At 34.0% G+C, this 57,671-nt stretch carries 52 protein-coding genes (2 of these 52 cut by a window edge); 24 read left to right on the plus strand and 28 right to left on the minus strand.

The window, feature by feature from the left end:
- The 4 genes from T367_RS0107135 to T367_RS21695 form a co-directional block, all read left to right on the plus strand.
- On the plus strand, positions 1-1,871 hold the 3' portion of the coding sequence (locus T367_RS0107135; RefSeq protein WP_027419225.1) for an alpha/beta hydrolase family protein. 400 nt of this gene lie to the left of the window's left edge; only the last 1,871 of its 2,271 coding nucleotides appear in the window; its start codon lies off the left edge, out of view; its stop codon occupies positions 1,869-1,871.
- An 83-nt stretch (positions 1,872-1,954) separates the two neighbouring features.
- Positions 1,955-2,338 (plus strand): hypothetical protein, encoded by a 384-nt coding sequence (locus T367_RS0107140; protein ID WP_027419226.1) that lies wholly within the window; start codon positions 1,955-1,957, stop codon positions 2,336-2,338.
- Between the two features lie 76 nt (positions 2,339-2,414).
- On the plus strand, positions 2,415-2,996 hold the full coding sequence (locus T367_RS0107145) for a porin family protein (RefSeq protein WP_027419227.1): 582 nt from the start codon (positions 2,415-2,417) through the stop codon (positions 2,994-2,996).
- A gap of 126 nt (positions 2,997-3,122) precedes the next feature.
- Positions 3,123-3,905, plus strand: coding sequence for a M90 family metallopeptidase (locus T367_RS21695; protein ID WP_084274340.1), 783 nt, complete (start codon positions 3,123-3,125; stop codon positions 3,903-3,905).
- Here the strand turns inward: T367_RS21695 and T367_RS23780 are convergent.
- Positions 3,897-8,354 carry a T9SS type A sorting domain-containing protein gene (locus T367_RS23780; protein ID WP_027419228.1) on the minus strand — a complete coding sequence of 1,486 codons (4,458 nt, stop codon included), beginning with the start codon at positions 8,352-8,354 and terminating at the stop codon, positions 3,897-3,899. The two genes, T367_RS21695 and T367_RS23780, sit on opposite strands and share 9 nt — an antisense overlap.
- 278 nt (positions 8,355-8,632) lie before the next feature.
- On the opposite strand from T367_RS23780, the gene T367_RS0107160 reads away from it, so the two are divergent.
- From T367_RS0107160 to T367_RS0107170, 3 genes are all read left to right on the plus strand, one after another.
- Positions 8,633-11,035 carry an ATP-binding protein gene (locus tag T367_RS0107160; protein ID WP_027419229.1) on the plus strand — a complete coding sequence of 801 codons (2,403 nt, stop codon included), beginning with the start codon at positions 8,633-8,635 and terminating at the stop codon, positions 11,033-11,035.
- 21 nt (positions 11,036-11,056) lie between these two features.
- Positions 11,057-12,415, plus strand: coding sequence for a sigma-54-dependent transcriptional regulator (locus tag T367_RS0107165; RefSeq protein ID WP_027419230.1), 1,359 nt, complete (start codon positions 11,057-11,059; stop codon positions 12,413-12,415).
- A 588-nt stretch (positions 12,416-13,003) separates the two neighbouring features.
- Positions 13,004-13,363 carry a hypothetical protein gene (locus T367_RS0107170; protein ID WP_027419231.1) on the plus strand — a complete coding sequence of 120 codons (360 nt, stop codon included), beginning with the start codon at positions 13,004-13,006 and terminating at the stop codon, positions 13,361-13,363.
- A gap of 3 nt (positions 13,364-13,366) precedes the next feature.
- Here the strand turns inward: T367_RS0107170 and T367_RS0107175 are convergent, their stop codons facing one another.
- Together T367_RS0107175 and T367_RS0107180 are read right to left on the minus strand one after the other, a co-directional pair.
- Positions 13,367-14,809: an O-antigen ligase family protein gene (locus T367_RS0107175; RefSeq protein WP_084274341.1), complete on the minus strand. Its 1,443-nt coding sequence runs from the start codon at positions 14,807-14,809 to the stop codon at positions 13,367-13,369.
- Between the two features lie 25 nt (positions 14,810-14,834).
- Positions 14,835-15,830, minus strand: a complete 996-nt coding sequence (locus tag T367_RS0107180) for a Wzz/FepE/Etk N-terminal domain-containing protein (protein ID WP_027419233.1) — start codon at positions 15,828-15,830, stop codon at positions 14,835-14,837.
- A 399-nt stretch (positions 15,831-16,229) separates the two neighbouring features.
- On the opposite strand from T367_RS0107180, the gene T367_RS24855 reads away from it, so the two are divergent.
- The 6 genes from T367_RS24855 (at position 16,230) to T367_RS21705 (ending at position 19,500) form a co-directional block, all read left to right on the plus strand.
- Positions 16,230-16,397 carry a hypothetical protein gene (locus T367_RS24855; RefSeq protein ID WP_157454155.1) on the plus strand — a complete coding sequence of 56 codons (168 nt, stop codon included), beginning with the start codon at positions 16,230-16,232 and terminating at the stop codon, positions 16,395-16,397.
- A gap of 198 nt (positions 16,398-16,595) precedes the next feature.
- Positions 16,596-17,216 carry a class I SAM-dependent methyltransferase gene (locus T367_RS0107190; RefSeq protein WP_035842847.1) on the plus strand — a complete coding sequence of 207 codons (621 nt, stop codon included), beginning with the start codon at positions 16,596-16,598 and terminating at the stop codon, positions 17,214-17,216.
- A 1-nt stretch (position 17,217) separates the two neighbouring features.
- A complete protein-coding gene (locus tag T367_RS0107195; RefSeq protein WP_027419235.1) occupies positions 17,218-18,054 on the plus strand; it encodes a CvfB family protein in 837 nt (278 codons plus the stop codon).
- A 71-nt stretch (positions 18,055-18,125) separates the two neighbouring features.
- Positions 18,126-18,581, plus strand: a complete 456-nt coding sequence (locus T367_RS0107200) for an SRPBCC family protein (protein ID WP_027419236.1) — start codon at positions 18,126-18,128, stop codon at positions 18,579-18,581.
- A 368-nt stretch (positions 18,582-18,949) separates the two neighbouring features.
- A complete protein-coding gene (locus T367_RS0107205) occupies positions 18,950-19,204 on the plus strand; it encodes a hypothetical protein (protein WP_027419237.1) in 255 nt (84 codons plus the stop codon).
- Positions 19,204-19,500, plus strand: coding sequence for a type II toxin-antitoxin system RelE/ParE family toxin (locus T367_RS21705; protein WP_035842850.1), 297 nt, complete (start codon positions 19,204-19,206; stop codon positions 19,498-19,500). The genes T367_RS0107205 and T367_RS21705 overlap by 1 nt, the downstream gene beginning before the upstream one ends.
- Before the next feature lie 56 nt (positions 19,501-19,556).
- Here T367_RS21705 and T367_RS0107215 read toward each other — a convergent pair whose 3' ends face one another.
- The 3 genes from T367_RS0107215 to T367_RS21710 all read right to left on the minus strand — a co-directional run bounded on the left by T367_RS0107215 (position 19,557) and on the right by T367_RS21710 (position 23,396).
- Positions 19,557-20,075, minus strand: coding sequence for a hypothetical protein (locus tag T367_RS0107215; protein WP_027419238.1), 519 nt, complete (start codon positions 20,073-20,075; stop codon positions 19,557-19,559).
- Between the two features lie 431 nt (positions 20,076-20,506).
- The gene (locus tag T367_RS0107220) at positions 20,507-21,517 is read right to left on the minus strand and encodes an LLM class flavin-dependent oxidoreductase (protein ID WP_027419239.1); all 1,011 of its coding nucleotides are present in this window, start codon (positions 21,515-21,517) and stop codon (positions 20,507-20,509) included.
- Positions 21,518-21,668: 151 nt separating this feature from the next.
- A complete protein-coding gene (locus T367_RS21710) occupies positions 21,669-23,396 on the minus strand; it encodes a rhodanese-like domain-containing protein (RefSeq protein ID WP_169736037.1) in 1,728 nt (575 codons plus the stop codon).
- A gap of 245 nt (positions 23,397-23,641) precedes the next feature.
- Between T367_RS21710 and T367_RS0107230 the strand changes: the two genes are divergently transcribed.
- Both T367_RS0107230 and T367_RS0107235 read left to right on the plus strand, forming a co-directional pair.
- Positions 23,642-25,555 (plus strand): tetratricopeptide repeat-containing sensor histidine kinase, encoded by a 1,914-nt coding sequence (locus T367_RS0107230; protein ID WP_027419240.1) that lies wholly within the window; start codon positions 23,642-23,644, stop codon positions 25,553-25,555.
- A gap of 10 nt (positions 25,556-25,565) precedes the next feature.
- Positions 25,566-26,309 carry a LytR/AlgR family response regulator transcription factor gene (locus tag T367_RS0107235; RefSeq protein ID WP_245593028.1) on the plus strand — a complete coding sequence of 248 codons (744 nt, stop codon included), beginning with the start codon at positions 25,566-25,568 and terminating at the stop codon, positions 26,307-26,309.
- A 423-nt stretch (positions 26,310-26,732) separates the two neighbouring features.
- On the opposite strand, the gene T367_RS0107240 is transcribed toward T367_RS0107235, so the two are convergent.
- From T367_RS0107240 to T367_RS0107265, 6 genes are all read right to left on the minus strand, one after another.
- Positions 26,733-27,383 (minus strand): DUF2306 domain-containing protein, encoded by a 651-nt coding sequence (locus T367_RS0107240; protein WP_027419242.1) that lies wholly within the window; start codon positions 27,381-27,383, stop codon positions 26,733-26,735.
- Positions 27,384-27,421: 38 nt separating this feature from the next.
- Complete coding sequence (locus T367_RS21715) at positions 27,422-29,104, minus strand: phytoene desaturase family protein (protein ID WP_051568426.1); 1,683 nt, start codon at positions 29,102-29,104, stop codon at positions 27,422-27,424.
- Positions 29,105-30,360: 1,256 nt separating this feature from the next.
- The gene (locus T367_RS0107250) at positions 30,361-30,849 is read right to left on the minus strand and encodes a hypothetical protein (protein ID WP_157454156.1); all 489 of its coding nucleotides are present in this window, start codon (positions 30,847-30,849) and stop codon (positions 30,361-30,363) included.
- A gap of 258 nt (positions 30,850-31,107) precedes the next feature.
- Positions 31,108-31,956, minus strand: a complete 849-nt coding sequence (locus T367_RS0107255; RefSeq protein ID WP_027419244.1) for a hypothetical protein — start codon at positions 31,954-31,956, stop codon at positions 31,108-31,110.
- 204 nt (positions 31,957-32,160) lie between these two features.
- The gene (locus T367_RS0107260; protein ID WP_157454157.1) at positions 32,161-32,826 is read right to left on the minus strand and encodes a hypothetical protein; all 666 of its coding nucleotides are present in this window, start codon (positions 32,824-32,826) and stop codon (positions 32,161-32,163) included.
- Between the two features lie 321 nt (positions 32,827-33,147).
- Positions 33,148-33,705, minus strand: a complete 558-nt coding sequence (locus tag T367_RS0107265; protein WP_027419246.1) for a hypothetical protein — start codon at positions 33,703-33,705, stop codon at positions 33,148-33,150.
- Positions 33,706-34,103: 398 nt separating this feature from the next.
- Between T367_RS0107265 and T367_RS0107270 the strand changes: the two genes are divergently transcribed.
- Complete coding sequence (locus tag T367_RS0107270; RefSeq protein WP_027419247.1) at positions 34,104-35,459, plus strand: NAD-dependent succinate-semialdehyde dehydrogenase; 1,356 nt, start codon at positions 34,104-34,106, stop codon at positions 35,457-35,459.
- Positions 35,460-35,680: 221 nt separating this feature from the next.
- On the opposite strand, the gene T367_RS0107275 is transcribed toward T367_RS0107270, so the two are convergent.
- The 14 genes from T367_RS0107275 to T367_RS0107340 all read right to left on the minus strand — a co-directional run bounded on the left by T367_RS0107275 (position 35,681) and on the right by T367_RS0107340 (position 47,060).
- A complete protein-coding gene (locus tag T367_RS0107275) occupies positions 35,681-36,448 on the minus strand; it encodes a hypothetical protein (protein ID WP_035842853.1) in 768 nt (255 codons plus the stop codon).
- A gap of 16 nt (positions 36,449-36,464) precedes the next feature.
- Positions 36,465-37,196, minus strand: coding sequence for a hypothetical protein (locus T367_RS0107280; protein ID WP_027419249.1), 732 nt, complete (start codon positions 37,194-37,196; stop codon positions 36,465-36,467).
- A gap of 6 nt (positions 37,197-37,202) precedes the next feature.
- Complete coding sequence (locus T367_RS0107285; protein WP_027419250.1) at positions 37,203-37,562, minus strand: DUF4180 domain-containing protein; 360 nt, start codon at positions 37,560-37,562, stop codon at positions 37,203-37,205.
- Between the two features lie 10 nt (positions 37,563-37,572).
- A complete protein-coding gene (locus T367_RS0107290; protein WP_027419251.1) occupies positions 37,573-37,956 on the minus strand; it encodes a DUF3037 domain-containing protein in 384 nt (127 codons plus the stop codon).
- Complete coding sequence (locus T367_RS0107295; protein ID WP_027419252.1) at positions 37,946-38,725, minus strand: HipA family kinase; 780 nt, start codon at positions 38,723-38,725, stop codon at positions 37,946-37,948. Before T367_RS0107295 ends, T367_RS0107290 begins: the two co-directional genes overlap by 11 nt.
- A gap of 81 nt (positions 38,726-38,806) precedes the next feature.
- Positions 38,807-39,208 carry a Holliday junction resolvase RuvX gene (gene ruvX, locus T367_RS0107300; RefSeq protein WP_027419253.1) on the minus strand — a complete coding sequence of 134 codons (402 nt, stop codon included), beginning with the start codon at positions 39,206-39,208 and terminating at the stop codon, positions 38,807-38,809.
- 7 nt (positions 39,209-39,215) lie between these two features.
- Positions 39,216-41,216, minus strand: coding sequence for a Na+/H+ antiporter NhaC family protein (locus tag T367_RS0107305; protein ID WP_051568427.1), 2,001 nt, complete (start codon positions 41,214-41,216; stop codon positions 39,216-39,218).
- Between the two features lie 62 nt (positions 41,217-41,278).
- Entirely contained in the window at positions 41,279-41,878 is a 600-nt protein-coding gene (locus T367_RS0107310) for a hypothetical protein (protein WP_027419255.1), read from the minus strand.
- Between the two features lie 2 nt (positions 41,879-41,880).
- Entirely contained in the window at positions 41,881-42,564 is a 684-nt protein-coding gene (locus tag T367_RS0107315) for a head GIN domain-containing protein (RefSeq protein WP_027419256.1), read from the minus strand.
- Positions 42,565-42,580: 16 nt separating this feature from the next.
- On the minus strand, positions 42,581-43,426 hold the full coding sequence (locus tag T367_RS0107320) for a hydroxymethylglutaryl-CoA lyase (protein WP_051568428.1): 846 nt from the start codon (positions 43,424-43,426) through the stop codon (positions 42,581-42,583).
- Entirely contained in the window at positions 43,426-44,463 is a 1,038-nt protein-coding gene (locus tag T367_RS0107325; protein WP_027419258.1) for a quinone-dependent dihydroorotate dehydrogenase, read from the minus strand. The genes T367_RS0107320 and T367_RS0107325 overlap by 1 nt, the downstream gene beginning before the upstream one ends.
- An 86-nt stretch (positions 44,464-44,549) precedes the next feature.
- Positions 44,550-45,500 carry a hypothetical protein gene (locus T367_RS0107330; protein ID WP_157454158.1) on the minus strand — a complete coding sequence of 317 codons (951 nt, stop codon included), beginning with the start codon at positions 45,498-45,500 and terminating at the stop codon, positions 44,550-44,552.
- A 155-nt stretch (positions 45,501-45,655) separates the two neighbouring features.
- Positions 45,656-46,459: a GldM family protein gene (locus T367_RS0107335; protein ID WP_027419260.1), complete on the minus strand. Its 804-nt coding sequence runs from the start codon at positions 46,457-46,459 to the stop codon at positions 45,656-45,658.
- Positions 46,449-47,060, minus strand: a complete 612-nt coding sequence (locus T367_RS0107340; protein WP_211252690.1) for an RNA polymerase sigma factor — start codon at positions 47,058-47,060, stop codon at positions 46,449-46,451. Before T367_RS0107340 ends, T367_RS0107335 begins: the two co-directional genes overlap by 11 nt.
- A gap of 197 nt (positions 47,061-47,257) precedes the next feature.
- On the opposite strand from T367_RS0107340, the gene T367_RS0107345 reads away from it, so the two are divergent.
- On the plus strand, positions 47,258-47,866 hold the full coding sequence (locus tag T367_RS0107345; protein ID WP_027419262.1) for a SanA/YdcF family protein: 609 nt from the start codon (positions 47,258-47,260) through the stop codon (positions 47,864-47,866).
- 53 nt (positions 47,867-47,919) lie between these two features.
- Positions 47,920-48,252, plus strand: a complete 333-nt coding sequence (locus T367_RS0107350; RefSeq protein ID WP_027419263.1) for a PKD domain-containing protein — start codon at positions 47,920-47,922, stop codon at positions 48,250-48,252.
- Positions 48,253-48,264: 12 nt separating this feature from the next.
- Here the strand turns inward: T367_RS0107350 and T367_RS0107355 are convergent, their stop codons facing one another.
- Positions 48,265-49,650: a hypothetical protein gene (locus T367_RS0107355; RefSeq protein WP_027419264.1), complete on the minus strand. Its 1,386-nt coding sequence runs from the start codon at positions 49,648-49,650 to the stop codon at positions 48,265-48,267.
- Positions 49,651-49,832: 182 nt separating this feature from the next.
- On the opposite strand from T367_RS0107355, the gene T367_RS0107360 reads away from it, so the two are divergent.
- The 5 genes from T367_RS0107360 to T367_RS0107380 all read left to right on the plus strand — a co-directional run bounded on the left by T367_RS0107360 (position 49,833) and on the right by T367_RS0107380 (position 55,912).
- Complete coding sequence (locus tag T367_RS0107360; RefSeq protein WP_027419265.1) at positions 49,833-50,090, plus strand: type B 50S ribosomal protein L31; 258 nt, start codon at positions 49,833-49,835, stop codon at positions 50,088-50,090.
- Positions 50,091-50,161: 71 nt separating this feature from the next.
- Positions 50,162-51,322 (plus strand): GlmU family protein, encoded by a 1,161-nt coding sequence (locus tag T367_RS0107365; protein WP_027419266.1) that lies wholly within the window; start codon positions 50,162-50,164, stop codon positions 51,320-51,322.
- A 121-nt stretch (positions 51,323-51,443) separates the two neighbouring features.
- Positions 51,444-53,888 (plus strand): endopeptidase La, encoded by a 2,445-nt coding sequence (gene lon / locus T367_RS0107370; protein WP_027419267.1) that lies wholly within the window; start codon positions 51,444-51,446, stop codon positions 53,886-53,888.
- 41 nt (positions 53,889-53,929) lie between these two features.
- Positions 53,930-54,511 carry a hypothetical protein gene (locus T367_RS0107375; RefSeq protein ID WP_027419268.1) on the plus strand — a complete coding sequence of 194 codons (582 nt, stop codon included), beginning with the start codon at positions 53,930-53,932 and terminating at the stop codon, positions 54,509-54,511.
- 60 nt (positions 54,512-54,571) lie between these two features.
- The gene (locus T367_RS0107380; protein WP_027419269.1) at positions 54,572-55,912 is read left to right on the plus strand and encodes a DEAD/DEAH box helicase; all 1,341 of its coding nucleotides are present in this window, start codon (positions 54,572-54,574) and stop codon (positions 55,910-55,912) included.
- A gap of 15 nt (positions 55,913-55,927) precedes the next feature.
- On the opposite strand, the gene T367_RS0107385 is transcribed toward T367_RS0107380, so the two are convergent.
- A complete protein-coding gene (locus T367_RS0107385; RefSeq protein ID WP_027419270.1) occupies positions 55,928-56,581 on the minus strand; it encodes an FkbM family methyltransferase in 654 nt (217 codons plus the stop codon).
- Positions 56,582-56,712: 131 nt separating this feature from the next.
- Here T367_RS0107385 and T367_RS21720 point away from each other — a divergent pair, with 131 nt between their 5' ends.
- On the plus strand, positions 56,713-57,671 hold the 5' portion of the coding sequence (locus tag T367_RS21720; RefSeq protein ID WP_035842862.1) for a glycosyltransferase family 4 protein. Its footprint extends 166 nt past the window's final position; 959 of the gene's 1,125 nt are visible here — the first part of the coding sequence; it begins with the start codon at positions 56,713-56,715; the stop codon falls past the right edge of the window.

Here is a 57,671-nt window from a genome sequence, read left to right on the forward strand (position 1 = left end):
TGGCAAAATTAGCGGCAAAAGAATCTGGCCCTTTTAAATATTCTGTTGAGGATTATTTTAAAAACCCTGATGCAGCTTCATTTCAACTGTCTCCAAATGGCGAATACCTATCGTATTTGAAGCGTAATGATGAAGGTAAAAACACACTTTTTATAAAAAATACAGCAACGGATAAAGAGTTGGCTATTTTAAAAGATGGTGAAGATATTATTAAAGGATATTTTTGGGCGACAAACGAAAGAATCCTATACTTAAAAGATAAAGGTGGGGACGAAAATTTTCACGTTTTCGGCATCAATATAGATGGGTCAAATGATAAAGAACTGACTCCTTTTGACGGTGTAAAAGCGAATATCCTTGAATCACTTAAAGATGACAAGGAACATATCATTATCTCATTAAATAAAGATAATAAGCAACAAGAAGAGCCTTATAAATTAAATATCAATACGGGAAAATTAACCAAACTCTACACTTTTAAAGAAGGTGAAGCGCCAGTTGCAGGTTACACTTTTGACAAGGACGGAGAATTAAGAATTATCACACGATTGATAAATGGTGTTGATCAATCTATCGATTATAAAATTGATGGTGAGATGAAAAATTTAATGACGGTCGAATTTGGAAACGCGTTTAACGTAATTGAATTCAATTATGAAACAGAGAATCCAAATGATGCATACGTAGCGTCAAATTTATCGAGTGATAAAACGGTTATTCAATTGTATGACTTAAAAGCGAAGAAAGTAATCAAGGAGATACATTCTGACAAAACTTATGACGTTTCTTCTATACGCCTTTCGAGAAAAAGAGGATTTGAGATTGACTATATTATGGTTAACGCTGAGAAAGTTAGAATTATTCCGATTAGTGAAACTTATAAAAAAGTGCAGGCAAGATTGAAAAAAGAATTTGGTGACAAGCAATTTTATACAACATACAGATCTGATGATGAAAATGTACAGATGATTGTTGTAACGAGTGACAAAATTGTTGCTGAATATTATATCTACAATGTAAAAGAAGACAAGGTTAAACTTTTATACAAAGTATTGCCTCATTTAAAGGAGTCAGACATGGCTGAAATGCGTCCGATTAAGTTTCAAAGTCGTGATGGTAAAACAATTTACGGCTATATCACTTTACCAAAAGCAGCTTTAAACGGAGAAAAAGTCCCTTTAATCGTTATGCCACATGGTGGACCTCAAGGTGTAAGAGATTCATGGGGATTCAATCCAGAAAATCAATTATTTGCCAGTCGTGGATACGCTACTTTAAATGTGAATTTTAGAATTTCAGGCGGTTATGGGAAGGAATTTATGAATTCTGGTTTCAAACAAATCGGTCGTGCTGCGATGGATGATGTTGAAGATGGTTTAGCTTATGTTATTCAACAAGGTTGGGTAAATAAGGATAAAGTTGCTATCTACGGTGCAAGTCATGGTGGATACGCTGTACTGCGAGGAATGACAAAAACACCTGAATTATATGCTTGTGGTGTTGACTATGTTGGTGTTTCTAATTTAAATACATTTATGGAAAGCATTCCAGCATATTGGGAGAAATACAGAGCTTTATTGTATGAAACTTGGTATGATCCAAATATCCCAGAAGAGAAAATCATAATGGATGAAATTTCACCAGCTTTGCATACAGACAAAATTGTTAAGCCGTTATTCGTTGTGCAAGGTGCAAACGACCCAAGAGTTAACATAAACGAAGCTGACCAAATAGTTGAAAAATTAAGAGCACGGAATATTGATGTTCCATATATGGTGAAATATGACGAAGGTCATGGATTTTACAAAGAAGAAAATCGAATTGAATTGTATACAACTATGATGGGCTTTTTTGCTGAGCATTTGAAATAGGCTGTAAACTAAAGCATTAAAAAAGACCTTGCAATTTTATTGTAAGGTCTTTTTTTTTCTATTTTTATTCTAAAATCTAAACTATGCGAATATTATTATTATTTCTACTTGCTTTTTCACTGCCTATAGCTTCTAATGCTCAACAGCAAGGCGGATTTATTTACATTATCGATAAAACAGCTGAAGGGAATGTTTATTATATGTCAGAATATTTAGAGGCAAAATTCCCAGGTGACCATGATGGTATTGATGCTCAAAGAAAGTCTTTCGATCAAAAATTTAAAGATTACGTTCTTGAAAATTATGACCTTGTCGATTACCAACTTGTTCAGAATGATTGGATGGTACCAGGTAGAGGTGTTTATCCTGACCGAGCATATGCTAAAAAACTAGAGAATATACCGGTAATGGATGAGGGCAGTAAAATCATTATTGTTGAAGGATTTAAGCTGATTGCAACTAAATAACTCGTTCATTTTAAAATAATTATTCATTTTTTAGGTTAACGCAAACGAAAAATCTTTTTTTTGCGTTAACCTAATTATGAAGCTCCCTATTTTCATTTCAATTTTCTTGTTAACATCTTTGACTTATGCGCAAAAAGTTGAAATAGGTCCTTTACTTTCCTTTGGCCATTCATTTTGTGATCAACAAATAAGTTTTAAACAGATTTCAAGAAAAACATTTTCCCCTGGATTTACTGTAAATTATTGGATGAACTCGCGATTCTTTTCAATTGGTTCAGGCGTGATTTACGACCAACGAGGTTATAAAACAGCAACAGACACTTATAGGATCAATTATATTACCGTTCCGTTAAGAGTTTCATTGACACTCGGAAAAACCATTTTTATTCGACCATCCATTGGTACTAACTTATCTTTTTTAAGTAACTCTAAGCGATCCGACAACACAACTAAAATAACTGAATCATTCGCGACAGAAAGTACCGATCTTTCTTATTTTGCATCATTTGCAACTGGATTCTATATCAAGAAGCGCATATCATTTTACGCAAATTTAAAATTGATTAATAGTTTTGTTCCTTTCGTTTTCTCTGATGACTGGGGCAAACTGAAGCATAGAAAACAGATTATCACTTTGGGCTTAAATTTTTCTGTGTAAGACTATTTCCAATTCGCCACAAATTATATTAGTTTTGAAAGTAAACTATGTCTGTTCGGATAAAGCTAAATTTTAACGCGACTCAATATCCTGGCGAACAATATATATTAACAAGTAAGAATTTAAATGGACTACGATTGGAGAATATTTGCTATCCTAATAGTTGGAATGTTGATTATTGGCTATTTACGAACTAAAAAAAAACGTAAAGTAAATAAAAGAATGCCTACTCGAGATTTCCCGAAAGAGTGGAGATCAATTCTAGAACTACGCGTACCTTTTTATCAAAAATTACCAAGCACTAAGAAACGGTCTTTTGAGAAGCAGATTCATATTTTTCTCTTGAATTACAAAATTAGTGGCCATCAAACTGAAGTCACGGATTTAGACAGAATTTTGGTTGCAGCAGGAGGCGTAATTCCTACATTCGCTATTCATAATTGGCATTATTCCAATTTAGATGAAATCATTATTTTTCCCAATCATTTTGAAATTCCATCAACGGGTCAACTAGCCAAAGGACTTGTCGGATCCGGAAGTATGGAAGGGAAGTTGTGGCTATCAAGAATTGCTCTTTATAAAGGGTTTTCTGACGATAAAGACCAGAAAAATGTTGCTATTCATGAGTTTATTCACTTAATGGATATGGAAGACGGTAAAATTGATAGCATTCTTTACGACCGTATGTCTGAAAAAGACATTGAAGAATGGAAAGAATTTGCGCAACGTAAAGCGGACAAAGTAGGTAACGAAATCTTCTCGATAAGAGGATATGCAAAAGCGAATGCAATCGAATTTTTAGCAGTTACGGGAGAGTTTTACTTCGAAGATCCAGATAGTTTAAAAAGTGATCATCCCGAATTATACCGGCGATTACATAAAATCTTCCATCCTAAAAAATTATTGTAAAACCAACTTTTGAGTCGCTGTAAATTTTTCGTTCGTATATCTTACCAAATAATTTCCTTTTTGCAAATTAGATAGGTCTAGTAGATTATCTCCCACTACTCCATCTGTTTTAAGAATAAATTGCCCGTTAACATCATAAATTTCAATAAGTCCTGCTCCCATTTCTTGTGCAATCACTAAATGAGAATAAGATCCATTTTTAACTGGGTTTGGGTAAAGCAGCATTGTGATTGGCTCGTAATTTATGGTTCTTATTTCACTATAAGTTGACATACCATCAAAATCTGTTTGCCTTAATCTATAATATGATACGCCAAAAACTGGTGCGCTATCACACGACTTATAATCATGACTTTTTGAACTATTACCTGCACCTTCAATTAGTTCTATATCCTCAAAATTAATGCCGTCTTTCGATCTTTGAACGGTAAAGAAATCATTATTTAATTCACTTGCTGTTGCCCAATCTAAATCGACAACATTTTCATTCAGCTCTGCATAAAATTTTAATAGCTCAATTGGTAATGGGTTTACATCACTAATTGATCCTAAAGTAAATGTACCATAATTACTAACACTCCCTGCCGAAAGAATATCTCCTATTATTGGACTACCTGTTGTACCTCCATTACCTTCATTGTTCCACAATGACAAATTCCATCTAGACACCCGCAAATCTGCCATATTAACTATACCGCAACTTGTTGAACTATTCCATGAAAGTTTCACGCTAACCGTTCCCAAAGCAACAGTACTCCTATTTAAATTCCAATATTCACATCGACTAATATGATCTATTCCTAAAATCAATAATAAAGGGTCGAAAATAAAACCTGGATCCGACTGAATGTATTCTGCTATAAATCCTACTGTTCCTGATGAAGAAGCACCAATTGAAATAGGACGATACAATCCGTTTTTCCCAACAGGAAAGTCAAATGCAGTAGTTCCAGTTCGCTCAACCCTTCCGTTTACATGAGATGCATTTGAAGCGCCAGTGACATTTGCTCCAGTACTTATGTGAACCACTTCATTACCTAAAGAACCTTCATAAATTATACCATCAGTTAAAACCAGGTCATTATCTATAGTAATATCGTCTTCAATTACTATTCCCGCAGCACTTGTATTATTAATTGTCAAATCATGAAAAGTTTCATTTGCTCCATCAACTCTAATGATTTGCTCAGCTGTTCCTGTCAAACTAACTAAGCCTTCGTGTTGAACAAATGTTCCTTCATTTAACCAATCTCCCAATAATTCAATTGAATAATCATTAGGATCGTCAATATCTACTATATTATTATCGTGAATACTAAAATCACCTCTAATTTTTATATCTCCAACCAATGTTTTCTCAGATGACCCGAACATTGCAGGATAATTAACTGTTAGGTGCCAATAACTCGAATTCCCTGCTCCTATCATGCCTTTTATTTCTTGGTCGTCTTGAGCGTTATAAACAACCGTTGAAGGCTCTCTCAAATCAAATACGCTAAAATTCGTTGGGAAATCTGTCGCAGTAACAGTATTTCCAATTGTCAATTGGGCATTTGGATCCATTTGCAATTCTTCTCCAGCATCACCTGTAATCTGAAAACCATCATCCATAAAATTATTATAGTTCCCAATTGAAAGGATATCATTTATTGTAATAGGACCATCTAAAATTTTATCCACCAAACTTCCATCGTGATTCTGCAAATACAAAGCTCCGTATGTTGGTACACTCGAAACAATTTGCGTTAAATCACTATTATAATATGTTCTACCTCTCTCGTTTAAATCAATATTAACACTTAAAAAATCAGTTGGAAAAGTCGTCAATAAGCCCGACTCCCCTAACACTATTCTAGCGGCATCTTCTATCGTCAAGTTTCCAAATGCATTTCCAGTAATTTGAAAACCTCTATCTGCTAGCCCCCCCCTTTGTATATTTAAATCACTATCCACTGTTAATGGATCTTCTAATTCGCAAAAATTAGCATTTCCACCACCATTTGTCTCTCTATTAATACTTAGGTTATAAAAAGGGCTGCCATTTGATAATATCTCTTGACGACTCGTTTGCGTATCTGGTCCATCGAAAATAATTGTTGACGTACCAGCGTCAAAAACGCCATCATAAACATACCAATCATCTTCAATTGACCAATCAATAGCATTCGCTAGAACAGTACCACTAATAAAATTAACATCGGCTCTAGTTCCGCCATTCATATCCATATTGTCTAATATTGACCATGTACCTCCACTAAACTCAAAATCAATTCGTCCAAAAAACTGTGCTCCATTATTTGTTATTGTTCTTGTTCCTACATCGTGTGCTGAAAAGGTGATTAAAGCTTCGAATTGATTATCAAGATTGCCGTGTAATTCCAGATCTCCAAATACTATTAATTCGCGGTTTGTTTCTGTTAAACTGCCGTCAAGACTAATTCCCGCAGGGATTCCAGTCCATAACATATTATTACAACCCTGAACAACAAGATCAATATCAACTGTACCGCCTCCGGCATTAAATGAACTCGCATCAAAAACTACATCATCATGTGGACCGGGAATACAAGTATTTGCTCCAGTATATAAACCAGATATCAAGGTCCAGTTATCCGGATTTGACCAATCATTATTTATGCCTGTAGAATAAAGACCCGTTTTTGCATTTCCAATTGTATTTCCAACCCAATAAAAAGTTAAACCTAATACAGGCGTAGTAAATAAGACACCAGAATTATTTGAGAGATCTACACCTGCCGTATTCGTCATATTTAAGCTCGTCACATTTATATCTTGACAAATATTAGATGTTACTGTTTGTAAACTACTAAAATTGACATCCGCAGTTTCGCCATCATTTAAAGATCGTAACCATAACCATATATCACATAAACCTACAGAAGATAAAGTACCCGTAATATTGGTAACAGCACTTGTATTAAATCGAACGATATTAAATGAACTTAAAGTCAAATCGTTGATTGTTGTGATAGACGTATTGGTATTTATATTCAATTGTGCTTCGTTTAATAAATCAATCGCGTCAATTGTAAAATCACCTATTTCACCACCACCAATATCAATTATAGATTCAGCACCCAAATTTATGCTTCCTAATATAGATGTAGTGGCAGCCCCTCCATTGTTTTGTAACGTTAAATTGCCATCATCTGCAATATTTAAATCTCCTACGATATTCGTTTCCCCGTCAATCCTCACGATGTTTGTTCCAGAAAAATTTAAATTTCCAGCAAATTCAGCATCTTGATCAAGTATTATGTGAGCTAAATCAGTTCCATTTACTGAAAAATCTCCTTGAAATTGAACATCTCTACTAAACCTGCAATCCGAATCTTCACCAATAATAAAATCGGACAAAAACTCTACATATCTACCATGCATATCACCTTGTCCGCCATTACCAACAATAAAATCATCATTAAAAATAGTATGATCAGTTCCTCCATACCCCCCTGTACCATCTCCTGAACCAATGATATACCGACAATTATTTGGCAATGTAACACTACCATAAGTTTTAATATTAGAATCATCATTATTAGAATCTATGATAAATTCAACTCCATCAATTAAAACTTCAATATCTCCAAAAGTAATCCTGTTTGTATTGTCTTCAACACTTCCAGTAACGATTTCAATACTACCAGAGCAATTAATAAATCGCATTGTTGGAATAGTTTTCGCAATTGCTCCGACTTCTACCACAATATCATCAGTATTTGTAAAATTGAGGACAGCACTTGTATTTAACACAGTTAAATTTGTCGTATTCCCTCTTAAGTCTAATGCAAGTCCTTCTTCAATCAAAGTAACAATTGAACTTCCAAAATCTATCGTACGTAATTGCGTACCAAGGTTTGCATTTATATTCCCCGCAATTAAATTTTGGTCCATTGTATTAAACTCTCCTGATCTTAATCCAATTTCACCACTTACTATCATCTCATCACTTAAATTCCAATGGCCAAGACTCCTATTAAATAAGATATCGCCATTAAATGTTTTTCCGGCTGAAGAAATTGTGCTTGAAGCATTTGATAAAAAATGATAATCACCAAAAAAAGTATGTACCAACCCAGTATCAAAAGTTAAATCTCCATACACCTCTATAGTATATGAACCACTACCAGCAAATTCGGGATTGTTTAATACTCCACTGAAATTTAAATCTGCACATGTTAGATCTATATTCACGTTGACAATTTGACCGGGCAGTGTGAATGAATTTAGATCGAAAATTACATTATCAGTCGCAGTTGGCAAAGAAACATATGCGCCTCCTGCTCCTCCGCTGGAGTTCGACCAGTGAGAAAGTTCGTCACAATCTCCATTATTTCCAACCCAATAATAATTGGCAGAAAATAGACATTGAGGAATAAAAATAAAAATAGCGAATATGGATATTCGAGAGAATTGTTTAAGTAGCATTGGGTTTAAGTTTTGGGTGATATAAATCTATTATTTAATTATATGAACTCAAAATAAATTCGACAAACACCAAGTTTTTATTCGATTAACTTGATTAAACAGATTGCCTTACCGACCTAAAACATATACAAACAGTGACTTACAACAAATTTTAAATTGAAATTATTATTATTTAATATTTTAATAATTTTCGATAAAAATTTCGAACTTTATACTTTCTGTAAAGAATTGGTGAAAACATAATACCTTTACATCCTATCAATAACCCATTAATTTTTATGAAAAGCAGGTACGCTTTTGAGTATAAAATTTTAGCTATTATCATTGTTGTTATCACTTTAGTGACGATGATTGGTTTTTACGCGTATAATCGATTTTCAAATATTGTTGGGCAAGTTAGTGAAGCCGTACGTCCAGATATAAACCTAGTCACAGCTAAAGATATCTTGAACGATTTATCGGATGCCGAAAACAATGTAAAATCATATAGTTTAACACGAGATGCCACTTATATCAATAAAATCGACACAATAAAAAAAGAAGTCGATCAGAAATTGGTGCAACTTCAAGCATTGATTCCAGCGAAAAAATTCAGTGATTTTCGACTTGATTCGCTAAAAATATACACAGATATAAAATTCGAAATTTTAAACGATATTCTTTTACTCCAGCCAGATTTTAGGGTAAAAGCTGCCCTAAAAAAGGTATCGACAAAAATTGAAGAAGCGCCAACGATCGAGGATACTTTAAAAGTTCCTATCGAAATTGAACGCCGCGCTTTATTTAAAAAAAATAAAAAAGAACTTGATACAATTGTCACGATAATCAATCGTGTAAATATTTCTGACGTTAATCGTGAAATTCAAACCGTTGAGATTGAAGAGAATCATATTAATCGTGTACATGTAAGAAAAGAGTTGTCATTAATTGCGGAAGACCGCATTATTTCTAGGAAAATTCGTGCCATTTTAGATAAATTAGAAACCTCTGAATTAAATTTAATTGCGGAGAAAACATTGTTGGCTAAAGAAGCTGTTAAAAACACAAACCTACAAATTGCGCTGTTTTGTTGTGCTATCGGGGTCTTATTATTAATTCTTGTGTTTATCATCATCAATTATGTTAAAACCAATAATACATATAAACTTGCTTTGCAAAAAGCGAAAGAAAAGTCTGAATTATTGGCTACATCGAAAGCTGAATTCTTAGCCAATATGAGTCATGAAATTCGAACACCAATGAATGCTTTGTCCGGTTTTGCTGAACAAATCGCATTGAGCGAATTAAATCCAATTCAAAAAGAGCAAATAAATATGATCCGTAAATCATCTGATCATTTACTCGAGGTTGTGAATGACGTATTAGATGTGAGTAAGTTAGAACAGGAAAAAATTATTCTTGAAAAAATAGGCTTTTCTCCTCAGGAGGTAATTGAAGATGTAATTGCAATGTCCACCGCGGTTGCTCAGCAAAAATCAATCGCCTTAATTGTATTAATCGAAAACGACCCATTGCCATTTGCTAAAGGTGATGCTCATCGCTTGAGACAGATTCTGCTAAACTTGATAACCAACGCCATCAAGTTTACACCTGAGCACGGTACGATAAACATTATCGCGCAAGCAAAAATAAATGGCAATAAAACATTTAAACTTGTTGTCAATGTAAAGGATACTGGAATTGGTATGAGTCAAACGCAAATAGCCAACCTTTTTCAAGCTTATCAGCAAGGAGACGTAAGTACGAGTAGAGAGTATGGTGGCACAGGATTAGGCTTAAACATTACTAAAAAATTAATAGACTTACATAATGGCAGTATACATATAGAGAGTGCTATAAATGAAGGAACTAATTTCAAGTTTGAATTGGAATATGAAATAACGGAAGTCATTGATCAGGTTGAGCCAGTTAAAAAAGGGGATCAATACAATATCCAATCGAGTTTACAATCAAAATCAATTTTAATAGCTGATGACGAACCGTTTAATTGCAAATTATTAACAACAATATTCTCTAAATACGCTTGTGAAACTGTTGTTGTAACAAATGGTAAAGATGCGATTGATATGTTAGAACATCGCACCTTTGATTTAGTTTTGATGGATATAAGAATGCCTAAAATGGATGGTGTGACTGCAACAGAAATTATCCGTTCAGCCACTGATAATCCAAATCAATCGATTCCAATTATTGGTCTAACTGCAGATATCACTACCAACGAATCTTATTATTTAAAAATTGGATTTAGTAAAATATTAACCAAGCCGTTTAAAGCGTCTGATCTTTTGGCGCATGTATTTTCAATTTTAGAATCAGATCTTCCAATTCAATCGACTGGTGAATTTACAGCGTTAAAAGAAATGTCAGCAGATGATGACGCCTTTTATGTAGATATGTTGGAAACTTTTATGTCTAGCACAACAGCAGGAATCAAAGAAATTAAATTACATGCCCGAAATAAAGCTTGGGAAGAAATGTCTGCTGCTGCTCATAAAATTGCTCCTCCATGTTTACATATCGAAGCCGATGCATTATATGAGATTTTAAAGGCAATAGAAAACAACAGAAGGAATGGGATAAATTTAGAAAATGTACCCCGCTTAATTCAAAAATTAGAAGAAATCAGTAGACCGGTTTTAACAAATGTATCAGCGGAAATTAACTTTGTAAAAAAAAAATAAACGTAAATTAGTAGCTTAAATATGAATGAAAATAGCTTTTTAGTATTTGTGGTTGAAGATAATGAATGGTACAATAAATTATTGGTCCATAGTTTGTCGCTGAATCCCAGTTTTATAGTGAAAAGTTTTATGGATGGTAAATCTATGTTAGCTGAAATTGGTCAAAATCCAGCAGCAATAACTGTAGATTATAATTTACCTGATATGAATGGTATTGAATTAATACAAAAGGTTAAAAAAATCAATCCAGCGATAGAGATTGTCGCTATTTCTGAACAAGAAGAGATTGAAACGGCGCTTAAACTTCTCAAAGCTGGTGCTTATGATTACTTGGTTAAATCGAAAGATATCAAAGAAAGATTGCTTCATACAATTCAACATATTTATAAAAACACCGACCTTAAAAACACGATTCAATCCTTGCAAAAAGAGGTTGCCAATAAATATACTTTTGAAAAAACCATCATAGGTCAAAGTGATGCGATCAAAAAAGTATACAACTTAATTGACAAAGCCACTCAAACAAATATTACGGTAACGCTAACTGGAGAAACAGGAACAGGAAAGGAAGTTGTTGCAAAGGCTATCCATTTTAACTCTAATCGAAAATCGGCTCCATTTATAGCCATCAACATGGCTGCCATACCAAGTGATTTATTGGAAAGCGAATTATTTGGTCATGAAAAAGGTGCCTTTACAGGTGCTTCAATGCAAAGAAAAGGGAAATTTGAGGAAGCCAATAACGGTACTTTATTTCTTGATGAGATTGGTGAGATGGATTTAAATGCACAGGTAAAACTACTAAGAGCATTACAAGAAAAAGAAATCACAAGAGTTGGATCGAACGTCACAATTCCAACGAATTGTAGGATAATAGTCGCAACCAATAGGAATTTAATCGAAGACGTTAAGGAAGGGAAATTTAGAGAAGATTTATATTATAGATTATTCGGACTCCCTATTCATTTACCGCCATTAAGAGAACGAGATAATGATGTATTAATACTATCTCAACACTTCTTGAAATTATTCTGTAAAGAGAATGATATTGAGGTTAAGAAGTTAGACTCAACTGCTAAACAAAAATTAAGTCGTTATGTCTGGCCTGGAAATATCCGAGAATTAAAATCAATTATAGAATTAGCATGTGTGATATCTAATTCGAATGTGATTTTTGACGAAGACATTCAATTGGCAACCAATAAAGATCTATTACCTGATTTAATGGTTGAAGAGATCAGTATGCGTGAATACAATCAAAGAATTGTTTTAGCACTCATGAAAAAGTATAATAACGATACCAAATTGGTCGCTCAAAAGTTAGATATAGGTCAAACGACAGTTTATAGATTGATCAACGAAACGAAAGAGGAAGTATAACCTCAAAAGGTGAAATCTCCGTCCAATTCCGTTTTCTGTTTTTTCAAAAATTAGTCGTTATTTTCATTTTGAAAAAATAAAATGTAGTATTTTTTTACTCAACACCTTAATAATCAGCCACCCTAATAAAACTTACCCTTTTGGTATATAATTCGCTATTGATAGCTGTGATAAGATAATCTTATCTACCTATAAACAAACAATAGGACTGTAACTATTTAAAACCTACAGCGTAAATTGAATTATTAACAAAATTATTGAAGGCAAAAATATGGTGATATAAAATTTTAGGAATATGTGAATTTGAATTAATCAATGTTGTAAAACGAGAAACATTAACCGATTAATACTTTTCATTTTGTCGACGAATAAGTATTGATTATTTCAAATTAATTCAAGAGATACGACAAAAACATTATAAGACAATCAAGAGTCGCATAGTTAGGGTCTATGCGGTTAAATAGCGGCAGCACCTTCGGAATCGAGTCGAAGGTGCTGTTATTTTATACAAAAACTCTATTTCACCCAATTGGGTGATCACTTATTCAACTCCTTATCATACATTTGAATCGAACAAAAATAAAATGTATGAAAAATTTAATCTCAATAATTTTCTATTTCTTCTTGGTTAATATTTCTTTTGGCCAAGAAAAAGCTATTCAATTGACCGAAAAAAATTACAAAGGAGAATTCAAGGAATGGGCCATTTTAAAAGATAAAAAAATATACCTTAACGATATTTATTATTTGATTAATGTTAAAGAGTATTTATTGTTAATTCCAAAATCACAGGAACCAAACGAAGTTAAAATCACAAGTAACTTTTTAAGTTCTGGACATACAACTGGATCAAATTTAAAATTAGGTACACCTATCTATAAATTCGAATTTGATAAAAAAAGTGAAAGTATGTTTACACTACAAGGCTATTACAATGAAAATAAGTAGTTGCTAATCAATTTTCGCCTGCGTTTGCAATCCTTTTTTGATTTTGTTTTTCGGATATTTGATATCTAACATCACAATAATCGCTGTAAAACCCCATACTGGTATGGTAGCCTTGTCGGTATCTAAATAGTTATTTAAAATACCATGTGCGAAATACGTTATCAGTCCTAAAATAATGGTCAACAACAGCGTTTTTAATGGTCCTTCAGGTAATCTTAGGTATAATGTGATACCGATATAAAGAATATAAATCACAAGCATTATAATCAATAACATCCCGATTAAACCTTGTTCCGATAATGGTCCTAAGTATTCTGAATGGGCATTGCCTAAAATTCCAGCATTTGTTGAGATCACTGTTTTAGAGGATGACAATTGGAACGGCGCATAAACCATTGCATAGGTTCCAGGTCCCCAGCCTACAATTGGTCGTTCTTCCCATAAACGAATAGCACTCCCCCACCTATTTAGTCTTTCTAAGTTAGATGCATCCGTACTAATATTTGCCATCGACTCAATTCGTTCATCAATATTATCAGTCGCATGTTCCGATTGGTTCCGCTCTAAATTATGCATGATAGCTGTCCATGAAAAAGCGATGTATACAATTCCCATCACACCTATTCCTGCAAGGTATTTAAAATGGATTTTAAAGCGGAATAATAAATAAACCAAGAATGCACCGACTAAACTTAACCATGCTGCACGGGTATAACTTAAAGCTATTGCAATGGCAAAAAGTAGAATTAAAGTAATTAGAATAAGCCTTACAAGTGGACCATTTTTTTTTGCGAATAGCAATCCAAACAACACAGGATAAATCAATGCTAAAATCGCACCATAGGAGGTATGATCTTTAAAAAATGGAGACATTACCCAGTGCCCACTCGCTTCATTAAATCCATAACTAGCATGATTTATTAATGTATACAGCACAACAATTGTCAATCCAAAAATAAAGAGCCAGATAAATCTAAAAATGTTTTTTTCGTCCTTAAAGAAAAGATATCCAAAGAAGTAAATTGGAATAATAAACCACATTTTCATCAATAAAAACTTGAACGATACAATTGGATATTCACTGGTCATTGCAGTAATGAAAATCCATAATAATTGAAAAATAAATAGAATTGTAATTGGATGTTTAAAAAAGGCAGATTCAAATAGGTTTGATTTCAATTGTTTAAAGAAAATAATCAATAGAACCCCAAATAAAAGTGGTTCAGTTGGTACAAATAACCCAACATTTGCACTGACATAATTCTCTATATTGAACGAAAGTGGTGTAAAAAAAACAATAAATAAAAACAATTTATCGAGGTGATAAAAAGCAGTGTATATCAATATTAGTCCAAGCGGAACGGCGTTAAGAAAAATTTCACCTTGCGCCATCAAGTACATATTCGCAGTCAAAAAAAGGACTGCAAATAAGTAAAACCAACGCATATTTAGTAAAACTTTCAAAACGAAATTAATTGATTGCGCGAAGTTCTTTTACTTTCTCTATTCCTAATAAAATGAAGATTGCCATAATAAAAGCTGAAAAAGTTGCCAATAAAACAATTATTGCTCTTTTTGGTTTGGCTTTTTTGTCTGGCTCTTCCGCTAAACTATGTCGAATAGTTTGTTGAATTTCTGTTTTAGCATATTGATGTACCTGATCATTTACATCAAGAATATTTGTATACCGCACACTAAATCCATTTACTAAATTGGTATAAGTGTCATATTCTGATGCGTATTTTTGCGTCGCATTAATTTTTCGTTTAATCTCTTCAGCTAATTCCTTCCCACTAGAACCTGATTTTAATGCCTCCATATAATCAGCATACATATTACCACGTTCATCAACACTTACAACGCCCGAATCGCCTAACGACTTTAATTTCTCAGAATAATCCCCCATCTCTCTTCTTATTAGATCCACTTCATATTCAACTGCGAATTTTGGACCTTGCGCTCTTTCGCGAATCATTCTATTCATAACGGTATCCACTAACCTTACAATATCATTTGCTATCAACATTGCTTTTTTAGGCTCGGTATCCAAGACATCAATATTAATTGAGTTATATCGTGTTCTATCGAAATGAATATTTTGCTCATACTTTTTTTGGAACTCGAACTTAGCATGAGCTTCAGCTGTATCAACCTCATAATGAGTATACAAATCATACTTCAAAGTCAAACTATCACGAATTTCGGGAGAAACCAATACTTGTAAAAGTCTTTCCGCATCTGCCTCGTCACCAAATTCAACAACACTATTCCGGCTGTTCGAACTAAAGTCAACCGAATTGGATTTAGTTGGAAAGACAATGGCTCTTGCCATATAATAAGGTGTCATATATAAACTAACGCCTATTGATATAACGAATGCCAAAGCTGTTATAATAATTAGATGCTTACGCTTTTGCCAAAGAAAGCTGATTAATTCACTCGAATTGTAATTCTGATTTTGACTCATAATATTAATTTAACGCAACAAAAATAACCATTTATCTTATTATTCATGGTTGAATACCCGTGTTTAAACGAGTATAAAAATGGTTTAGTATTAAATTCGATTATTTAGCTAAATCGAGCATATTTCATATTGTTAATTTTTAACGAATTATTTTTAACGAATTTTAACAAGGCACCAAACAATAATCCTAAAAAACCAAGTCGTTTTTTGCTTGTTTCAGCTTTTATAGGTATTTCAACATATACCAAACGGTATAATTTTAATTAAGAATGTGATTCATTCGTCCCGTTTTTATCGCAATTCGTCTAATTTAAGGGGTTTATGTAATAGTTGTTACAATAACTTCGAAGTATAATCGTTATCTTTATAGAAGAAATTAAGAACCAAAAACATATAATAATGGCACGTAAAAAATCAAAATCAAGAGTTGAAAAAATAATTCAAGAAATTAAAAATTCAACACCAAAATTTAAATTAAAGTTGGACAATAGAACAACAATAACATTAAAGACAGAAGAACAATTAGAGAAATGGATGTCATTATATCCAAAAGCTCAATTGGTATAATTTTAATAAAGTATTTTCATAGTTTACTTTTAATTAGCTTAAAAGGGGAATTGATTATTCAATCCCCTTTTTTCGTTTATTAAACTGAATAGTAAAGCAGTAATTGGATTAAAACGAATAAAATATTATTTTTTCGGTTTTTCAAGTCAATTAAATTATGGATTAACTTTATATTCACATTGATTTTAAATAGAAGCTATGGATTGGAAGTCGCATTGGACGAAAATATATGAAGGGAAAGTAGAAACGGAGTTAGGTTGGTATGAAGCGCATCCAAAAGATACAATTCATTTAATCAACTCGCTTAATTTAAGTAAGTACGCGGAAATTTTTGTAGCTGGCGCGGGAGCAACTACGCTAATCGAATTTCTATTAGAAGATGGTTTTCAGAATATCAATATAAACGATGTCAGTCCTAAAGCCTTATCTATTCTTCGTGAAAACTTAGGTAAAGAGGAGTGCAATGTGGAGTGGATTTTAGATGATTTAACTGCGCCAAGTATCTTACACGAATTGCCGTTATTGGATTTATGGATAGACAGAGCAGTGATCCACTTTTTTACAGAGGAAGTAGATCGAAATACATATTTTGACTTATTAAAATCAAAAGTTAAAGTAGGCGGATTTGTTCTACTTGCAACATTTGCTAAAGGAGGTGCTGAAAAATGCGCTGGTTTACCTATTCGTCAATACGATTTAGAAATGCTTCAAAGCGAGCTAGGACCCGCTTTTGAGACTATTGCAACAAATAATTCTATTTTTGTGAACCCTAAGGGCGGACAAAGACCGTATATTTACGGATTGTTTCAAAGAAATTAAGATGGTAGAAATAGGAAAAGTCAACACATTACGTGTAGTTAAAGAAGTAGATTTTGGATTATACTTAGACGGAGGTGAAGTTTTTGGTGAAATTCTCCTACCGACAAGATATGTACTGGAAGGGACTGATGTAGATCAATATATCGATGTTTTTATTTATCTCGATTCTGAAGATAGAATTATTGCAACAACTGAGACGCCATTGGCTGAAGTAGATCAATTTGCGCATTTAAAATGTGTGCAAACGACTAATTTCGGTGCGTTTTTAGATTGGGGTTTACTGAAGGATTTATTTGTTCCGTTTAGCGAACAAGCCTATGATATGGCAGCTGGTGTTACTTATTTTGTTCGTGTTTATTTAGATAAAGAGACGGATAGAATTGTTGCCAGTTCTAAAACTGATCAATTTTTAGATAATCAACCACACGATTTTCAAGTGGGTGATGAAGTTGATTTGATTATAGCGACTAGAACAGATTTAGGTGTAAAGGTTGTTGTGAATGAAAAATTCTCAGGACTCTTATATCACAATGAAATATTCAAGCCGATTAAACCTGGAATGCGAATTAAAGGATTCGTTCAGAAGGTTAGAGAGGACGAAAAATTAGATATTGCTTTACAACCTCCTGGTTACGAAAAAGTAGATGGTGTTGCTGGTGATATTCTAGCTAAGCTTGAAAAAGCCGGTGGTTATTTAGAAGCAAATGATAAATCTGCACCTGAAAGTATCAAATACATGTTTGGTGTGAGTAAAAAGGTATTCAAAAAGGCTATTGGAGCTTTATACCGAGATAAAATCATTACAATCGAAGAAGAAGGTATCCGATTGAAAAAATAGGTATAACGGTATCGTTTCACCTATTTATTGGTTTCAATTGTTATTTATTCTTCACGGAAAGTGAAAATAATATGAAATTATACAAAGTTGAATCGAAACAAGAAGTTCCTATTTCAATAGAAAAATGCTGGGCTTTTTTTTCAGACCCGAATAATCTAAAGGAAATAACACCCGATGGAATGGGTTTTGCAATCATTGATGGCAAACCTGACCAAATGTACCCAGGAAAAATCATCCAATATTTTGTTAAACCTGTATTAGGAATTAAACTAAGATGGGTTACAGAAATCACGCAAGTGAAAGATCATGCATTTTTCATTGACGAGCAAAGATTCGGTCCTTATAAATTCTGGCACCATAAACACTTTTTTAAAGCTACTGAAAATGGCGTTGAAATGATTGATATCGTTCATTATGGTTTGCCTTTTGGTTTCCTCGGTCGAATTGCAAATGCGTTATTCGTTAAGCATAAACTCAAAGAAATATTTGCATACCGACATAAGAAGGTAGAGGAATTGTTTGGTTAGATTAAGGCGTAAAAGATTAAAGACTGTTGTTGCATTTGACAACCGTTGCAGCAGCATAGCTAAATGCCGAGCAAATCCTGTGGGGCTGATGAATATCCTCCGCATCTTCAGCGAATCGCGAATTTCTAAATCTGCGATACATATCGCTTTTATTTGGGTTTAGCGAAGGATCAATATCCTCCGCAGCCTGAGGTAGAGGAATTGTTTGGTTAGATGAAAGCGTAAAAGATTAAAGACTGTTTTTTACTCGCGATTGCATCATTCATTAAATGTGACAAAAATAAAGCGCTACTCCCCTATTCAAACACTAATAATTGGCTCACCGAATTAAATTTTAAACTAAAATGCTTTTTTCGTATCTTTGAATTATGAATACTGCTGAAATTAAAATCTCAAAAATTGTTGAGCTTCTGGGCAATACAGATGAATCTACTTTAGATAAGATAATTGGATTGTTAAAAAGCAGTTCAAAAAATGAAAACATTAGGTCAGTTGATGATTTACCTGAAGAGGTAATTGAGGGGATTAAAAGAGGTCAAAATCAAATCAAAAATGGCCAATTCACGAATCATGCAGAGGTGAAATCTGAATACCAAAAGCGTTTCCCAAACGCGAATATTTAATGGAAGTTATTTGGTCGGACGAAGCGAAAGAAACTTTTGCTGATGTGATTAATGATATCGAAAAAAACTTCACTGAAAAAGAATCAAATGCTTTTGTTGAGGAAACATTCGGAGTAATTAATTTAATAGAAACATTTCCTAAACTTTATAAAAAATCAAATTTAAAAGGGCTAAAAAATATTCATCAGGCTTTAATCCATCCGCATACAACCTTATTCTATGAAATTTCTAAACAAAGAATAGAATTATTATTTTTTTGGTTTAATAAAGATAATCCAGCAAAACTTGATTCGTAATTTAAGGGTGATTATCTCAATCGAAATAGAGAACTTTTCTGGCGTTTAATTGCTTATTAGTTTTGTGAATGGCTTTGAACCAAGTTAAATTCTCTTGTCCAAACTACTTTCCCATCATTATCAGACGCAAATATTGAATAGATACTATCCCCTCGAAAACAGCAACAAAACTTATCGTTTATTAGACTATCCTCATAAACAATAAGAAGTGTTTCTTCGCATTGAAATGGATCTAAAATCCAGAAATTTTCTCGATTTTTCAATATATCATCGCCCCAATAAACTTTATACTTTGATTGACTATTTTTACGTTGTAAATAGTTTATAAATGACATGATATTTATTTCATAAAGTATGAAAGCCCTTTCATTTTCTTCCTTCAATATTTCATCTGAATTAGTAAAATATAAATCCACCGACTCCTTAACAGTTTTTTTATTTGTTTTAATGTCATTAAAAAAGGTGTTAATAATATTTGAATATTTTACCTTCTCAGTTATAACACGCTGGTCCCTTGTACAAGAAATTAAAAATAGGCAAACTAAGGCGTAACACCCTCCTTTTGTTAAAGTCATAATTATTCAAATTGTCACTCCCACTCCATACTAGCTGCGCTGCTGCAGTTATTTTCGAAAAACTAATTTTTTGATCTAAAAACCGCTCCGAAGTAGCTTCGCTGCTGCGGTTATTATCGAATCACTCAGTTTTTTACCTAAAACACAACTCAATTATAGCACCTCTTCAAGAACTAAAAATAACGAATTTTATTGAAGGTCTAACTCTTATTTAATAATGAGAAGCCGCCAAATGGTTAATATTAGAACTACATTTTACAACCGCAGCAGCATAGCTACATGCGGAGCAAATCCTGTGGGACTATGAATATCCTCCGCAACTTCAACGAAGCGCGAGTTTCTAAATCTGCGATACATATCGCTTTTATTTGGGTTTAGCGAAGGATGAATATCCTCCGCAGCTTGATCTTTTTGTCTTTTGCCTTAAAATCTTATTTCGCATTAATCTCCGACATAATCTCACCAAATAATTGGTATGACTTAATTCGGTCAGCTGCATCATAAGTATTCGTAACAGCAATCAATTCATCAACTTTAGTTTGGGCAATGAATTCTTCCACTTGTTTTTTAACCGTTGCTTTGCTTCCTCTAAAAGTAAACTTAAGCATGCCTTGAACAGAAGGATGATTCGCCATTTCACGTAATTCATCTGTCATCTCTGTCGGTGCTTGTAAAGCATTCCTTTTACCCGTCAATAAACTTACAATCATTCGAATTAATGAAGTAAACATTTGCTCTGCCTCTTCGTCTGTATCTGCAACGATAATATTAACCCCAGCCATCACATATGGCTCAGGTACTTCCTTCGATGGTTGAAATTCGTTGCGATAAATAGTAATGGCCTCGAATAAATGTGCGGTTGCAAAATGACTGGCGAAGGCATAAGGCAATCCTTTTTTAGCTGCTAAATGGGCACTATCCGTGCTTGAGCCCAAAATATACAAAGGAACATCTACTCCCTCAGCCATTGGTACACGTACTTTCGCTGAAGCATTTTCTAATGAAAAATATTTTTCTATTTCCGCTATTTCTTGTGGAAAAGTATAAGCAGCTTGTCTAAAGTCCGCTCGAATGGCTGTTGCTGTTTCAGGATCCGTTCCTGGTGCTCTTCCCAATCCTAAATCTATTCTGTTGGGATATAGGATTCCTAATGTACTAAATTGCTCTGCTATGATTAATGGCGAATGGTTGGGTAACATAATTCCACCCGAACCAACTCGTAATGTTGAAGTACCTTCAGCAACATATCCGATTAATAATGAAGTCGCCGAACTACCAATATGTGCTGAATTGTGATGCTCTGCTAACCAATAACGCGTATAACCAGCTCCTTCTGCTTTCTGCGCTAATGCTCTTGTTTTTTCTAATGTTTCTTTAAAATTCGAATTGCTTGAAACAATTGCTAAATCTAATATGGAGTAGGCTATTTTTTTGATTGACATGGTCTTATCTTTGTAATGTAAATGGAAAGAAATAAAACAATTTATCGCTTTCTGAATTATGGTACAAAGATACGGGAATCATGGCTAATTATGAACATAAAAAATCCCGAAGCCCAACTTTTAGCTCCGGGATTATAAGTCAATTGATTGACTAAATATCGGATCCTTCAAGCTCCAATAAAGGATGTGTCGTATATATCATTTCTGATAATTCGAACACATTCTCATAGCCATAACCATATAGATTGATGTAAGTTGGAATATTTAAAGCCAAGGAATTGGTGTTCTCCCCTAACCCTTGCGAAATTTGATTAGGCACTTTTATTGGTGCCGCTTTACTCCTAAAAGCAACATTAAACATAGGTTCTAACGAAAAATTATTATTACAATAAATCAATACACGTGTGTTTTTTGAAGGAATGACTTTCGCTAATGAGGCTTGATTAAAATCTGAAAAATTCAAATGTAAAGCTCCTTTTATATGCATGCGGTCATACATTTCTTTCGATCTTGTATCCAGAATGATTGTTTCTATGTCTTTCGAATAATCAGTGAAAGTTTTGAAGTCTATTAAACGGGTTGAACGGTGACCTTTAGCAGCTTTCATTGTTTCTTCAAAGAAATCGAAATTCACAAATGCTTTTTGGAAGGGAGGCAAAGCAATTTCTGCTGCTGCTTCATCCATCCTATTGTCATTATTTTCAAATTTGAATCCTTTATCCGTAGCTTGTTTTCTAATCGCTGTAAGTAAAACATTGTTTAGTCCATTTTCTGATGCTCCTGATTGTTTTTCAATATATGCTGATCTTAATTGCGCTAAATCCGCAATCTTTCTTTTTAATTCGGTTCTTTTTTCTGTCATAGCGTTTAGATATTCCTCTTTTTCAAGATCATTCATTCCTTGCATTTCCTCTGGTAAGTCTGTTGTTGCAATTTTATTCAACTCAAAGCCTTTTTCATTTGTTGCATCCACCAAATCCCATTGGCTATTATTGTATAAATGTGAACTTTTAGAAACGGCTCTGTTTACTAAGTTTGAACTGCTATATGATTTCGAATTATTGTCTTGCGCAATTTGATTCGAACGACGAGATTCGCCCTTTTTACCATAAGCCAAATAGGTATCATTTAATTGTGTATTCAAGTCAGTTATTTGCTGATCGTATGGTGTTGTTGTATAAATTGTTTTGGTATTCATATCTAAACTGGCATAGATTCCACCAGCTAAATTTGCACCATCATTCCAATGGGTTCTTTTACCTTCCGCTTCATTTCCACAGAAAATAGTATTGACAATAATGCCATTTTCAGCTGCATTATTCGTTGCTGTTCGGTAATTGGTAGATCCTTGATCAAAACCTTCATTCCCAGCTATGAAAATTAAATTTAAACCGCTAGAAATTTCATTCCAAGTTAATTCTTTTGTTGCTGCTGAAATCACTGCTCCACAATATTCATCTCCTCCATTGGTTGTTAAATTGAAAAGTTGGTTTGATATTTCATCTAAGTCATTGGTTAATGGCAATACCATTTGAATATAATCTGCTCTTGATGAAAGTCCTGAATTTCCATATTGATATAAGGCGATTTCTAATTCTGCATAATTACCCGCCTTTTTAGCCAAAGCCAAAGTATTGACGATTTCCCACAGTTGAGACTTCGCTTGTTCTATTAATCCGTCCATACTCGAACTGGTATCGAGTAATAAGGCCAACTTAATATTATTTCCTTGATTGGCTTGGGGAGGTGTTTGAACAACAGTATGCTTCATAAAACTATCATCGCTTGAGCGGGAATAACCTGGTTCAATACAGGAATTCGCAAAAAATAGCAGCGTTGAACAAATAAATAGATTTTGGTATCGTCTAATGGTTTTCATATCGTACATTTTAAATGTTTATACCCCAAATTAAAGGCATAAACCTTGCTATACAAAGTTAGATTGAGGTAGCGCTGTGATAAAATGAGGGAAAACCAATTTTGAATGAGTCTACCCTATTCAACCCTTCAATTTGAAAGGTCAATTTAAATTTGACTTAAAAAAATTGCATTAATTTTAACAAGACAAAACGACTAATGAATATGAAACTGCTGCGGCTACAACTGATCCTTTGCTTTCTCTTTATGGGAACAATTGGCATTTATGCCCAGAATAATTCGAAGTATAGTTCTTATTCAAAATCACGAAGTAATTCGATTGACCGACAAGCAATTACCAAAGCATTAAATCATGCTAAAAGCATCTATAAAGACAGTCTTTCGCGTGCCTTATTAATGGTAGAATCGAACCTAATTCTGGCAATTGAGAACGATTTTGTACCTGAGCAAGCATTGGCTTATGGAATTCTAGGTGAGTTCAATCAGTACGCTGGGAATTATAAAGTAGCAATTAGTAATTATCAAAAGTCAATCGACTTAAAAGACAGCAACCAATCTGCATCAAAAAAACTAGATTTAAATGGCGCTATTGGCAATTCTTATATGGCTTTAAACGATTATTCTAAAGCTATTCAATACTGGAACAAGTCGTTAGAATTATCAATTACGCTAAATAAAAGTGCCCAGAAGCAGCAATACCTATTAAAATTGGGGGATGCCTATTTAAAAACAGGAAATTTAGATAATGCTGAAGCAAAATATAAAGAAGCCTTATTGACGGCGAATAAAGAGAAGGATAACCAAACCATTGTAAATTGTAATTTAGGTTTAGGTAAGGTTGAGGAGAAACGAAACAATACAAAAGCTGCCGAAAATTATTTCAATCGGGCAAGTAAATTAGCCGTTAAAATAGAGTCCGACGAATTGGCCAATAGCTCCATGAATTCGTTGAGTAATTTATACGAAAACACCAATTCAACCGCGCAACAAATTGAAGTGCAAGAGCAAGCTTATTCTTATAATGTGAATCGCAGCAATACAAAAGCGGCAATGGTAAATCAATCTAATATTGCCAATTCTTACCTCGATTTAGGCGTAGAAGATGCCGCAGTTGAGATACTTGAGGAGTCTGCTGAAATTATTAAAAAGGAAGGCAATTCACCTGAGAAAAGGATGTTTGTAAAAACCCTATCTGACGCTTATGAAAAAAGTGGTGAAGTTGGAAAAGCTGCTGAATTGCTGACGGAATATGACATGTTGGTTGATTCTTTTAAAATGTTAGAAGGACAAAAAGAAGAATTAATAGCAGCGAGAAATAATTTGATCAACTCGACAGAGAATAAGATCTTATTACTTGAAAAGGATCGTGAATTGAACAATAAAACAATTGAATTATTACAGGAACAACAAGCAACAAAGAATGAAGCCATTAAAAGGCAAAAAACAATCACTTATTTCCTTCTTTTTGGATTGCTTATCATACTAATTATGGCCTTTTTCATTTATAGGAATAATAAGCAGAAACAAGAAAGTAATCAATTATTGACGCTTAAATCACTACGAAATCAGATGAATCCTCATTTCATTTTTAACTCTCTTAATTCGGTCAATACTTTTATTGCAAGTAAAGATGAACGCTCAGCGAATAAATACCTCTCTGAATTTTCAAAATTAATGCGTGAGGTCCTCGAATATTCGCAAGACGATTTTATTCCACTAAAAAAGGAAATTGATATTTTAGAACTTTATTTAAACCTCGAACATTATCGATTTAAAGATGTATTTGACTTTACGTTAACTATTGATCCTGCTATCGAACTAGAACATTATCAAATTCCACCGATGTTATTGCAGCCTTTTGTTGAGAACGCGATCTGGCATGGTTTAAGATATCGAAAATCAAAAGGACATTTGAATATTTCTTTTAAAAATGAAAGTAATTATGTACTGATTGAGATCATTGATGATGGTATTGGTAGAACCGCTTCTAAAGCCTTAAAAACAGAGAATCAGAAGAAGATGAAGTCAACTGGATTAAAGAATGTAGAGGATCGACTCACATTGATTCAAGACATCTTCAAGAAAAAATTGAATATTGATATAGAAGATTTAAATGCTGATGGCAGCGGAACAGTGATCAAAGTCCAATTACATGCGTAAACCGAATCAAATGAAAGCGATAATAATAGAAGACGAAAAAATAAGTCGAGAGATTTTAAGAAACTACTTAAAAACTTATTGCCCTTCAGTTGACTTAATGGGAGAAGCCAATAATATTGACGAAGGGGGAAATTTGATTCAACAACATCAACCTGATGTCATTTTCTTGGATATTGAAATGCCTTATGGCAATGGTTTTGATTTATTGGCAAGGTTTGATGATATCGATTTTGAAGTCATTTTCATCACAGCATTCAGCGACTATGCCATTCGTGCTATTAATTTAAGTGCTGCCTATTATATTCTGAAACCGATTGACATTGACGAATTGGTTTTTGCAGTTGAAAAGATTGCCAAAAAACTGAACTCGCCTCAAACATTCTCGCCGAGTAGTGTTCTCCAAGCGAATATTAAGAGTCTGTCCAACAAAGATCAGAGAATAGTATTGCCTCAAATGGATGGATTTGAAGTGGTACAAATCAAAGACATCATTCGATTAGAAGCAGCAGATAATTATTCCATTTTTTATATGGCTGATGGTAAAAAGTATACCCTCTCTAAGACCTTAAAATATTACGAAGATTTATTGGTTGAATTTGGATTCTTGCGTAGTCATAAATCACACCTCATCAATTTAGCGCAGGTTGCGAAATATAAAAAGGGAAAGATGGGACAAGTTATTTTCTCTGATGACAGTACTGCCCTAGTTTCTCCGAATGCGAAGAAGGAATTGATGGCTTATTTTGCGAAATAAATCTATGATTCAAACTTTTTAATAATGTATTTTATATAGTTGTTAAATTCTTATTCTCGAAATACTAAATCATTTAACCTTCTCTTACTTTTTTTTCTGCAAAAAAAGTAAGCAAAAAAGGCAGCCTGGCAGGGCCTAACTCTTAGAGCCCGCTTTTACTCACCAACGCCACTTTTGTAATTGGAAAAGATCGGCGATCTCCAATCAGAGATTGGAGCTTCCTCACTTTTTAGCCAATTTCAATTCGTTTCTTATGGCTCTTAAAAGAATGGCATCGACGCTCTTAGTTTTTTTTTAAATCATTAGGTCTCTCCAAATACTTTTAATATGTATATAGCAAACGTTTTTTATACGATGGTCTACCCTAGTTTCGCCGAATGCGAAGAAGGAATTGATGGCTTATTTTGCGAAATAGCAACCTTTTTACTTTTTTTCTAATTTGAATTTTTGGATATAAGATCTTCTAATAAAAATAATAGCTATTGTTCCAACTACTGTTGGCAACAGAAAGTTCAATGTATTTTCTCCGAATAAATTTTGGATGGACGCAAAAGCTGTAGTTGCCGCTATAAATGAAATAATCATACGCGTTAGGTGCTCAAAATACCAGTCCAGTTGACCATATTCTATTTTGGACCTATCTTGCTTCAAAATAAATTTGCGGATGTCTTGGAGCGTAGAGATAAAAAATATCCCGCCAAATACAGCGAAAATAATAGCAAATGAGGTTTGCCCAATCATGAACAATCGAATGGCGTAATACAACATGAGCAATGCCAGCAGGAAACTCACACCAAAAATTATTTTATCGAATAATTGAATGCCTTTGTTCTTTAAATGACCGATTCGTGCACCTGTCAAGGCGAAATAAAACCCAAATATACCGACGATTGTAATTAAATATCCGCCAATATATGCACCTGTAACGATTAAAGGTAACCATGCATAAAAATAGACATTCCCTATAATTCGGTGAAGTTTACCACCTTTCTTTAAGATCATTTGTAGTATTCCTGTGATCAAAATTATCACACCGGCATATGCATGAATCTGTACAATCAATTCTCTAGTCATCTGCTATTCTTTATCCTAAAATAACAATAACTAAGACATTACTCTACCTCATCCTTCAATAAATGTTTCAGACCTGATCCAACTCTAGCTCGCTTCACTTCCATTTTTTTTAACATCCATTCCGGATAATCCGACTGATCTTCCGCATCATAAATACGAATATTTTGTGTTTCATCCGGTTGAATTAAGTCATCTTGCGTACAACCTAGAATTTTAGCTGCGGTTTGCACACCAGAATAAGCTGCGCCTGCCACACCGTGCGAAATAATACTCGCTCCACACAAGTATAACTTATCAATCTCACTCTTCGTTTTATAAGCAAAAGGCCCAGTTTGTTTAAAGCTTTTTTCCGTTCCGTAAACACTCCCATCTGTCGAATTGATATAATATTCGTTCGTCATTGGTGTACCCAAATCCTTTTGAATAATCTTATCTGAAACACCAGGTAAAACACGCTCAAGACTTTTAATTATTTTATTCGCCATGCGTTCTTTAAACGCCAAATATTCAGGAGAACGTTTCTGGTCCTCTCCATTAAACTGATCAAATGCATTGCGATGAATATACGTCACCACCTCTAAAACATGGTACTTCCCATCAAAACTAGGCGGATCTTTTAAAGTCGTACAACTGATAAACATTCCCGGAAATTCTTCCCCCGTCGATATGTCTGCCTGCATCATCTCTTCGAATAATACATCCGTATCTTTATCCTGCATCATCCAAATATTCCCAGAGTCTAATCCAGCCGCTTTCACATCCATATCAATCGTTAAAAACAACATCAATGAAGTACAAGAGTATTTGGTATTCGATAGGCGTTTAATCAGCTTGTCACTTAAATTTTCTTTACCCACCATTTCTAGGTAAGTCCTATTCGGATCGGCATTAGAAATTACAGTTTCAGCATATATTTTCTCACCATTCTCCAATTCCACACCAATGGCTTTCTTTTTCTTTGTGCCTTCCGTCAAAATGCGTTTAACACCCGTGCTTGTTCTCACTTCACTCCCATTCTTCTTCACCACATTGGTCATTGCTTTTACAATAGCACCTCCACCACCCATTGGGTAGAATCCGCCACTAAAATAATGATCCATCACCGCACAATGCAGCGGAAAACTTGCTTTACCCGGAGGCAAACCATGATCGCCACATTGTACATTCAATGCTTTAATCAATAATGGATCTTTTAAATGCCAATCCATCACTTTTTTCAAGCTGAACAAGCCGTATTTACCGAGGTGACGGGTACGAAAGGGAATCGTAACATTGTCCCAAAACCCACTCATTTTAGGAATCAAATGCAACTGTGTACTTACATTTTTAACCGTAGTCAAATACTTATTGATACCCTTTTTCTCATGCGGAAAACGTTCACCCAATGCCGTTTTTAATTCCTCCAAACCAGCAGGTAAATGCACCCGTTCATCACCAATCCAGCAATGTTCGTAAGCTTTCGGATTCATTCTAAAAAACACCAAATCATTTGCAATTCCAAGTCCTTCGTACAGCTCACTAGTCGACTCACCTTTACCCAGCAAACCTATATAATGTACACCAGGAGAGAATCTATACCCATTCAAGTAAAAACTATGGCACCAACCACCTGGTACATCATGTTGTTCAAGTACTAAAACCTTTTTCCCTTCACGTGAAAGGCAAACAGCTGCAGCCAAACCGCCAGCACCAGAACCTATAATAATTGCATCGTAATCCATAAAAGCGTAATCTAAATTAAATGTGATCAGCTTTTGGAAAAACTACGAATAAGAAATTGCCATCCACCTGGTCGTGATTTATGGCATACTTAAAAGTCCTAGGCTAAAAATTTTAGGTGGTAATATACAAAAGAAGATTGATTTTTAAAACTCCTTTAATGGTCATTTGGGTGTTCCCCCAATTGCAACCCAACAAGTTGTGCCGCAATTGGGGTCGGGCTATCCGTTCTTATCTTTTTATTTTCCCCTCTGACTGAGGCACTTCTAGAAATTCAACCTTAATAAAAAGGATATCCACTCCTATCCCTAACACAGGTAATTGAAAAGACAGCAGGCAATGGAGTAATTAGGTTAAATTGAAAAGAGCTAGACATGCTCATAAACCAAATTTAGCGAGCGTAGGACGTGTATGACCTTTGGCGGATGAATATCCTGCGCAGCCTATCACAAACCCTGCGCACCGGGTTTTACGTCAAATTACCATTTCGTGCTGACTAAATTACCACGCGAAAGGATTGACTTCGTCGAATTGACATTTCGCACGTCAGCGGTGGGAGCAGATTGGTGTTTAGTTTTTAATTATCTGTGGGGTTTTGTGAATGCCTTATTTTCACAAACAGCAGGTAGACTAAGAAAATCAGCGCTATTAAATAAATTAAAATATTTCCATATATCTCGATCTCAAACCTGTAAGTCCTACTTTCATAAAAAGCAATAAATAAAACTAGTAACGATTCAATGACACAAAATACTAGAAAATACTTTAGTTTTTTTTTAAAAAATGATAAGCCAGCGATTAACACAAAAACTGTTGACAAAATTATTATTAAGTCCATTTTTTTCTTTTTATTATTTTAACTCTTTAAAGTAGGTTTTTATAGCATGTTTGACATTCTAATGGACTAGAATTAACCTGCTCCGCAGTAGCTGCGCTGCTGCCGAATCTATCAAGCAATAGTTTTGTTAGGTTTATTTCTAAAGGCATATAGCATACTGTTTCAATCAACTAAAAATAACAATAAATAAGTGGTTATAGCGTGGTTATAGAGGTTTATTAGAAAGGATTGTTTTGGTTTCAATTTGACTTTAAAAAACCATATAAATGAACTCTACGTCAAATTACCATTTCGTGCTGACTAAATTACCACGCGACAGGATTGACTTCGTCGAATTGACATTTCGCGCGGCAGCGGTGGTTGATATTAACTAATCTTGGTACACTAATTTTGAATTGCTTTGGTGTTGTGAATGCATTTTCACATCCTTTTTAAATAATAATCTGGGTCCTTAATCTCTTGATTTAATACTTTGTTGGAATAAGGATGGACAGCTTTTATCATACCTAATTCAAAAGATTTTGCCAAATACCAAAAGAGATGATTTACCAAAGCAGTATCGGTTGGTTCAATAATCACATTTGAATCATGAAGCTCAAAGTAATAGTAATAGCCGTACTTGGAATTGTTGATCAGAGCCATTCTATTGGCATAAGACACAAAACTCATTGGATCTTTACTGTAGATGAGAAACCAATCTGCTACATCTAAAAATAAACTGTCGTTATTTTCTTCAATTGCCTTCTCCGCATCTTTATAATATTCAAACCTAAGCCGTGTGAAGCGATCAATTTCTACTTCTTCTTCAATTTTTTCTGACTCAATACTTTCACTTTGTACATTTTCAGGTTGACAAGAATAAAAAAACAAGACTACAAAAAAATAAATTATGAAATTAAACCTGACCATGTTAGTATGATTATTTTATTCTTCCCTTTTTTCCGTGTTCTGCAGTAGCTGCGCTGCTGCGGTTACTATCAAAAAATTGTTTTCTAATTCTCATCACAAATAAGCATTTAACATACTATTTCTAGCAACTAAAAATAACAATAAATAAGTGTTTTTAGTAAATTGTAATTGAATGTTAAATTTGAATTTCGCGTACAAATTTGCAAGCGGAGGAAGTGTCCGACCACTCGTGGATGAATATCCTGCGCAGCTTGGGCGCTACCAACTTTCTATAAACATTTTAACTTTTTTAACTTTTTCTTCAGTAAAATAAAACGGATAATAACCTGTAAGATAGTGATATATTAGTTTTTTACATAATTCGTCAATTGTAATTTTTGATTCATAATCAAATTCGCTTTTTTGAGCATCAAATTGGAGATCATTACATAAATCATCTGAACCAAGTAAATTTATTAAAATGTTGACTTGTGTGCTATCGATCCAATTTCTTGGTAAAAACATAACATTTACAAATAATGGTCGCCTTTTTAAAAAACTGATCATCGTATCTACTTTAAAACCAGAATAATAATAATATTCTTGAAAATTATTTGTATTGACAGTAACTTCTTTGACTAATTCTGTATTCAAGACAACATCATTTTCACCAAATTCGAAAATGTCATAAGGATTTCCTTTGTTGTCAAAATATTTCGTGAATCGATTAATTCTAGAATTTTCAGTGTAATATGAAGATAAATTTTGGTCTTCTGTTAAATGCATTGTGAAAGTAACATCCTTATCTCCCATTGAAATAGATTCAATTCTTCCGTTAAAAAAATAATTTATTTTAATTGGGAAATTAGAGTCAATATTATAGCGATGTACACTTAAAATAGTGTTCTGATTATAATACTCATCACTTCCAACACAAATGTCCCTATTGCGATCATCTAGTTTAGTTGAATCATAGTAATTAACCGTCATACCATTATTTTCATTTTTCCAGTAAACAGTATCTGTGTAATATTTATAGTCCTTTGATTTTACAAAATCAATAACATTTTGAGCTATTACAAACTGATAATTAACTACAATGAAAATAACTATTAAAAAATTTTTCATATTAATATTGGATATTAACCCAGCTCTTCACCGCTTAGCTCCGTAGTAGCTGCGCTGCTAGGACCCTTTATGTTTAATTGGATCGTATGTTTTACGCCTTTTTCGATTAGCGAAATAAATTGATTTTTTTAATCATCATATTTCTTAATTGAACTATCGTAAAGATTTATATTTACAACAATATTCACTACCGCAGAAATTCAGCTACTTATCCGAATATAAATACTTTAAGTCCCCCATTGGATGGTTGTAGAACCCAAAACAATTATCGACAATTGTCATCCAATATTTTGTTCTCTTCTTAAAAAAATCGGAATTAGAAAATTGGGTTGTTGGAAGTTCACTTATTTTAATTTTATCTACAACTTGTTCTATTTCATTTTTTTTAGGAGCCCAGCTCAAGTAATAGGCTCGACTCACTGTTTCCTGGACTAGCTCTTCACCACCTACATAATACGACAAAAAAACCAATTTTTTTTCACTATAAGAATTTGTGGTTTTATTTTCAAATCGATATAAAACCAATGGGTTGAATAAACTGTCAAGTTCAATAATATCAACACAGGTCTGAAAACATGTTACATCATACATAATCATACCATCATTCCTTTCGTAAAAGATTTGAAATTCACTTGGATCATCAAAATAATAAGCTTTCCAAGTAGAGTCATTTTCTTGTAATATATCAATACTTAAATTTCCAGTAACACTGACTCTCCCTTTTGAAACAGATAATTCATTCAACTCAGTGGAGGAATTATATTTAAGTGTTTTTTCTTCAGCTGTCAAGTTTTGTTCTTGCTGCTCAGGCGCGCAATTGAAAAGTGACAAACAGAAAAATAATATTAAGCCTATAATTTTTTTCATCATTACTAATGATTTGAATATGTTCCTGCTCCGCAGTAGCGGCACTCATTACCTAGCAACACTTTGGTAAGGTATACTTCTAAAGGAATTTAGCATATCATCTCAATCAACTAAAAATAACAATAAATAAGTGTTTTTAGTAAATTGTAATTGAATGTTAAATTACAATTTCGCGTACAAATTTACAAGCGATTGGTCCCGATAGCTATAAGGACGCGCGTCAGCGGGTAAATTGGCACTACGAGTAAAGTAAAGTGCTGAGATATCAAATTGTATTAGCGTATTATGTGAACTACCATTGAATGATATGAATAAGCAATGATCCTATTCACAGTTAACAACCGCGATAGAATTTGTAATGTTATTAGAGTTAGAAATATTACTTTCAAACAAATCCATTAGTTCAGTGCATTCACCAAAATAAGGTCCAATCCGTTCAGAAATTATTTTTCGAGCTCTTGGATGCCACTTCTCAAACTCTGTTGATGATCCTAACATTAAAATTTTTCTCTCAACCGGGTTAAACCCTTGATTTAATGCATCCTTCGGCCATATATAGAAGTACGTATTTTCTCCTTGCCAATAACCTGTCAATACATATTTATCGTTAAATGCAAAAACTTCTTGTAAACGTTTCATTTTTGAACTTATATTAAGACCATAATATAGTCGATTTCCCATTCTAAATTCTTTAATTTTTTTTTGGGGAAGCTTTATACTTTTACCATCCATACCTTCGGCATAAAAATATTGACCACTAATGCTTACGTCTTTACATTTCACCGTATCACCTTCGTATGTAATATAAAACCCTTGGGCATTTATAGATGAACTAACAAAAAAGATAGACAAAAGAATAATTAATTTTATGAACTGATTCATAGCAAAAAATAGTTTTATTTAATAGTTAGGGTACCAAAATTAATAATTCTAATGAATAAAGGAATATAATTTAGACTTGTATTAAAAACTTGAGTAAAAGATAACAAATCTTATGTAATTCTAGTTATTGCAGGACTTGACTTGCTATCGGCGATTCACCACCCGGGTACTTCGCGTCTAGGTTGTATTCATTCTATTTTTTTTATATAGCTGTTTTGGTCGACCTTACTTCGACTGCGCTCAGCACGGAGTACTGCCTTTTAATATCAATCGAGTGGGATACATCATGAGAATGTTGTTCTTCTCTGTTATTATAATTTTCAGTTAAAAAAAGCATTGATGAACCAAATTGCAGATAATTCGTCATAACTTTAAATATTCATTCACAATTAAAGAATATGGCAATTAAAAGCATAAATCCCTATAATGGAGAAGAAGTTGGTACATTCACGGCACTTTCATCTTCCGAATTAAACAGAAAATTAGCACTTTCCCAAACGGCGTTCAATTCTTGGAAAAAGACAAGTTTGGCTGAGCGCACGACTTTAATGGCAAAAGCAGGTAATGTCTTAAGAGAGAATGTTGAGGAATATGCCTTGATGATTACTTTAGAAATGGGCAAACCAATTTCTGAATCAAGAAGTGAAGTGAATAAATGCGCATGGGTTTGTGATTATTATGCCGAAAATGCAGCTGATTTTTTAGCCAACGAAATAATTGAAACAGATGCTCAAAAAAGTTTTGTGCAACACGATCCTCTAGGTCCTATATTCGCGGTTATGCCATGGAACTTTCCGTTTTGGCAAGTTTTCCGTTTTGCGGCGCCTACTTTAACTGCTGGTAATACTGGATTGTTAAAACATGCTTCCAATGTTTTTGGATGTGCACAACTCATCGAAAGCGTATTCATTAAAGCAGGGTTTCCTGAAGGGGTATTCCAAAATTTAATCGTACACCACGACAGTACGGAACAAATCATTAGTCATGACGCTGTAAAAGCTGTTACATTAACAGGTAGTGAAGGTGCAGGTTCGGCTGTTGCCGCTATAGCTGGTAAATACATAAAAAAATCTATCCTCGAATTAGGAGGTAATAATGCCTTTATTGTTTGGGATGATGCAGATATTGATAAAGCCGTTGAAAAAGCTGTTACTGCACGTATGTTGAACTGTGGTCAAAGTTGTATTGCAGCAAAACGTTTTATATTAATGGAAGGTATTTATGATGAATTCGTCACAAAATTCACAACTGCAGTAAAAGAACTTAAGACTGGTGATCCACAAGATGCATCTACTGAAATAGGTCCTTTGGCACGGAAAGATCTTGCGGATGAATTACACAAACAAGTAAAGGAGTCCATTGCTCAAGGTGCTGAACTCCTTTTGGGTGGTGAACAAGATGGTGCTTTTCATGAACCTACAATTTTAGGAAACGTAACCACCTCAATGCCGGCATTTAAAGAAGAAACTTTTGGACCATTGGCTGCGATGATTAAAGTAAAAACAATTGAAGAAGCATTCGAACTTTCTGAACAATCTCGTTTTGGTTTAGGCGTTACGGTATGTACTGAGAATACCGATAAAGCATTAAAAATGGCTAGCGAAGTGTCCGATGGCGCCTATTTCATTAACGAATTGGTGAAGTCTGACCCTAGATTGCCGTTTGGTGGAACGAAATATTCTGGCTATGGTCGTGAATTGTCTAAAGATGGGATGATGGAATTTGTGAACAGAAAGACTGTTTATTTGGCGTGATGAGATAAAAGATTGCCGATCGGGACCTCTCGGCTTCGCCGAGACCTTACTTCGACTGCGCTCAGCACGGAGCACTTCGGCAAGCTCAGCACGGAGCACTTCGGCAAGCTCAGCACGGGGTACTTCGGCAGGCTCAGCACGGGGCACTGCCCAGTGGACTATATTCCGTGCAGATTCTTCGGAGTTCAGGCCGACATTTTTTTTAGTAGTTAAAGCTTTAATTATCCCAACATAAACCCCAATATCGGTCTACACTTATCGTTACAAGCAGGATAGAATGATTGGTGTACCTTAACTTCTGAAGGATTGGATTGTCCCCACCAAAATTCTGCAATAGCCAAAGGTTTTAATTCGTGCCGAAAAGCATAATGCAATAATTTGGGCGCAGCACATTCGCCCGAACCCGCTGCTGGTTTTATAGCATTGTATTCATCGAAAATAGTGAAGAGACTTTTTTGCTCACCTGATTTATTTAAAAAAACGTATTGATCGAATAAAGCTTCTTGTAATTTTATGGAATGCTCTTTTCTTGCAAATTTAAGTTTCTCTATCTCATCTAAATAACCATCTGCGGCTTCTGCTTTAAGTTTCTTGATCTCATTGTTCATCTCTGTAATTTTCCGCATGCCCTTGGTGATGAAATTATCATTCGTAGTAATATCGAATAAGGAGGGCACAAAGATTTGAGGACTTTCCACATCTGCAATTTTACCAGAATAGGTTGACAAATAACCCAATTCTCCAAACTCATTTTTAACGACCAGTACGCCAAACATTTTTCCTTTAATAGGCCCTTTTTTATTCACCTCTTCCGCTGTCCCGAAATTATGCATCCAATTATCTTGTTGCTGTAATAAATAATTCTGTAATTCGTTTGCGGCAATTTCACAAATCTTTGGAATGGTTGTTTCAAAGGGATCATTGAGAGCCGAAGGAATCATTTCATCGAGATCTTTAGTGATAAAAGGAATAAAACAGTTGGCTTTCATGTGAATACTAATTTATTTATTTGAATTCAGTATTCCGTTTATTCAGATAATATGGCAATAAAGTTTGCATACCATGCTGGAATCTGTCTTCACAATTTTCAATTTCACCTTTATATTTGATGGCATTAGGAACAGCCAAATTATAGATTCCTTTACCCTTCGCCATTTTTTCTAATTGCTTTAACGACTTTATTGATAGTGATTGATAAAGTGGCTCTAATATATGACACTGCTCATTTCTACCATATTCTACAATCCATTCATGTGCCGCTTTTGCTTCTATTTTTTCAGACGCCAAATAGAGCGTTTTTAAGAGCGGAAACGCATATTCGAATACTGTTTTCGAACCTTTGTTCGCAAACTGCTGCAATTCTTTATTTCGAACGATGATTCCTTGAATGAGTGTTCGGTCAAGTTTTGCTAATTGTTTGGCGGCAATGGCAGCCAATCCAATCCATTTCACTTCATGCCCACGCTCTATTCGAATGACATCAAACCATCGATAAAAATCTCGAATCTCCGCAATAGATTGGTACTTATGAAATCCACTATCCGACTGAAGATTGTATAAATTAGCTGCTTGCCAAATTTCAGATCCTTTTTTTCTATCTTTCTTTAACCAATGGCCCGCTTTTAAGGTTTCATTTCCAGTCGTTTTTTGATAGGTCTTTAAATTATCCCATTCCTGCGCTATACAAGATACAGTCGAACCAAAGAAAAGAATTAGACTAATTATTAGAATTCGCATAAATATCTAGTTGGCTAAAGCATTTAAAGCTTCTTTTATAGATGACAAAAAATTGACTTGATTTCCTTTATTGCTTTCAAAAATAAAATCTTTTATACTCTGCTTTTTTAAACTTGAAAAATCTCCGACAATTACCAATCGCATCCGATAATTGGCAAACTTCTGTAAAATTTCTCCAGCAATTCCATTCTTTAAATTAAAGAAATCTGGAGTTATCGTATTTGCATAAATGATCACACGGTCAAAACCTTGATAATAAAGATCCCCCATTAAGTCTAAACCATCTTCTGAAGACTGAATAATTAAACCTTCCGCTTTTACCTCAGCGATTTGAATTAACTTTATTATATGCGTTTCAACGATCATAAACTATTCTTTAAGCGACAAATTCTTCATATAAGTTCGATAATACTTGATCTGGATTCTCACATAAACCTGCATGTGGTTGTGAACTTTGTATGATGGTACTTCGCGATGCTGTTAACCATCTAAATCGATCGGGTAATTCTAATTCGCCCAATTTACCTCCATCACTTTTACCTTTGCAAACCTTTTCCCAAGCTTTTAAATAATCAATCAAATCATCAACTTCTAATTCGTTAGAAAAAGCGGACAATTTAATAGGATCAATATGGTATTTAACCTCGAGGTATTTTTTCCTTTTACAAAATATAATGACACCAACATTAAAGAACTCTTCTCGCTCAACTTTAGGCACCACTCTAATAATTGCATATTCGAATTTTACTTTATCCTGCATCCTCAGCTTCTTTTACAAGTGTATCAATCATTGCCAATTTAGCGGTAAGATATTGTATATACGCTGCCCTCATTTGGTCGGGCGTAAATTCAATAGAATCGTCCAATAACCAATCTTCAGGAACCGTATTCACAATTGCTTCAATTTTTGAGGCGGTGAATAAGGTATTTATCTCTTTCGCAGCTTCCTTTAATTCGGTTGATTGCTTTAAAAGTACGTGGTCTTTAATCATTGGAAATGTTCGGGTGAGATGATTCTGCCATGTTTCCCAATTGTGGTGAAAATAGCAACTTGCTCCATTGTCAATCACCCATAATTCGTTATGCCAATTCAATAAGTTGGTATTCTTAACCGTCCGATCGATATTACTTATAATACTATCAAGCAAAACAATTTTCGAAGCTATTTTTGGATCGACTTTCGTCACTAAAGGATCGTAAGTGATTGCTCCAGACAAAAAATGTAAACCCAAATTCAAACCAACACTAAAGTCGAGTAGATCTTGAATTTCTTCGTCAGCTTCAGTTGCACCGAATGAATTATCAAGATTCATAAAAACCAATTCCGGCATATTCAACCCGAGTAATCGAGCTAATTCACCACCAAGGAATTCGGCGATTAATGCCTTTTTTCCTTGACCGGCACCTCTAAATTTTAAGACATACATAAAACCATCATCCGCCTTCACAATAGCCGGCATCGATCCGCCTTCACGGAGTGGTTTTATATACTGAACAACATTTACTGTTCGGATATCAATTGAATTCATGAAAGCGAAGTTAGAAAAACTTGAATTGTTAATGGCTAATCCGACCTTTTTAAATTGATAAAGACTGATTAAAATGATGAATTATCCCATATAAGACTGCAAAATAATCGTTGCGCTAATCTCGTCGACTAAGGCCTTATTTTGTCTCTTCTTCTTACTTAAACCACCGTCAATCATCGCTTGAAAAGCCATTTTAGATGTAAAACGCTCATCAATCATGTGAATAGGTTTACCAAAAGTTTCTTTTAGTTTATTTTTTAAAGCCTCAACTGCAGCAGTAGAATCCGTTGCTGTTCCATCTAACTTTTTGGGGTCCCCTAAAATTATGGCCTCTACTTGATGTTTTGAAAAATACTCATGTAAAAACTTAAACAATTGCGGCGTATCAACAGTTGTCAATCCTGAAGCAATAATTTGACTGTCATCTGTAACTGCAATTCCAGTTCTTTTTGATCCGTAATCTAAAGCAATTAATTGTGCCATAACTTTTTTAATTTAACGCATTATTATCGCTTGGTTTTCCAAACAATTCGATGACTAAAACAATTGCAATTCCACCTAGCAACATACCCAATAAAGGATGTAGGCCTAGGGCGGATAATATTGTGCCCATAACCACCGAAATTAATCCAACAGTTAAAGCATAAGGGATCTGAGTACGAACATGGTCAATATGATTACTCCCACTCGCCAAAGACGATAAAATAGTAGTATCTGAAATCGGCGAACAATGATCACCTAATACAGCACCGGCGAGAACTGCGCTGACAGTATTGTAAAATAACGCCATTGCATCTGCATATTCGTAAGCATAAGTATCTGAAGTAGCTATTGCCCATGCTGCAGGAAGAATAATAGGATATACCAAAGCCATTGTCGACCATGACGAGCCCGTTGAGAACGCAACTACAGCCGCCAGAATAAATGTGATTGCAGGAATCAACCAAGGAGAAATAGAATCACCTATTAAGCCTGTTAAAAATTCTGCTGTATGCATATCTTCCGTAACAGAAGCTAAAGCCCAAGCTAGGATAAGAATTAATATTGCCGAAATCATCGTTTTGAATCCAGAAACAGCTGTATTAACAGTCTCTTCTAATTTCATGATGCGTTGACCAACCGTTAAGAAAATGGCAAATACAAGTGCAGATAATGATGACCATAATAGAGCAGCATAAGAATCTGACGCTCCAATCAAGGTGCCTAATTTTCTAGTAAAACTATCCGGACTTCCATCCAGTAAAGACATATTGCTCCATGTATCACCCCAACTATTCAAATTCAATTCTGGATGGCCTCCTAATAATTCGTTCTTTAACGAATCAAATCCAGTAAACATCAAACCTAACATCGTTCCAAATACAATTATGCCAACAGGAATCACGGCATTAAAAGCGCGATATTTAATTCCACTTACAGGTTTTAAATCTTCAATCTCCGTTAAATCGGCATTGTTCACTTCTGGATTTATTACTTCACCAATACGAGCGCGGCGTTCGGCTTTAAGCATAGGACCGAAATCTTTCTGTCGGATGATTAAATAGAAGACAAAAAACAAAGTTAAAATTGGATAAAAAGAATAAACCAAACTATTTAAAAAGATCGAATAAACGCCTTCAGATATCACCTCACCATTTGCATTAATCCCTTCTACTCCACTTGCTATATAACCTAGTTCAGCTCCAATCCAAGTTGTAACAAAAGCGATTGCCGAAACAGGCGCTGCAGTAGAATCGACGATATATGCCAATTTCTCACGAGATATTTTTAAACGGTCTGTTACTGGTCGCATTGTATTTCCGACAACAAGCGTATTGGCATAATCATCAAAAAAGATCGCTAATCCTAAACACCAGGTAGCCAATTGTCCGTTGCGAACAGTATTTGCATATTTAGTGATCCTGTTTACAATTCCTTGCATCCCACCATTCCTAGAAATAATCGCAACTATTCCTCCAATTAATATAGAGAAAACGATGACACTTAAATGTCCAGAATCGTTCAAAGCGCCAATAATATATGTATCAATTACTGTAAAGAAACCAGAAAATATTCCAATAAAACCATCTGCATAAAAACCTATTATAGCCGAACCAATGAAGATTCCTGAAATCAATGAAAAAACAACTTCTTTGAAGATTAAAGCTAAAAATATGGCAATTAATGGAGGCAAAATCGAAGTCCACAAAGGAATCACACTTGTTGGTTTTCCGATTGTTTCAACCTGATCGAATACAATTCCCTCATCACTAAAGAAAGTTGGTTCGATCATGTAAGCGCCGTCAACTTCAACGATAGCCAGTGTATCAAAATGATTTCCGTTTCTTAATTGGATGAAAGACGTGGTATTTTCAGTCGGTAAAACATCAAAATAAACAGCTGCTTTCGTTCCATCGAAGGCAATATCAGGAAACGTTAATTCAATCGCTTGCGCATGCGCATTTCCAAGAGAAAAGATTGAGATCAATAACGTGAATAATAAATTACGCATGAAACAAAAATATAAAGTAATCTCGAATGCCGATCAAAACTTTTGATTTATGCAACATTTATTTAATGACCTGCCGTAAATGCTGGTAAAAGAATATTATTAATAGAATCTTTTAATTCGGGTTTGATATAATGATCATTGATTTCTTCTACATCTGCAAGATCATATTTATCAACACTCCAAACGTGTTTGATTGCCACCACACCTATTTCAGGATCATCATAAGCGATCAATAAATCGTTATAACCCGATTTGGTTGTGCGCATTTCTAATAGATATCCGAGGTATTGATTGACAATTTTATATTTACCAAATACATTTTCAATCACCACAACCTGATGAACTGGCGCACCGAATAATCCTGGAACCATTTCAACAATGAAGCCACTTTCAAGACTTTTTTCTGGCTGATATTTAAATATTCTAAAATTCTTTGCTTCACATAAAGGCAATCCTCTAGTAGAGTCTAACAGTGCACAGATTCGAAATTTCTCAAGGATATCTACAGCAACCGAATCCAATTCTGGATATTCGTTATCCACCAATAAGGTTTCCGCTGGAAAAAGATCTTCAGTTGATACAGCATCTTCAGATTTGCCACTACAAGCAATTAAAAAGATCGATAAAAATGAAACACTAAGAATTTTAAAGGTATTTTTCATTTTTATTTTAGCTTCGTTATTTTACCACCCAACTTGATGTCTTCAACTATTTCTTCAGGATTACCTCTGTAATTGACAGAACCTCCAGTAATAATTTTAACATTTAATTTTTTATTCACTGAACATATAATTTCACCGCCAGCTTTAACTTCTGCTAGGACATTATCTGCATTGACATCTATTGCACCAATGGTTCCTCCTGCAGCGATACGATAATCCGCTGAAGTTGTTTGTCCATCAATACCAATTGAACCACCTGCATTAATATTAACTTTTAAGGAAGTACATTCCACTTTCATATCCAGACGTCCACCAGATTCGCAAGTTGCAGAAATGATATCACCTGTTAAAACACCTTTAGCAAATACTTCTGCCCCTCTTTTAACAGTTACCGACCACAATTGGTTGTAATAAACTGTAATTTCAAGATTACGAGATTTATAATTATCGCCTTTAATTTTAATAATCAATTCACTGCCTTCAACTTCTGTGACAATTTTCTCATCTGCTAAATCGTCTTCTTTATTGTTTATTTTGACGTATTCTTTATCGCTAGCGACTAATTTCACTTTATAATTACCAGAGATTAAGACTGAATTAAAAGCAGAAACTTCTCTTTCAAAACTTCCAGCAGTTGCGCCAAATGTAATACATAATGTTAACAGGGTAAAGAATATATTTTTCATAAAATTTTATTTTTTATTAAAAAACCAATTGTGCTTTTGCCAATGATTTTTCGAAAGCAATATTATCAATATTTGTACCAATATTATTTTTATCAAAGTACATTTTCATACTTTCAGTTACCATATTTCCAGTCAAATCATCCGAAGCCATTGGGCAACCACCAAATCCGTTAATTGCGCCATCAAATCGTTTACAACCTGCCTTATAAGCAGCATCCACTTTCTCCCAAACCTTTTCAGGTGTTGAATGTAAATGTGCACCGAATTCGACATTTGGTAATGCTGGAATCAATCCTTCAAAAAGTTCTTTAATATTTTCAGGATTCGATACACCGATTGTATCAGACAGAGCAATAATTTCTATTCCTAACTCACTGTGTAATTTAGTACTCCAATTTGCTGCTACTTCAAGATCCCATTCATCACCGTAAGGATTCCCAAATGCCATTGAGATATAGATGACTAATTTTTTATTCTTTTGAATTGCCAAGTTTTGAATTTCTTCAACACGTGTTAAAGACTCTGCTATTGAAGCATTCGTATTCCTTTGTTGAAATGTCTCCGAGATAGAGAAAGGGTAACCTAGATAATCGATTCTATCAAAATTTAAAGCGTCAACAGCACCTCTTTTATTGGCAACAATAGCTAATAATTTCGATTTGGTATCCGTTGTTAAACCTGCTAAAACTTCTGCAGTATCTCTTAATTGGGGAATGGCTTTTGGAGAAACAAAACTTCCAAAGTCTATCGTATCAAAACCAACCTCCAACAATTGATTGATATACTCAATTTTAGTTGCAGTTGGTATAAATTCGTGAATGCCTTGCATTGCATCCCTTGGACATTCAATTATTTTAATCATTATTTTCTATTTTTCAGAATGGCTTTATTGATATCTCTCACCAATGCTGGACCTTCATAAATAAAGCCAGTGTATAATTGTACTAAATCAGCTCCAGCTTCTAATTTTTCAATCGCATCATCAGCAGAATGAATTCCACCTACTCCTATTATAACAAAACCTTTATTACTTTTTTCAGAAAGGTATCGAATCACTTTTGTACTTTTCTCTCCGATCGGCTTACCGCTTAATCCCCCACTACCAATTGCATCTAATTCAGACTTAGAAGTAATTAATTCACTTCGGTCGACAGATGTATTAGAAGCAATTACACCTTCTATTTTAGATGAGAAAACGATGTCAATAATTTCATCCAATTGCCCATTATTTAAATCTGGTGCAATTTTTAATAAGATTGGTCGCTGAATTGTTTTTGTTTCGTTGATAGATTTTAATGTACTCAATAGATCAACTAAAAAATCACGATCTTGTAATTTCGCAGTATCGCCAACATTCGGACAACTAACATTCACTACAAAATAATCAACGTAAGGGTGTAATTTTTCGAAATTCTCAATAAAATCTGGCTTTGATACATCATTAGGAGTCGCTGTATTTTTCCCAATATTCCCGCCTATAATTAATTTGGTAGATTTATTTTTAAGTCGTTTACTAATGACATCAACACCATCATTATTAAACCCCATTCGATTGATCAATCCCTGATCTTTCTTTAATCTGAAAAGTCTTTTCTTAGGATTGCCAATTTGCGGTTTTGGCGTTACTGTTCCAATTTCAACAAAACCGAATCCAAAATTCTCTAATTCGTTTATAATGAGTGCATTTTTATCAAATCCAGCAGCAATTCCAACAGGATTTTTAAATTTCAGTCCAAATACCTCTTTGGCTAAATTTGGATCATTTACACTAAACTTTTTACGAATAATTGCACTTAACCCAGGAATCTTGGCAGACAATTGAATCATTTTAAACGTAAAGTGGTGAATCCTCTCTGGATCTATTGAAAAAAGTAATGGTCGAATAACCCTTTTATACATGCGTTCAAAATTTCTACAAAGTTAATACTCAAATAGCAGAAAACAAGAAGATTTAATGAATATAATTAAAGGAAAACAGATCTTATTTAGAATCTGTATCTCCATTTTAATTTTTTAGTGCTTTTATCAGATAGGTTTCTGATGATTGAGATATTGAAAAACATGTAACCATCATTATGATTTGCATCGCCTCTCAATTCACCTTCAGCAGTCCATGTTTTAAAAGTTCCATCAGACGGATCGGCAAAATATGCTGCAGTTGTACCGTAAGCCGCTCGAATGGCGTCATTATCGTAATATTCACCACCGACATCATCTAAATAATCGGTAAAGGTTTGTGTATAACTCAATTCGAAAGACATTCTCCAAACACGATCGAAACCATATTTAAATCCAATTCCAAAAGGAATTCCAAAGCTCACGAATTTATAAGGCTCTACCGCGTCAGGTAAACCTTGACCTTCTGTATTTAAAGGACGTAAATTGGTCCAACCTCCATCCAAATTACCTTGAGGGATATAACCTAAAAACGAGATTCCAGAAAACAAATAAACAAGCGTATTTCTATTTTTATCACCTTTTAAATCAGGAATATCATATCTTGCTCCGTAATGCTCGTCTCTAAAAATCAATATTTCTAGCCGTTGTGACAATTCAAATAAATGTGTTCGGAAGCTCAAATTTCTATTCCTTCTAAATGGGTCATTAGTATAAGCATCATCCCCTTTTAAAACGGCATATTGAAAAGTTGAAGTCGTCGCCAACCAACTTGCCAATCTTCTTCTATAACCGAAATGACCTGAAGGCCGCGTTGTATTCCACTCAATATCAACAGGTGAGTAATGTGTCCCTGTTTTATCTAAACCACCAAGATCTCCTAAAAAGTTAGAAATACCAATACCAAAAAGTAATTCACCTCTTTGCGTTTTCCAATGATCCGAACCCGTAAAGTTCGAATGTTGCGCATAAGTATTTATACCTAGCAAAAAGCTAAACACAACTAACATACACAACTTAAAATGGTTAAAATTCTTCATATCAAAGTACACGCAAAAATAATATAAAATCACAATATAGAAAGATGATCAGCGGATTTTTTAATCCGCTACACCTTTGTAAATTATAATTTTAAGACCTGACGAACATTTAGTCCATTAGTTGTGTGAATACTATTTTTAGAAATCTAAATTATTCAGTTCGCTAATACATAGCGTAATGGATTTAAACGAATTTCTAATCCGTCTTTAATCCTAGCTTTGATATTTTGGAAATAAATAGTTTCACCTTCTTCAACTTTAGCTATCGCTTTTTTCATTTCGTCATTTAATTGATTGTTCTCCGCTTCAAAAACCTCTCCGCCTAAACCATCAATTAAATGCATTTCAAAATGAATAATACTGATATCCGCTACAGTTGTTATTCCTTTATTATCAAGCAATTCAGAGCGTGTAATTTTACCACCTAACTTATTATGGATACGTGGCGCTAATTCCATCTCGTTAGCATCATAACTTTCTGTCAAACTTGTTTCAACAGCGAATTTAGGGGAAGTTTCTTGAATAACTTCTTCCTTTTTTACTTTTGACTTGGCATTTGACACTTCTTTTTTGCTTAAAGTAGTTTTTTTATCATAGGATTTATTTTCTGTTTCATTACTTATTTCTGTGACCTCTTCATTTGCAATAGACAAATAGGATACGGTTTCTTCGGGCTCAACATTTACCAATTGCGCAAGTAGTGGCGGTGCGTCAGTTTGGATATTGATTGCGGCCGTTTCAGGTAATCGAATTTGTTCGTCACTCGCATTAAAGGAGACGACTCCTCCGATTATCAAACTAACCGTGGCAATCCCGGAGGTGCCCATAAACCAATACTGTTTGTAAAATGGTTTGGTGAGCACCGCGTGATTTCCAAGAACTTCACTAAAGTTTCTTCTCGCCATAATTTCCGAAGAATCAAGATGAGGGCGATCAATATTTATCTTTCTATTTTTCATTCTCTATTTGATTAAATAGTTTTTTCATTTTCTTCAAAACGCGATGTGATTTAACTTTCGCGTTGTTTTCTGTTATCTCTAGTATTTCTCCAATTTCTCTAAACGATCTTTTTTCAAAATATCTCATTTCAATTAATTGCACCTCGTCATCATTCAATTCACCTATTAAGTGAATTAACATTTTTCGATCTTCATCAGTACCTGCTTCCTCCATTTCGTCGATCATATCAGCTAAATGTACAGTATCAATATTTACAGTTCTTTTCGCTTTTGAATCACGAAAAGATTGATACAATTCACTTTTTGCAATACGATACAACCACGAAGCAAAAGGCACGCCTCGATATTCGTACTTATGTATATTATTCAGCGCTTTAAGGAAGACTTGACTGGTTATGTCAAAAGCCATCTCCTTATCATCTATTCGCTGATAGATATATCTAAGTATCTGTTCGTAATACTTGTTATAAAGTGGCTCAAAGCCACGAGGATCTTCTTTAGCATACTGAATCCATTTAAGTTCCTTCAACAGCTTATCCTCCGTATGGTGATAAATTGAGTTAGTAGGCATAGTTTTTTGTTTGGTTTTAATTTCTTGCATTTATATAACCGTTTTTCATGGAATGGTTACAAAAGATATAACAACATTGTTGCCACACTTATAAATCAACGTAAAATGTACGGAATTATTGTGTAGTAAACAACAAATAATAGTTCGCATTCTACGAATAAAAATCGAATTATTCTTTATTCATTATTGCGAGATTAAATATATGTAACAATCAAGATATTAGCACAATGAAAAGATTAATCAAAAGAACATTTCAGCTCTCAGTTGTTATATTAGCATTATTAGTCATTAGTAATATTGCCGTTTATTATAATGCTAGAAAATTTATTTACAATGATTTAAATAAAATACCAAAGAATGAATTTGGACTTGTTTTAGGTTGCGCCAAGTTGGGTAAGTATGGAATTAACTCCTATTTTAAGCATCGAATGGAAGCTGCGATAGAATTGTACCAACATGGCAAAATCAAAAAAATAATTGTAAGTGGAGACAATTCCAGAATTGGATATAATGAAACTGGTGACATGAAAAATTATTTGGTAGAAAGTGGCATTCCAGCCAAAGATATCATTGAAGATTTTGCTGGATTTAGAACATTAGATTCAGTTCTGCGATCGAAACACGTATTTAAATGTACCGCGATTACCATTATTTCACAAAAATTTCACAACGAACGTGCAGTTTATATTGCTCAACAAAACGATCTTAAAGTTTATGCTTATAATGCTAAAACGCCTAGAAGTCATACAAAGTTAGCTCAAATACGTGAAATTTTAGCGCGATTATTAATGTTTAGTGACATCCACCTGTTTAAAACTAATGCAAAATTTTACTAGTTTTATTGAGATAATTAAAACTTCTTTTATAATTTCGCAGTGACTTCAAAGAAATGACTCAAATTAGAACATTGTTTATTGGATTGTTAGCTATTAGTTTTTCCGCTTGTGAAAAACCACTAACTGCATGCATTGATATAGAGAGTAACACTGTATCAACTGAGCAACCGGTTTTATTTAAATCTTGTTCAGAAAACGCGATTAGTATAGAATGGTATATGGAAGGTCCTGACGGCGCTCCTGAAAACGGTAAAGGCTGGTCGGATTTTGAAATCACCAATACGTTCACTATTCCTGGCACCTATAAAATCACATTAAATACATATGATGATTTTTCTTTTTTAGGGGAAAAGCAAACAGCGATTGAAACGCTTACCGTAAATTAATTCCCTTTTTTCTTAATATTCATACAAACCTATATCCGGAATATCTCTGGTCTTACCCTCTATATCTGATAAGTTTGAATAAATAGGATCACCTGCATTAATACATGGTGAGGATTCTGTTAAATGAAAATCATTACTGAAAGTTGAAATAAAATTAGGCAACTCATTCCAAATCACACTAGCCGAATAATTTTCATACTCATAAATCTCTTCTCGTTTGATTAAACTTGCATTTACAACAAAGTCAATCTCTATTGCCTCCAAGGTATCTACAATAAATTCAGTACTGGCATTACCGTAAAAAATACAATTATCAAATCTAGAATTTCGAACACTATAAGTATAGGTCGTGTTTGCAATTACCTCCCAATTTGTCATTGCAAAAGCTGGCGTCGATCGTGAACCTGCATAATAATTGACAAAATTACAATGTTTAAAATTGTACTCACCTCCAGCATAAAGGTAGGCCGATAATAAACCTGCATCCCCAAAGAAACAATTTTCAGCATTGATAACTGGCCCCCTTATCGCAGATAAATTATAAAACGCAGAATTATCAAATATCGAATTCTTAATAGTCACCCTGGTAGGATTCGAGCTATTGGCATCAATTGTTAAAGCAACCTGCGCATTTTTAACGATTAAGTAATCAATTGTCACATTCTTTGATGAATCTAAATAGATACCTCCCCATTGGCCAGCAACATCATCATAAAACGACTCTAAACGATCGCCCTGAAAGACCACCTCATTGCCTAATTCACCAAGAATATTTAAATTTCCTTCGTAAATTCTCAGCTGAGAATTCTTGTGTCCATATACTCTTGTACCTGCTGGAATTGTTAATGTTTGATTTTTATCAACTGCAACTAAACCATATAAAACATGAGGCTTATCATTGCTCCAAGGCTCGATATGATCTCCAACTAAAGTGAAAAAAGATCCTGGATCGGGAGCATGAAAATAAGCATCTTGTCCCCAAACATCTAAATGTAAATATTGGTTAACACCATTGGTTAGAAATCGAACAGAATCAGAAATCACAACTGGATAAGTTTGTGCATTTACATCTAAAGTCACTTCTACAAAACAAAATAACGAATCATTTCCTGGGATTTCGATGTTTGTAAATTCATCTCCAGGCAAACCATCTAAGTTAATTCTGAATGGAGAAGATACTCCTCCCATCAACTCAACTTCGTCAATATTTAACTTAAAATTATTTTTGTTATAAATTTTAAATCTTTTAGTGGTAGAGCCAACAGTTGTAAAAACAGTATCAAAGAGTAAAGAATCCGTTGAAAAATTCAGATGATTTTTAGAGAAGTTCTTGTCCTTTTTACAAGACATTGCTCCCGCTATTAATAATAAAGATACTATGGTTATTATATTTTTCATAAATTTGATCCTCCTACAAATGTAAGTACGTATTTTTACTATTTTTATTTTATCTTGAAAAATAATTTTGCTTTTAAAAAAAATTGCTAAATTTGCACTCCGATTTAAGATCTAAATAATCGTAGAGACATTTGGAGAATCGGTAAATAGTTTAGTAAAAGAAGATTTAAATTTATAATAAGATGAAAAAGGGAATACATCCAGAGGATTACAGATTAGTTATTTTCAAGGATATGTCAAATGGTTTTTCTTTTGTAAGTAGCTCATGTGCTAGTTCAACAGAAACTGAAAAGTGGGAAGACGGAAACGAATATCCACTAATCAAATTAGATATCTCATCAGAGTCACACCCGTTTTTCACTGGAAAAATGCAGTTTGTGGATACTGCTGGTAGAATTGATAAATTCAAAAATAGATACGGTAAAAATATGAAGAAGTAATTTTTTTTTATTTTTTTTTATTACCCATTCGGCATTAGTCGGATGGGTTTTTTTATTTAATTTTATGCCATATGCAATGTATTTTTAGCGACAATATGGTTCATGCGCAAATGAAGCCACTTACTTTTACGAGACCGGTTTCTCAATTGCGCTTCGGTATTCTTACCATTCAAGAGACTTGGATAAGTTTACTTTCTATTAAAGATGAAATCAATTCGATTGGTTATCATACAGAAAATTATCTTGAAGAAAAGTTTCCTTCAATTCCCACAACAGACACGACACTTATCATTGCTGGTAATATCAAACCTACTCAAGAAATTGTGGATTGGGTTTATACATTGCAGAATGGTGAATCTCTCATAATTAATAATTTATTTGTTGCTCAACGAGGAGAAGGCGAAAGCAAAAAAATCAATAAAGAAGTTACAACTTTACTTTCTGTAGCGCACCCTTGGGAGCTTTTCCAAAAAAATGGAGATGCTATTAAAGTTGATTATGATATATTGACTAAAAATAAAACTAGTCAACCATTAAGTGATAGCAATCGTGTAATTGGATCTAATAATATATTTATTGCAGAAGGAGCAAAAGCAGAATGTGCTATATTCAATACATCTGATGGACCTATTTATATAGGCAAAGACGCCGAAGTAATGGAAGGATCAATAATTAGAGGTCCTTTTGCCTTAAATGAGCACGCCGTTGTTAAAATGGGTGCTAAGATATATGGACCAACTACAATTGGCCCACACTGCAAAGTTGGCGGTGAAATTTCTAATTGTATTTTCCAAGCATATTCAAATAAGGGGCATGATGGATTTCTAGGCAATTCTGTAATCGGAGAATGGTGTAATTTCGGTGCTGATTCAAATTCAAGTAATCTTAAAAATAATTATTCAAAAATTAAAGTTCATTCCTTTGTCTCCAATCAACTGGAGCAAGAATCTTTAACTTTTTGTGGTGTATTAATGGGTGATCATTCCAAAACAGGCATCAATACCATGTTAAATACCGGAACAGTGGTTGGCGTTAGTGCAAATATCTTTGGTGCTGGCTTCCCTCCTAAGTACATCCCTTCATTCTCTTGGGGTGGAGCTGAAAGCAGTACTAATTTCGACTTTGATAAAGCGATTATTGTAGCCGAAAACATGATGGCTAGACGTAGCCTTGACTTATCTGCAGCTGACAGAAAAATTCTACGCACCATCCATGATGAGTTGGCACAATGATTGAACTATTATAGTTGCGTTTAAATTTTGATCAAACTTATTGTCAAATTGATTGATTTGACAGATTTTTATTCAAAAGCGCAATTTAATAATGACAAATTGACTTAAAAAAACTGTATATATGTCCGAATCAAAACGTGACTTTTTATCCTTACAAAACATGTTAGAACAAGAACCCGAATTCATTCCTCTTATTTCTGAAGAAGAAGAAGATAACTTAAATAAAGAAGCTGTTCCAGATTTATTACCGATTCTACCGTTGCGTAATAATGTCCTTTTTCCTGGCGTTGTAATTCCGATTACAATAGGCAGAGATAAATCAATTAAATTAATTGAAGACGCTTATAAAGGCAATAAAACACTTGGCGTATTGGCACAAGTGAAAACAGATATTGAAGATCCTGGATTTGAGGATTTAAACAGAATTGGAACGGTAGCGCATATTTTAAAGCGACTTAAAATGCCTGATGGCAGTACAACTGTTATCATACAAGGTAAGAGACGATTTGAAATTGACAAATTCGTTGAAACAGAACCTTATTTTAAAGCCAATGTAATTGGTTTGAAAGATGCTAAAATTGACTTAAAGAAAGATAAAAACTTAGCCTTGCTTTCATCAATGAAAGATATGGCAATGCGCATTATCAAAGAGTCTCCAAACATTCCTTCGGAAGCTACTTTTGCAATTAAAAACATTGAAAGCCCAACATTCTTAGTGAATTTTATCGCTTCTAATTTGAATATAGAAGTTGAGAAAAAGCAGAACTTATTAGAATTGAATGATATTGCCTTAAGAATAGAAGAGGTTATTTCTCAATTGTCTGTTGAGATTAAAATGTTATCAATGAAGAATGAGATCCACTCCAAAGTAAAAATGGACATGGATCGTCAGCAAAGAGAGTATTTTTTGAATCAACAAATGCGTACAATTCAAGACGAACTGGGTGATAACCCTGTTCAAAATGAAGTCCGTGAATTTGAAAAAAGAGCTAAAACTAAAAAATGGGGTAAAACGCAAAAAGAAGCTTTTAATAAAGAGTTAACTAAATTGGGTAGAATGAATCCTCAGGGAGCAGAATACTCTGTACAGCTTAATTATATAGATCTGCTTTTAGATTTACCTTGGGCCGAATTGTCGAAAGATAATTTTAACTTAAAAAAATCGAAGAAAATACTAGATAGAGATCATTTCGGTCTTGAAAAAGTGAAGACTAGAATTCTAGAATACTTGGCTGTATTAAAGTTAAAAAAAGATATGAAGTCTCCTATCTTATGTTTGTATGGACCTCCTGGTGTTGGAAAAACATCTTTAGGTAAGTCTGTTGCGGAAGCATTGGGAAGAAAGTATGTACGCATGTCTTTAGGTGGCGTACATGACGAAGCTGAAATAAGAGGTCATAGAAGAACTTATATCGGTGCAATGCCCGGTAGAGTGATTCAAAACATCAAAAAAGCGAAGACTTCGAATCCTGTATTTGTTTTGGACGAAATAGACAAAATAAGTCGAAGTAACCACGGTGATCCTTCTTCTGCACTATTAGAAGTATTAGATCCTGAGCAAAACTTTGCATTTAATGATAATTTTGTAGAGTTAGATTATGATTTATCTAATGTTCTATTTATTGCAACTGCCAATAATTTAGCGAACATTCAAGGTCCATTGCGCGATCGGATGGAGATCATCGAAGTCAATGGTTATACTGTTGAAGAGAAAATACAAATTGCAAAAAATCACTTAATTCCTAAACAAATTAGTGCGCATGGAATTGGCGTGAAAGACATAAGTTTTCCAAAGCTTATTTTGGAACAAATTGTTGAAGAATACACGGCTGAATCTGGAGTGAGAGGACTTGAAAAAGAAATTGCACACATGGTGCGAAATCGTGCGAAAGAAATTGCAATGAATGAAAAGTTTGTTGCAAAAGTTTCTTCAGAAGATTTACAAAAAGTATTGGGACCATCTCATGGAAAAGATAAATATATCGGAAATGAATTTGCTGGTGTAGTTACCGGTCTAGCATGGACACAAGTTGGTGGAGATATTTTATATATTGAAACAAGTTTATCTAAAGGAAAAGGAAAACTTACATCAACTGGAAATTTAGGTGATGTAATGAAAGAGTCAACGGTTCTGGCGCATCAATTCCTTAAAGCTAATGCTACTGATTTCGGATTGACAAGTGAGTTGTTTGACAATTGGGATGTTCATATTCACGTACCTGCCGGCGCAACGCCAAAAGACGGGCCTTCTGCAGGTATTACCATGTTAACAGCAATGGCATCTGCTTTTACGCAAAGAAAAGTAAAAAAATATCTTGCCATGACTGGTGAAATAACCTTAAGAGGTTCTGTTTTACCTGTAGGTGGAATTAAAGAAAAAATTCTTGCTGCAAGACGTGCAAATATTAAAGAAATTATCCTTTCACGTAAGAATGAAAAAGACATTCTTGATATTAAAGCTGATTACCTAAAAGGATTAAAATTCCATTATGTTGATACGATGCACGAAGTGCTGAATATTGCATTATTGAAGGAGAAAGTTAAAAATGCACGTAATATTTCTTAAATAAGATTAAAATTGATTAATGACCTTTAGCATAATTTGATATGAACAAAAATGCTAAATGGTCATTAATTCTTTTCTCTGTTCTACCAATCTTAATAGGTACATTATTTTTTTTGAACCTAAAATTTAATTCAAAATGTAATGGATTATTCGAAGCATTAGGATTGATGTTAACCCTAATCGTATTGGGATTTTTAGTTGGATTAATATTAATAATTCAGATTTATAAAATATATAAACGACAAGCTGTCTCTTATAGAATTATAACATTAATATTCGTTCTACTGTCTGTTACTTCAGTACTTTGGGGCATAAATAAGCCTTCCGACTATTTTAAAAGTCCTGTTTTGCTAGAAGCTGAATTTTACTCCCCATGGAAAGGTAATTTGAAATTAAGAACCGACGGCACTTATTCTGCTATTGAAAAACATACAGATTGGAGTTGCACCCACCATGGAAGTTATGAGGTATTAGGATCCCGTATTATTTTAAATCAAGAAATTGCTAACCAGTCGGATAGCATTTTTACGCAAGAATATTTCGTTGAAGATCAGTTTCTAATCCCGAAAGTTGAATACAAAACCTTAACAGACTCAAGCAATTGGTTGAGAATAATCAACTGAAAATGGCAAGAATGAAGGCTAGTTCAGATTTTCACAGTACCTTTGTGCAAAATATTTACAGTGAATTTTGACGATCTAAATCTTGGTACTCCTATTAAAAATGCTTTAAAGGATTTAAATTTTACGGAGCCAACCCCTATACAAGAGGAGGCATTTCCTATTATTTCATCTGGTAAAGATGTTGTTGGTATTGCGCAAACCGGTACAGGTAAAACCTATGCCTATGCCCTACCCTTATTGAGAAATCTCAAGTTTTCTGAGCAAAAACATCCACGTATAATCATTCTAGTACCAACACGTGAATTGGTGGTACAAGTAAAGACTGAAATGGAAAAACTAACCACCTATATGACTGTTCGTATTAAGGGTGTTTACGGTGGTACTAACATCAATACACAAAAACAAAATGTGTATGATGGCTGTGATATTTTAGTTGCAACACCAGGTAGATTATTAGATATTGCTTTATCTGGAATTTTAAGATTAAAGTCTGTTCAAAAATTGGTAATAGATGAAGTTGATGAAATGCTAAATCTTGGATTTAGAAAACAATTGACAGATTTATTGGATATTCTTCCTCCAAAAAGACAGAATTTACTCTTCTCTGCAACAATGACTGTTGATGTTTTAAAGGTGATTAACGAATTTTTCCACGAGCCTGTTAAAATTCAAATGGCACCAACAGGAACACCATTGGCACAAATTAAACAAGAAGCTTATTTAGTTCCTAACTTTAATACCAAACTGAATTTATTGGTCCATATTCTCCAACAAACGGAGGATTTGACAAAAGTTTTAATCTTTGTTGAGACTAAAAAATTAGCAGATAAACTTCACGAAGCTTATTCTGAATTGATAGATGGTAATATTGGTGTAATTCATTCGAATAAGTCGCAGAATTACAGATTGAGAATGATTGAAGAATTTGCTAGCGGTGAAATTCGAATCTTAATCGCAACTGACTTAATTGCCAGAGGTATTGATGTTGACAATATCAGTCACGTCATCAACTTTGATTTACCTGAAATCCCAGAGAATTACCTTCACCGTATTGGTCGAACAGGTAGAGCAAATTTGGGTGGACATGCAATCAGTTTGATAGGCAGACAAGATGATGAATTACAAGTGGCTATTGAGGAATTGATGAATGTATCGATACCGATTAGTAAAATGCCAAAAGAAGTTGAAATTTCAACAATTTTAACTTATGATGAGACTGTTAATTTAGGTGATATTAATTATTTACCTTCTACCAGTAACAAAGGAGTAAAAGGTGCGCATCACGAAAAGAAAGCGAAGAATCAAAAGGTTAACTTAGGAGGATCTTATAAAGAAAAGATAAAAGCTAAGTATAAAAAGCCAAAAACAAGAGGTCAAAAACCTAGAGGAAAAAAGAAATAATTAGATTTTTTTAATCTATTGATTAGCGTTTGGCTTGAAAATAAAATTCTGTTTTTGGTGAACATTCTTATTGAAAATTACCAAATTATTTTTGTGCATCACATAAGGTAAATAGTTTAATTCCGTCAAGAATTCAAAACATTTATCTCTGTTCTCATTCTCCCATAATTCAAGATAAATTATTGGTTCATCACGCTTCAACATTTCTTGAGCACCTAATAATGCGAAGTATTCAAAATTTTCAATATCCATTTTAATGCCTGCAATCTTTTGCTGACCAACGATATCGTCAATTCTTTTGCACTTTACTTTAAATTTATCTCCAACATTCCATTCATCTATAGATTCGTGAACGACATGTGCAAGACCTTGCATTTTTACTTTTCCATTTAATGGTAAAACCATCTCTACTTCCGACTCTTCATTCCCAACCGCTAATTGAAATGTTTTGACATTCTTCAATTTATAGCGTTTGATTATTTTCGAAAGAATAGAAAAATTATTGGGAAGTGGTTCTATTGCTAGTATTTCAACATCAGGAAATTTATTCGCCAAGTGATATGTCATTATACCAATATTGGCACCTATATCCATAATAGATCCAGGTTGATTTATTTGGTCAAGGAAAACGAAAAAATCCTTCTCTTTATCATCACTTTTTAAAGTCATAATTTTATACTTCGAAAAGATGTATAGATACCTTTGATAGCCAAATACTTTCTGTAATATTAATTTGATGCTGTTCTTCATTCAGTCGACAAAAATAGGATAAATTTAAATAAAGCTATACATTCGTTAGAATGAGAATAGCGGTTAATACACGTTTTTTATTGAAAAGTAAACTTGAAGGGTTTGGTTGGTTTACGTTTGAGACACTTAAACGAATGACAATGAACCATCCGGAACATGAATTCATCTTTTTTTTCGATAGACCTTACGATGATAAATTTATTTTTTCTGACAATATTACACCAGTTGTGCTTCCTCCAATGGCACGACATCCCATACTTTTCAAAATTTGGTTTAATAAATCGGTTACTTGGGCATTAAAAAAATACAAAGCTGACGTCTTTTTTTCACCAGACGGTTATCTTTCACTAAAAACTGACATTCCCCAAATTGGAGTCATTCACGATTTAAATTTCGAGCATTTTCCAAACGACATTCCGCCGACACCGCGTAAATATTTATTAAAATACTTCCCGCTATTTGCTAATAAGGCAGCTAAAATCATCACTGTTTCAAATTATTCAAAGACAGACATTATGGAACGTTATAAAATTGCAAATGAAAAAATAATTGTAGCTCATAACGGTGCTAGTCTTGATTTTAAGCCCGTTTCGAATGAAGATCGATTGGCAACACAGGAGATATATACCGAAGGTAAACCTTATTTCTTATTCGTAGGTGCATTGCATCCTCGTAAAAACATCATTCGTTTATTGCAAGCTTTCGAAAGGTTTAAAGATGCAACGAACGCTCCTACTCGATTGTTATTGGTTGGTGATTTTTTGTGGAGAGATGAAGATTTCAAACGCCGATTTAATACTTTCAAGTACAAAGATGAGATTCATTTTACGGGTCATATTTCAGATGCTAAACTGCAAGCTGTTACTGCAGCAGCAAAAGCGCTGACATTTGTGTCTTATTTTGAAGGTTTTGGCATTCCAATTGTAGAAGCGATGCGTTCAGGAACGCCAGTTATGGCCGGTGAATTAACCGCGTTACCAGAGGTTGCAGGCGAAGCGGCATATTATGT

Origin of the sequence: Crocinitomix catalasitica ATCC 23190 (assembly GCF_000621625.1) — a bacterium.
In the GTDB taxonomy this organism is placed as follows: Bacteria; Bacteroidota; Bacteroidia; order Flavobacteriales_D; family Crocinitomicaceae; genus Crocinitomix; species Crocinitomix catalasitica.

What these genes read in the sequence shown, in the direction of transcription:
- T367_RS0107140 (WP_027419226.1), top strand. Translation starts at nt 1,955, where the DNA reads ATGCGAATATTATTATTATTTCTACTTGCTTTTTCACTGCCTATAGCT.
- T367_RS0107145 (WP_027419227.1), top strand. Translation starts at nt 2,415, where the DNA reads ATGAAGCTCCCTATTTTCATTTCAATTTTCTTGTTAACATCTTTGACT.
- T367_RS21695 (WP_084274340.1), top strand. Translation starts at nt 3,123, where the DNA reads ATGGACTACGATTGGAGAATATTTGCTATCCTAATAGTTGGAATGTTG.
- T367_RS23780 (WP_027419228.1), bottom strand. Translation starts at nt 8,354, where the DNA reads ATGCTACTTAAACAATTCTCTCGAATATCCATATTCGCTATTTTTATT.
- T367_RS0107160 (WP_027419229.1), top strand. Translation starts at nt 8,633, where the DNA reads ATGAAAAGCAGGTACGCTTTTGAGTATAAAATTTTAGCTATTATCATT.
- T367_RS0107165 (WP_027419230.1), top strand. Translation starts at nt 11,057, where the DNA reads ATGAATGAAAATAGCTTTTTAGTATTTGTGGTTGAAGATAATGAATGG.
- T367_RS0107170 (WP_027419231.1), top strand. Translation starts at nt 13,004, where the DNA reads ATGAAAAATTTAATCTCAATAATTTTCTATTTCTTCTTGGTTAATATT.
- T367_RS0107175 (WP_084274341.1), bottom strand. Translation starts at nt 14,809, where the DNA reads ATGCGTTGGTTTTACTTATTTGCAGTCCTTTTTTTGACTGCGAATATG.
- T367_RS0107180 (WP_027419233.1), bottom strand. Translation starts at nt 15,830, where the DNA reads ATGAGTCAAAATCAGAATTACAATTCGAGTGAATTAATCAGCTTTCTT.
- T367_RS24855 (WP_157454155.1), top strand. Translation starts at nt 16,230, where the DNA reads ATGGCACGTAAAAAATCAAAATCAAGAGTTGAAAAAATAATTCAAGAA.
- T367_RS0107190 (WP_035842847.1), top strand. Translation starts at nt 16,596, where the DNA reads ATGGATTGGAAGTCGCATTGGACGAAAATATATGAAGGGAAAGTAGAA.
- T367_RS0107195 (WP_027419235.1), top strand. Translation starts at nt 17,218, where the DNA reads ATGGTAGAAATAGGAAAAGTCAACACATTACGTGTAGTTAAAGAAGTA.
- T367_RS0107200 (WP_027419236.1), top strand. Translation starts at nt 18,126, where the DNA reads ATGAAATTATACAAAGTTGAATCGAAACAAGAAGTTCCTATTTCAATA.
- T367_RS0107205 (WP_027419237.1), top strand. Translation starts at nt 18,950, where the DNA reads ATGAATACTGCTGAAATTAAAATCTCAAAAATTGTTGAGCTTCTGGGC.
- T367_RS21705 (WP_035842850.1), top strand. Translation starts at nt 19,204, where the DNA reads ATGGAAGTTATTTGGTCGGACGAAGCGAAAGAAACTTTTGCTGATGTG.
- T367_RS0107215 (WP_027419238.1), bottom strand. Translation starts at nt 20,075, where the DNA reads ATGACTTTAACAAAAGGAGGGTGTTACGCCTTAGTTTGCCTATTTTTA.
- T367_RS0107220 (WP_027419239.1), bottom strand. Translation starts at nt 21,517, where the DNA reads ATGTCAATCAAAAAAATAGCCTACTCCATATTAGATTTAGCAATTGTT.
- T367_RS21710 (WP_169736037.1), bottom strand. Translation starts at nt 23,396, where the DNA reads ATGAAAACCATTAGACGATACCAAAATCTATTTATTTGTTCAACGCTG.
- T367_RS0107230 (WP_027419240.1), top strand. Translation starts at nt 23,642, where the DNA reads ATGGGAACAATTGGCATTTATGCCCAGAATAATTCGAAGTATAGTTCT.
- T367_RS0107235 (WP_245593028.1), top strand. Translation starts at nt 25,566, where the DNA reads ATGAAAGCGATAATAATAGAAGACGAAAAAATAAGTCGAGAGATTTTA.
- T367_RS0107240 (WP_027419242.1), bottom strand. Translation starts at nt 27,383, where the DNA reads ATGACTAGAGAATTGATTGTACAGATTCATGCATATGCCGGTGTGATA.
- T367_RS21715 (WP_051568426.1), bottom strand. Translation starts at nt 29,104, where the DNA reads ATGGATTACGATGCAATTATTATAGGTTCTGGTGCTGGCGGTTTGGCT.
- T367_RS0107250 (WP_157454156.1), bottom strand. Translation starts at nt 30,849, where the DNA reads ATGGTCAGGTTTAATTTCATAATTTATTTTTTTGTAGTCTTGTTTTTT.
- T367_RS0107255 (WP_027419244.1), bottom strand. Translation starts at nt 31,956, where the DNA reads ATGAAAAATTTTTTAATAGTTATTTTCATTGTAGTTAATTATCAGTTT.
- T367_RS0107260 (WP_157454157.1), bottom strand. Translation starts at nt 32,826, where the DNA reads ATGATGAAAAAAATTATAGGCTTAATATTATTTTTCTGTTTGTCACTT.
- T367_RS0107265 (WP_027419246.1), bottom strand. Translation starts at nt 33,705, where the DNA reads ATGAATCAGTTCATAAAATTAATTATTCTTTTGTCTATCTTTTTTGTT.
- T367_RS0107270 (WP_027419247.1), top strand. Translation starts at nt 34,104, where the DNA reads ATGGCAATTAAAAGCATAAATCCCTATAATGGAGAAGAAGTTGGTACA.
- T367_RS0107275 (WP_035842853.1), bottom strand. Translation starts at nt 36,448, where the DNA reads ATGAAAGCCAACTGTTTTATTCCTTTTATCACTAAAGATCTCGATGAA.
- T367_RS0107280 (WP_027419249.1), bottom strand. Translation starts at nt 37,196, where the DNA reads ATGCGAATTCTAATAATTAGTCTAATTCTTTTCTTTGGTTCGACTGTA.
- T367_RS0107285 (WP_027419250.1), bottom strand. Translation starts at nt 37,562, where the DNA reads ATGATCGTTGAAACGCATATAATAAAGTTAATTCAAATCGCTGAGGTA.
- T367_RS0107290 (WP_027419251.1), bottom strand. Translation starts at nt 37,956, where the DNA reads ATGCAGGATAAAGTAAAATTCGAATATGCAATTATTAGAGTGGTGCCT.
- T367_RS0107295 (WP_027419252.1), bottom strand. Translation starts at nt 38,725, where the DNA reads ATGAATTCAATTGATATCCGAACAGTAAATGTTGTTCAGTATATAAAA.
- ruvX (WP_027419253.1), bottom strand. Translation starts at nt 39,208, where the DNA reads ATGGCACAATTAATTGCTTTAGATTACGGATCAAAAAGAACTGGAATT.
- T367_RS0107305 (WP_051568427.1), bottom strand. Translation starts at nt 41,216, where the DNA reads ATGCGTAATTTATTATTCACGTTATTGATCTCAATCTTTTCTCTTGGA.
- T367_RS0107310 (WP_027419255.1), bottom strand. Translation starts at nt 41,878, where the DNA reads ATGAAAAATACCTTTAAAATTCTTAGTGTTTCATTTTTATCGATCTTT.
- T367_RS0107315 (WP_027419256.1), bottom strand. Translation starts at nt 42,564, where the DNA reads ATGAAAAATATATTCTTTACCCTGTTAACATTATGTATTACATTTGGC.
- T367_RS0107320 (WP_051568428.1), bottom strand. Translation starts at nt 43,426, where the DNA reads ATGATTAAAATAATTGAATGTCCAAGGGATGCAATGCAAGGCATTCAC.
- T367_RS0107325 (WP_027419258.1), bottom strand. Translation starts at nt 44,463, where the DNA reads ATGTATAAAAGGGTTATTCGACCATTACTTTTTTCAATAGATCCAGAG.
- T367_RS0107330 (WP_157454158.1), bottom strand. Translation starts at nt 45,500, where the DNA reads ATGAAGAATTTTAACCATTTTAAGTTGTGTATGTTAGTTGTGTTTAGC.
- T367_RS0107335 (WP_027419260.1), bottom strand. Translation starts at nt 46,459, where the DNA reads ATGAAAAATAGAAAGATAAATATTGATCGCCCTCATCTTGATTCTTCG.
- T367_RS0107340 (WP_211252690.1), bottom strand. Translation starts at nt 47,060, where the DNA reads ATGCAAGAAATTAAAACCAAACAAAAAACTATGCCTACTAACTCAATT.
- T367_RS0107345 (WP_027419262.1), top strand. Translation starts at nt 47,258, where the DNA reads ATGAAAAGATTAATCAAAAGAACATTTCAGCTCTCAGTTGTTATATTA.
- T367_RS0107350 (WP_027419263.1), top strand. Translation starts at nt 47,920, where the DNA reads ATGACTCAAATTAGAACATTGTTTATTGGATTGTTAGCTATTAGTTTT.
- T367_RS0107355 (WP_027419264.1), bottom strand. Translation starts at nt 49,650, where the DNA reads ATGAAAAATATAATAACCATAGTATCTTTATTATTAATAGCGGGAGCA.
- T367_RS0107360 (WP_027419265.1), top strand. Translation starts at nt 49,833, where the DNA reads ATGAAAAAGGGAATACATCCAGAGGATTACAGATTAGTTATTTTCAAG.
- T367_RS0107365 (WP_027419266.1), top strand. Translation starts at nt 50,162, where the DNA reads ATGCAATGTATTTTTAGCGACAATATGGTTCATGCGCAAATGAAGCCA.
- lon (WP_027419267.1), top strand. Translation starts at nt 51,444, where the DNA reads ATGTCCGAATCAAAACGTGACTTTTTATCCTTACAAAACATGTTAGAA.
- T367_RS0107375 (WP_027419268.1), top strand. Translation starts at nt 53,930, where the DNA reads ATGAACAAAAATGCTAAATGGTCATTAATTCTTTTCTCTGTTCTACCA.
- T367_RS0107385 (WP_027419270.1), bottom strand. Translation starts at nt 56,581, where the DNA reads ATGACTTTAAAAAGTGATGATAAAGAGAAGGATTTTTTCGTTTTCCTT.